52 protein-coding genes and 1 other RNA gene (1 of these 53 cut by a window edge) are annotated in these 56497 nt (G+C 69.0%); 31 read left to right on the top strand and 22 right to left on the bottom strand.

Going from position 1 to position 56497, the window contains the following annotated elements; translation table 11 throughout:
• The 3 genes from ABZ382_RS32015 to ABZ382_RS32005 form a co-directional block, all read left to right on the top strand.
• A protein-coding gene (locus ABZ382_RS32015; protein ID WP_357096883.1) for a CocE/NonD family hydrolase crosses the window boundary here: on the top strand, positions 1-665 show its 3' portion. It extends 994 nt beyond the left edge of the window; 665 of the gene's 1659 nt are visible here — the last part of the coding sequence; its start codon lies off the left edge, out of view; the stop codon is at positions 663-665.
• Between the two features lie 3 nt (positions 666-668).
• Entirely contained in the window at positions 669-2132 is a 1464-nt protein-coding gene (locus ABZ382_RS32010; protein WP_357096881.1) for a M20/M25/M40 family metallo-hydrolase, read from the top strand.
• Positions 2133-2301: 169 nt separating this feature from the next.
• Positions 2302-3141 (top strand): lysophospholipase, encoded by an 840-nt coding sequence (locus tag ABZ382_RS32005; protein WP_357096879.1) that lies wholly within the window; start codon positions 2302-2304, stop codon positions 3139-3141.
• A gap of 1 nt (position 3142) precedes the next feature.
• Here ABZ382_RS32005 and ABZ382_RS32000 read toward each other — a convergent pair whose 3' ends face one another.
• Positions 3143-4474, bottom strand: a complete 1332-nt coding sequence (locus ABZ382_RS32000; RefSeq protein WP_357096877.1) for a metallopeptidase — start codon at positions 4472-4474, stop codon at positions 3143-3145.
• Positions 4475-4677: 203 nt separating this feature from the next.
• On the opposite strand from ABZ382_RS32000, the gene ABZ382_RS31995 reads away from it, so the two are divergent.
• Both ABZ382_RS31995 and ABZ382_RS31990 read left to right on the top strand, forming a co-directional pair.
• A complete protein-coding gene (locus ABZ382_RS31995; protein WP_357096977.1) occupies positions 4678-5502 on the top strand; it encodes a class I SAM-dependent methyltransferase in 825 nt (274 codons plus the stop codon).
• Positions 5503-5576: 74 nt separating this feature from the next.
• Positions 5577-6863, top strand: a complete 1287-nt coding sequence (locus tag ABZ382_RS31990; RefSeq protein ID WP_357096876.1) for a hypothetical protein — start codon at positions 5577-5579, stop codon at positions 6861-6863.
• A 20-nt stretch (positions 6864-6883) separates the two neighbouring features.
• Here the strand turns inward: ABZ382_RS31990 and ABZ382_RS31985 are convergent, their stop codons facing one another.
• From ABZ382_RS31985 to ABZ382_RS31975, 3 genes are all read right to left on the bottom strand, one after another.
• A complete protein-coding gene (locus ABZ382_RS31985) occupies positions 6884-7537 on the bottom strand; it encodes a hypothetical protein (protein ID WP_357096874.1) in 654 nt (217 codons plus the stop codon).
• 231 nt (positions 7538-7768) lie between these two features.
• Positions 7769-7960: a DUF397 domain-containing protein gene (locus tag ABZ382_RS31980; RefSeq protein WP_357096872.1), complete on the bottom strand. Its 192-nt coding sequence runs from the start codon at positions 7958-7960 to the stop codon at positions 7769-7771.
• Positions 7957-8904, bottom strand: a complete 948-nt coding sequence (locus ABZ382_RS31975; RefSeq protein ID WP_357096870.1) for a helix-turn-helix transcriptional regulator — start codon at positions 8902-8904, stop codon at positions 7957-7959. The genes ABZ382_RS31980 and ABZ382_RS31975 overlap by 4 nt, the downstream gene beginning before the upstream one ends.
• A gap of 334 nt (positions 8905-9238) precedes the next feature.
• Between ABZ382_RS31975 and ABZ382_RS31970 the strand changes: the two genes are divergently transcribed.
• The gene (locus tag ABZ382_RS31970) at positions 9239-9841 is read left to right on the top strand and encodes a hypothetical protein (RefSeq protein WP_357096868.1); all 603 of its coding nucleotides are present in this window, start codon (positions 9239-9241) and stop codon (positions 9839-9841) included.
• An 8-nt stretch (positions 9842-9849) separates the two neighbouring features.
• On the opposite strand, the gene ABZ382_RS31965 is transcribed toward ABZ382_RS31970, so the two are convergent.
• The 3 genes from ABZ382_RS31965 to ABZ382_RS31955 form a co-directional block, all read right to left on the bottom strand.
• Entirely contained in the window at positions 9850-12864 is a 3015-nt protein-coding gene (locus tag ABZ382_RS31965) for a bifunctional [glutamine synthetase] adenylyltransferase/[glutamine synthetase]-adenylyl-L-tyrosine phosphorylase (RefSeq protein WP_357096866.1), read from the bottom strand.
• Positions 12865-13095: 231 nt separating this feature from the next.
• Complete coding sequence (glnA, locus tag ABZ382_RS31960; protein WP_357096864.1) at positions 13096-14436, bottom strand: type I glutamate--ammonia ligase; 1341 nt, start codon at positions 14434-14436, stop codon at positions 13096-13098.
• Positions 14437-14564: 128 nt separating this feature from the next.
• Positions 14565-16040, bottom strand: coding sequence for an alpha/beta hydrolase (locus ABZ382_RS31955; protein ID WP_357096975.1), 1476 nt, complete (start codon positions 16038-16040; stop codon positions 14565-14567).
• Between the two features lie 208 nt (positions 16041-16248).
• Between ABZ382_RS31955 and ABZ382_RS31950 the strand changes: the two genes are divergently transcribed.
• From ABZ382_RS31950 to ABZ382_RS31930, 5 genes are all read left to right on the top strand, one after another.
• Entirely contained in the window at positions 16249-17379 is a 1131-nt protein-coding gene (locus ABZ382_RS31950; RefSeq protein WP_357096862.1) for a trypsin-like peptidase domain-containing protein, read from the top strand.
• Positions 17380-17488: 109 nt separating this feature from the next.
• A complete protein-coding gene (panB, locus tag ABZ382_RS31945; protein WP_357096860.1) occupies positions 17489-18340 on the top strand; it encodes a 3-methyl-2-oxobutanoate hydroxymethyltransferase in 852 nt (283 codons plus the stop codon).
• 268 nt (positions 18341-18608) lie between these two features.
• Complete coding sequence (locus tag ABZ382_RS31940; RefSeq protein ID WP_357096858.1) at positions 18609-19040, top strand: hypothetical protein; 432 nt, start codon at positions 18609-18611, stop codon at positions 19038-19040.
• Positions 19040-19996 (top strand): prolyl aminopeptidase, encoded by a 957-nt coding sequence (pip, locus tag ABZ382_RS31935; protein ID WP_357096856.1) that lies wholly within the window; start codon positions 19040-19042, stop codon positions 19994-19996. Before ABZ382_RS31940 ends, pip begins: the two co-directional genes overlap by 1 nt.
• Entirely contained in the window at positions 19997-20932 is a 936-nt protein-coding gene (locus ABZ382_RS31930) for a CHAD domain-containing protein (protein ID WP_357096854.1), read from the top strand.
• 116 nt (positions 20933-21048) lie between these two features.
• On the opposite strand, the gene ABZ382_RS31925 is transcribed toward ABZ382_RS31930, so the two are convergent.
• The 4 genes from ABZ382_RS31925 to rnpB form a co-directional block, all read right to left on the bottom strand.
• Positions 21049-22536, bottom strand: a complete 1488-nt coding sequence (locus ABZ382_RS31925; RefSeq protein WP_357096852.1) for an RNB domain-containing ribonuclease — start codon at positions 22534-22536, stop codon at positions 21049-21051.
• Between the two features lie 14 nt (positions 22537-22550).
• Positions 22551-22877 (bottom strand): hypothetical protein, encoded by a 327-nt coding sequence (locus ABZ382_RS31920; protein ID WP_357096850.1) that lies wholly within the window; start codon positions 22875-22877, stop codon positions 22551-22553.
• Between the two features lie 388 nt (positions 22878-23265).
• On the bottom strand, positions 23266-24084 hold the full coding sequence (locus tag ABZ382_RS31915; RefSeq protein ID WP_357096848.1) for a slipin family protein: 819 nt from the start codon (positions 24082-24084) through the stop codon (positions 23266-23268).
• Positions 24085-24323: 239 nt separating this feature from the next.
• An RNA gene (gene rnpB, locus ABZ382_RS31910) (RNase P RNA component class A) lies at positions 24324-24755 on the bottom strand.
• Between the two features lie 30 nt (positions 24756-24785).
• Between rnpB and ABZ382_RS31905 the strand changes: the two genes are divergently transcribed.
• Positions 24786-25673 (top strand): alpha/beta fold hydrolase, encoded by an 888-nt coding sequence (locus ABZ382_RS31905; protein ID WP_357096846.1) that lies wholly within the window; start codon positions 24786-24788, stop codon positions 25671-25673.
• A 37-nt stretch (positions 25674-25710) separates the two neighbouring features.
• Here the strand turns inward: ABZ382_RS31905 and ABZ382_RS31900 are convergent, their stop codons facing one another.
• The 4 genes from ABZ382_RS31900 to cobC form a co-directional block, all read right to left on the bottom strand.
• The gene (locus ABZ382_RS31900; RefSeq protein WP_357096973.1) at positions 25711-26985 is read right to left on the bottom strand and encodes a bifunctional RNase H/acid phosphatase; all 1275 of its coding nucleotides are present in this window, start codon (positions 26983-26985) and stop codon (positions 25711-25713) included.
• 110 nt (positions 26986-27095) lie between these two features.
• Complete coding sequence (locus tag ABZ382_RS31895; protein WP_357096844.1) at positions 27096-27833, bottom strand: C4-type zinc ribbon domain-containing protein; 738 nt, start codon at positions 27831-27833, stop codon at positions 27096-27098.
• A 169-nt stretch (positions 27834-28002) separates the two neighbouring features.
• Positions 28003-29133, bottom strand: coding sequence for a Nif3-like dinuclear metal center hexameric protein (locus tag ABZ382_RS31890; protein ID WP_357096842.1), 1131 nt, complete (start codon positions 29131-29133; stop codon positions 28003-28005).
• Positions 29134-29167: 34 nt separating this feature from the next.
• The gene (cobC, locus tag ABZ382_RS31885) at positions 29168-30217 is read right to left on the bottom strand and encodes an Rv2231c family pyridoxal phosphate-dependent protein CobC (protein ID WP_357096840.1); all 1050 of its coding nucleotides are present in this window, start codon (positions 30215-30217) and stop codon (positions 29168-29170) included.
• Between the two features lie 44 nt (positions 30218-30261).
• Here cobC and ABZ382_RS31880 point away from each other — a divergent pair, with 44 nt between their 5' ends.
• From ABZ382_RS31880 to sigJ, 4 genes are all read left to right on the top strand, one after another.
• The gene (locus ABZ382_RS31880; protein WP_357096837.1) at positions 30262-30768 is read left to right on the top strand and encodes a low molecular weight protein-tyrosine-phosphatase; all 507 of its coding nucleotides are present in this window, start codon (positions 30262-30264) and stop codon (positions 30766-30768) included.
• Positions 30765-31670 carry an SURF1 family cytochrome oxidase biogenesis protein gene (locus ABZ382_RS31875; protein ID WP_357096834.1) on the top strand — a complete coding sequence of 302 codons (906 nt, stop codon included), beginning with the start codon at positions 30765-30767 and terminating at the stop codon, positions 31668-31670. Before ABZ382_RS31880 ends, ABZ382_RS31875 begins: the two co-directional genes overlap by 4 nt.
• A gap of 95 nt (positions 31671-31765) precedes the next feature.
• A complete protein-coding gene (locus ABZ382_RS31870; protein WP_357096831.1) occupies positions 31766-32773 on the top strand; it encodes a cobalamin biosynthesis protein in 1008 nt (335 codons plus the stop codon).
• A gap of 185 nt (positions 32774-32958) precedes the next feature.
• Positions 32959-33912, top strand: a complete 954-nt coding sequence (gene sigJ, locus ABZ382_RS31865) for an RNA polymerase sigma factor SigJ (protein WP_357096829.1) — start codon at positions 32959-32961, stop codon at positions 33910-33912.
• A 58-nt stretch (positions 33913-33970) separates the two neighbouring features.
• On the opposite strand, the gene ald is transcribed toward sigJ, so the two are convergent.
• A complete protein-coding gene (ald, locus tag ABZ382_RS31860; RefSeq protein WP_357096826.1) occupies positions 33971-35080 on the bottom strand; it encodes an alanine dehydrogenase in 1110 nt (369 codons plus the stop codon).
• 67 nt (positions 35081-35147) lie between these two features.
• Positions 35148-35942, bottom strand: a complete 795-nt coding sequence (locus ABZ382_RS31855; RefSeq protein WP_357096822.1) for an MBL fold metallo-hydrolase — start codon at positions 35940-35942, stop codon at positions 35148-35150.
• Positions 35943-36013: 71 nt separating this feature from the next.
• On the opposite strand from ABZ382_RS31855, the gene ABZ382_RS31850 reads away from it, so the two are divergent.
• The 6 genes from ABZ382_RS31850 (at position 36014) to ABZ382_RS31825 (ending at position 40565) form a co-directional block, all read left to right on the top strand.
• Positions 36014-36970: a helix-turn-helix domain-containing protein gene (locus ABZ382_RS31850; RefSeq protein ID WP_357096819.1), complete on the top strand. Its 957-nt coding sequence runs from the start codon at positions 36014-36016 to the stop codon at positions 36968-36970.
• Positions 36971-36979: 9 nt separating this feature from the next.
• The gene (locus ABZ382_RS31845) at positions 36980-37495 is read left to right on the top strand and encodes a gamma carbonic anhydrase family protein (protein WP_357096816.1); all 516 of its coding nucleotides are present in this window, start codon (positions 36980-36982) and stop codon (positions 37493-37495) included.
• A 140-nt stretch (positions 37496-37635) separates the two neighbouring features.
• Positions 37636-37809: a hypothetical protein gene (locus ABZ382_RS31840; RefSeq protein WP_213560258.1), complete on the top strand. Its 174-nt coding sequence runs from the start codon at positions 37636-37638 to the stop codon at positions 37807-37809.
• 144 nt (positions 37810-37953) lie between these two features.
• Positions 37954-38583 carry a TetR/AcrR family transcriptional regulator gene (locus ABZ382_RS31835; protein WP_357096813.1) on the top strand — a complete coding sequence of 210 codons (630 nt, stop codon included), beginning with the start codon at positions 37954-37956 and terminating at the stop codon, positions 38581-38583.
• Between the two features lie 64 nt (positions 38584-38647).
• Complete coding sequence (locus ABZ382_RS31830; protein WP_357096810.1) at positions 38648-39364, top strand: ElyC/SanA/YdcF family protein; 717 nt, start codon at positions 38648-38650, stop codon at positions 39362-39364.
• 424 nt (positions 39365-39788) lie between these two features.
• Complete coding sequence (locus tag ABZ382_RS31825; protein ID WP_357096807.1) at positions 39789-40565, top strand: helix-turn-helix transcriptional regulator; 777 nt, start codon at positions 39789-39791, stop codon at positions 40563-40565.
• A gap of 114 nt (positions 40566-40679) precedes the next feature.
• Here ABZ382_RS31825 and gndA read toward each other — a convergent pair whose 3' ends face one another.
• A complete protein-coding gene (gene gndA / locus ABZ382_RS31820; protein WP_357096804.1) occupies positions 40680-42122 on the bottom strand; it encodes an NADP-dependent phosphogluconate dehydrogenase in 1443 nt (480 codons plus the stop codon).
• 341 nt (positions 42123-42463) lie between these two features.
• On the opposite strand from gndA, the gene ABZ382_RS31815 reads away from it, so the two are divergent.
• Positions 42464-43195, top strand: a complete 732-nt coding sequence (locus tag ABZ382_RS31815) for a hypothetical protein (protein ID WP_357096802.1) — start codon at positions 42464-42466, stop codon at positions 43193-43195.
• Positions 43196-43583: 388 nt separating this feature from the next.
• Here ABZ382_RS31815 and ABZ382_RS31810 read toward each other — a convergent pair whose 3' ends face one another.
• A complete protein-coding gene (locus ABZ382_RS31810) occupies positions 43584-44174 on the bottom strand; it encodes a TetR/AcrR family transcriptional regulator (protein WP_357096800.1) in 591 nt (196 codons plus the stop codon).
• Positions 44175-44279: 105 nt separating this feature from the next.
• On the opposite strand from ABZ382_RS31810, the gene ABZ382_RS31805 reads away from it, so the two are divergent.
• Positions 44280-44765, top strand: a complete 486-nt coding sequence (locus tag ABZ382_RS31805; RefSeq protein WP_357096797.1) for a nitroreductase family deazaflavin-dependent oxidoreductase — start codon at positions 44280-44282, stop codon at positions 44763-44765.
• A gap of 299 nt (positions 44766-45064) precedes the next feature.
• Here the strand turns inward: ABZ382_RS31805 and ABZ382_RS31800 are convergent, their stop codons facing one another.
• Positions 45065-45682: a uracil-DNA glycosylase gene (locus ABZ382_RS31800; RefSeq protein ID WP_357096794.1), complete on the bottom strand. Its 618-nt coding sequence runs from the start codon at positions 45680-45682 to the stop codon at positions 45065-45067.
• 301 nt (positions 45683-45983) lie between these two features.
• Here ABZ382_RS31800 and ABZ382_RS31795 point away from each other — a divergent pair, with 301 nt between their 5' ends.
• From ABZ382_RS31795 to ABZ382_RS31780, 4 genes are all read left to right on the top strand, one after another.
• Positions 45984-46817, top strand: a complete 834-nt coding sequence (locus ABZ382_RS31795) for a GIY-YIG nuclease family protein (RefSeq protein WP_357096790.1) — start codon at positions 45984-45986, stop codon at positions 46815-46817.
• Between the two features lie 487 nt (positions 46818-47304).
• The gene (locus ABZ382_RS31790; protein WP_357096787.1) at positions 47305-47784 is read left to right on the top strand and encodes a hypothetical protein; all 480 of its coding nucleotides are present in this window, start codon (positions 47305-47307) and stop codon (positions 47782-47784) included.
• 838 nt (positions 47785-48622) lie between these two features.
• A complete protein-coding gene (locus tag ABZ382_RS31785) occupies positions 48623-48994 on the top strand; it encodes a hypothetical protein (protein WP_357096784.1) in 372 nt (123 codons plus the stop codon).
• Between the two features lie 289 nt (positions 48995-49283).
• Positions 49284-50555, top strand: a complete 1272-nt coding sequence (locus ABZ382_RS31780; RefSeq protein WP_357096782.1) for a sensor domain-containing diguanylate cyclase — start codon at positions 49284-49286, stop codon at positions 50553-50555.
• Positions 50556-50762: 207 nt separating this feature from the next.
• Here the strand turns inward: ABZ382_RS31780 and ABZ382_RS31775 are convergent, their stop codons facing one another.
• Positions 50763-51554 carry a helix-turn-helix domain-containing protein gene (locus ABZ382_RS31775; RefSeq protein ID WP_357096779.1) on the bottom strand — a complete coding sequence of 264 codons (792 nt, stop codon included), beginning with the start codon at positions 51552-51554 and terminating at the stop codon, positions 50763-50765.
• Positions 51555-51954: 400 nt separating this feature from the next.
• Between ABZ382_RS31775 and ABZ382_RS31770 the strand changes: the two genes are divergently transcribed.
• The 3 genes from ABZ382_RS31770 to ABZ382_RS31760 all read left to right on the top strand — a co-directional run bounded on the left by ABZ382_RS31770 (position 51955) and on the right by ABZ382_RS31760 (position 54811).
• Positions 51955-52890, top strand: coding sequence for a cutinase family protein (locus ABZ382_RS31770; protein ID WP_357096776.1), 936 nt, complete (start codon positions 51955-51957; stop codon positions 52888-52890).
• Between the two features lie 287 nt (positions 52891-53177).
• Positions 53178-53918, top strand: a complete 741-nt coding sequence (locus ABZ382_RS31765; RefSeq protein ID WP_357096773.1) for a hypothetical protein — start codon at positions 53178-53180, stop codon at positions 53916-53918.
• Between the two features lie 155 nt (positions 53919-54073).
• Positions 54074-54811: a hypothetical protein gene (locus ABZ382_RS31760; RefSeq protein ID WP_357096770.1), complete on the top strand. Its 738-nt coding sequence runs from the start codon at positions 54074-54076 to the stop codon at positions 54809-54811.
• 59 nt (positions 54812-54870) lie between these two features.
• Here ABZ382_RS31760 and ABZ382_RS31755 read toward each other — a convergent pair whose 3' ends face one another.
• On the bottom strand, positions 54871-56334 hold the full coding sequence (locus tag ABZ382_RS31755) for a glyceraldehyde-3-phosphate dehydrogenase (RefSeq protein ID WP_357096767.1): 1464 nt from the start codon (positions 56332-56334) through the stop codon (positions 54871-54873).
• Between the last annotated feature and the right edge of the window lie 163 nt (positions 56335-56497).

Here is a 56497-nt window from a genome sequence, read left to right as displayed (position 1 = left end):
TGCTGGCCTTCTTCGACCGGCAGGTGGCGGGCAAGGATGTGACGGTGCCCGGCCCGCGCGTCACGGTCGGCCAGTTCGACGGCCGCTGGCGGGCGGAGACGGCGTGGCCGCCGGCCGACAGCCGCGCCCTCGACATCGACCTGCGCACCGGACGCTATACCGATCGCGGTCTGCTGCCCGGCGCGGACCGGGAAATCTGGACCGTCTCCCAACCGCTCGCCCAGGATCAACAGCTGTCCGGTGCGCCGACCGCCACGCTCACCCTGGACGGTCCCGCCACCGCCAGCGTCACCGTCGAGGTCTACGACATCGCACCCGACAATCGGGCCACCGTGATCACCCGCGGCATCGCACCGGTCACCCCGACCACGCAGGTCCGGCTCCTCGCCCAGGACTGGCCGATTCCCGCCGGGCATCGCATCGGCATCCGCGTCACCGACGTGGTCGACGACGTGTGGGCGCACCAGCCGGCCAACGCCCCCGTCACCGTGACCGCCGCCCAGCTGCACCTGCCGCTGCTGTCCGGAATCCGCACCCCGGACCTGCCCGGCGACCTCAGCGAAGCGATTCCGAAGTGGCGAAACGAGAAGACGGTCTCCCTGATCGCCGATCTGGTGAACAATGCCTCTGTGGCCGTGACCTTCCCTCCCCGGACCGGCGGTTAGCCCATGACCAGCACCCCGCCGACCGACGCGCCCACCGTCGACGACGCCACCGCCGAGCGGCTGGCGGGGGCGCTCCGCTGCCGCACCGTCTCGCACGAGGACCACAGCCGCATCGACCCGGGCGAATTCGAACGCCTCACCGGCCACCTGGAGAAGTGCTTCCCCCTGGTCCACGCCCATCTCACCTGGGAGAGCTTCGGCCACAGCCGCCTCTACCGCTGGGCGGGCAGCGCGGCGACCGAGCGCCATACAGGCGGAGCCGGGCCGGCGGCACAGGCAGCCGACACCGGTGCGGCCGGGAGCGCGCGGCAGGGGACGCGCGCCGGAGAGCCCGAAGTTGAGGCCGTGGCCGCGATTCTGCTGGCACACATGGATGTGGTGCCCGTCGACGACCACGACGGCTGGCCGTACCCGCCGTTCGGCGGAGTCGTGGACGACGAATTCATCTGGGGGCGGGGCGCGATCGACGACAAGAGCCGGATGATCGCGATTCTCGAGGCGGTCGAAGCGGCGCTGCGGGACGGCGTCGAGCCCACGCAGACGGTGTATCTCGCGTTCGGCCACGACGAGGAGATCTTCGGGGCCGACGGCGCGGGACAGATGTCGCGGCGGCTGCGGGACGCGGGAGTGCGGGCCCGGCTGCTGGTGGACGAGGGCGGTGTCATCACCGTCGGGGTCGCTGAGGGGATCGACGTGCCGGTGGCCACGATCATGGTGGGCGAGAAGGGCTTCGCGACCGTACGACTGTCGGTCACCGATGTCGGCGGGCACTCGTCCATGCCGGGACGACAGACCGCTGTCGGGCGGCTGGCGCGGGCGGTGGCCCGGATCCAGGACCATCCGTTCCCGCTGCGGCTGACACCGGTCGCCGTCGACATGCTCACCCGGGTGCGGCAATTCGTGACCGAACCGCGGCGCACCCTGCTCGGACTGGTGCATGTGGCCGGACCGATCGCGGCGCGGGTGCTGGCTGCCCGGCCGCAGACCGAGGCGCTGGTGCGGACCACCACCGCGCCCACCGTGATCAGCGGCGGGGTCAAGTCCAACGTGCTGCCGCAGCGGGCCGAGGCGTACGTGAATTTCCGGATCCTGCCCGGTGATTCGGTGGCCGGAGTGCTGGCGCACTGCCGGAAGGTGGTGCGCGACAACGGGATCACCATCGAGCTCGACGGCACCTGCTCCGAGCCGTCGGCCGACCCGAGCGCCGGACCGGATTTCGAGGTGGTCGCCGATGTGGCGCGCGCGGTGGTGCCGGGGCTGGCCGTCACGGTCGGCGTGGTTCCCGCCGCCACCGACTCCCGCTACTACGACGACCTGGCGCGGACCCGCTGCAATTTCGCCCCGATCATGCTGTCCGCCGCCGACCTGGAACGCATCCACGGCACCGGCGAACGCATCTCCCGCGCCAACTACGCCCGATTGATCCGGTTCAACCGGCTCCTCATCGACCGTATCGCCACCTTCTGACCCCTCCGCGCCGACCGCCGCGTCCGGGGGTGCAGATTTCGCGGTCGCGCTCCGCCTCGCGCCGGATACGCGAGAATGGCTTCGCCAGTGGGTGACATTTCGGGCGCACGTCGTCGTGGACGGGCGTTCCCACCGGCACGGTGACCATTCGACCTCGAAGGGAGCGGCGATGACCCGCACGGAGACCGGTGAATTCCAAGGCGCGGGCGGGCGGGTGTTCTGGCAGGCGTGGCTGCCCGACGCCGAGCCCCGCGCGGTGGCCGTGATCGTGCACGGCTACGCCGAGCATTCCGGCCGGTACGCGCACGTCGCGCGGCGGCTCACCGAATCCGGGTTCGCCGTCTACGCGCTCGACCACACCGGCCACGGCAAGTCCGAGGGCGCCCGCGCCAATATCGGCTCGCTCGACATCGCCGCCGACAATGTGCGCACCATGCTCGCCACCGCCACCGGCCGCCACCCGGGGCTGCCGAAATTCGTCATCGGCCACAGCATGGGCGGGCTCACCACCGCCTACTTCGCCACCCGCGACCAGCCCGAGGTGGACGGCCTGGTGCTGTCCGCCCCCGCGATCGACATCGAGGCCGGCAATGCCGTGCAGCGCCTGGCCGCGCCGCTGGTGGCCAAATACCTGCCGAATGTTCCTGTGGTGAAACTGGATTCGAAACTGGTCAGCCGCGACCCCGAGGTGGTGCGCGCCTACGACGAAGACCCGCTGGTGCATCACGGCGGCGTGCCCGCCCGCACCGCCGGGGAGATGCTGCGCGCCGGTGAGTACGTCAAGGCGCACCTGGATCGGCTGACCGCGCCGCTGCTGGTCCAGCACGGCAGCGCCGACGGCCTCGCGTCACCGACCGGCACCGACAAGGTGGAACTCGGCGCCGCGGCCGAGGACAAGACCGTCATCCGCTACGACGGGCTCTACCACGAGATCTACAACGAGCCCGAGCAGGACAAGGTGCTCACCGACGTGGTCAACTGGCTCGAGGCGCACCTGCCGGCCGAGTAGCTCACCTGTAGGTCTTCAGGCAGGCGTCCTCGCCGTCGAGGACGCCGGTCCGGAACGCCTCGAGCCGGACGAAGCCGCTGGGCACCACCGCGCCGTTGACGTCGGCGGCGGCCGCGCCGTCCATCAGCAGACCGGAGATAGCGGCGTCGAGATCGGTTGCGGACAAACGCAGATCGCTGCCCGGCTGACTCAACGTGGTGCTGTACGCGCCGGAGAAGCAGGCGGCCCGCAGACCCGCGGAGTCGGCTCCGGCGACGCTCAACCTGCGGGCCTGCTGGACGGCGAGCATGTAGCGGGACACGAAGACGACGAAGGCGTTGTAGTCGCCGCCCACCGTGGCGGAGAACGGGTCCTTCGAGTCGCCGGTGGCCGCCCGCTTGGCGAGGCCGGGGATGTCGGTGCCGATCACATTGGTGGCCGGGCAGTACGAAACCGGCTCGGTGACGGTCACTTTCGGACAGGAGCGGGCGACACCGCTGTAGTCGAACGCGGGTGCGGGCTGGACCGGGTAGGTGCGGGCCAGCGACCGCGCCACCAGGATCAGATCCGGTTGATCCACCGGCAACTGGTTCTCCTTGTCGCCCGGCCCGAAGCTGGTGGGCAAGGTGCCGCGGCGCTGCTTCAGTTCGGCGCGGGTGATGCCCTTGCAGGCGGTGGCGCCGTCGGTGTAGCCGATCTGCACGGCGGTGACGCGTTCGAACGCCGTCCCGTGCTCGTCCTGGGCCGCGCCGGGTTCGCGGTCGCGGACCGAGATCACGGCGGCCAGTACGCCATTGAGGCCGTCGGTGGTGTTGAGGGTGAAGTGGCGGGAATTGCCTTCCGCCACCGACCGCAGGAACACGCCGGCGAAGCAGTCGGCCTGCTGTTCGCGGACCACGGTCGGGGTGAAGAAGCCGTTCAGCTTGGCCTGCGCCTGGATCGAATGGCCGTACTCGTGGGCGAGGACCATGACCACCGCCATCGGGCCGAACTTCTTCACCAACCCGGGCAGCAGGGTGCCGCGGTCGAAGCCGATGGTCTTGTCGACACCGCAATAGGCGGCATTGACTTCCTGAAACGTACTGCTGCGGCAGAATTCGACGGCCTGGGCGCGCGGGGCGGTGGAGTCCCAGGAAATGAACCGGGTCACCGGTTCGAACACGCCCGGAAAGGTCTTGGCGTACTGGCCGTTCCAGTAGTCGGCGATATCCGCGATGGCATTGAGGGCCAGTTTGTCGACCGCGCCGCCGTCGCCGTTCTCGGCCGTGAGGTTCGCGTCCGGCACTCCGGACCGGGGTCCGCTGGGACCGGCGGCCGAGGTCTGACCCGCCACCGCCCACGGGTTGTCCGTCACCGGTGCCGAAACCTGCTGCGAGGATGGGCTTCTCACCGTCGAACAACCGGCCAGTGCCACTCCGGCGACCGCCAGCAGGACGATCATTCCCCGCCGAATCCGCGACGTCCCCATCTCGCCTCCCACACCGCTCGGGACAAGTATCCACCGAGATATCGCTCGCAGTCCCCGGTCCCGCAACGACAGTCGTGACACAGTCGAGGATCATGAGCGACTATCGCGGCCTGAACCGGGCCAATTGGAACGATCGCGCCCCGCTGCACGCCGATTCCGTCGACTACCACTTCGACAGCTTCCGGACCGACCCGTCCTTCCTCAGCCATGTCGTGCGCTTCGATCTGCCGCGGCTCGGCGACATTCGCGGCGTCGACGCCGTCCACCTGCAATGCCATATCGGCACCGACACCCTGTCGCTGGCCCGGCTGGGCGCGACCGTGACCGGACTCGACTTCTCCCCCGCCTCACTGGCCGAGGCTCGCAAGCTGGCCGACGCCGCCGCGACACCGATCGAGTACGTCGAATCCGATGTCTACGACGCGGTATCCGCGCTCGGCGGGCGGCGGTTCGGGCTGGTCTACACCGGGGTCGGGGCGCTGTGCTGGCTGCCGGACATCCGCCGCTGGGCCATGACCGTGGCGGCGCTGCTGCGCCCCGGGGGCCGCCTGTTCCTGCGCGAGTACCACCCGGTGCTGTGGTCGGTCGACGAGACCCGCACCGACGCCCTGACCATCGGGTATCCGTACTTCGAGACCGCGGAGCCGATGGTGTTCGACGACGGGACCACCTACGTCGAAACCGATTCCACCATGGCCAATACCACCACCCACGAATGGAACCACGGGCTCGGCGAGATCGTCGAAGCCCTGCTGCAGGCCGACCTCACCCTCACCCAACTCGTCGAACACGACAGCGTCCCCTCGAACCCGTTGCCCGGCCGCATGGTCCACGACGAGCAGTGGGAATGGCGACTGGTCGAACACCCCGAACGCCTGCCCCTCAGCTACACCCTGCAAGCCCGCAAGGGCTGACCGCCCACCTCGGGAACCGGCATCGACCCTCCCGCGTCCAAGTACTCGGAAGCTGGACGACGGGAGGGACGCCGATGGAACCGGAAGCCTTGCGGCGCAGCGCCCGCCTGAGCCAATCGGGCGCCGAACACGACCAGGCCCGCCTCACCGACCGCACCACCGACCCCGACTACATCGACACCCTCGAAGACTTCACCCAGCTGTCGCACCAGCAGATCCACGACGCCGTCCAAGCCATGCAGCCCGGCGAATTGCACGCCGCCGCCGACACCTGGGTCACCATCGCCGACAGCGTCTTCGGCGCCGTCACCACCCTGCACGCCACCATCCACACCGCCCTCGCCGACAACATGACCGGCCACCTCGCCGACGCCGCCGCCGCGGCCGCCCGCCGCTTCGTCCAGGACGCCACCGACACCGCCGAGATCACCCACAGCACCGGCCACCGCATGATCGCCGCCGCCTTCGGGGCCGAAGCCCTCCGCAAAACCGTGCCCCCACCGGTGACCCACGGCTCCCACTCCGACCGAGACGAGCAATATCAGCTCGCCCTCGCGGCCCTGGACGCCAACTACACCCCGATCTATCCGCCCGCAGGCTCAGGAATCCCGGCGTTCTTCACGATCACCACACCGGGCGCCGCCGATGCCTCCGGGAACAGCAGTGGCACAACGGATCCGAGTCCCGCCTCCGATGCGCGAGCCACTACCACGCCAGGGTTCACTGCGAACCTGGACGCGTGGCGCAATCCGGCCGCCCTCGATACTCACCGACCACACGCAGGTGAGGAGACCGCCTCGGCGACCAATTCACCATTCGCACAGCACATCCCCCAGGATCAAGCCGCCACCGACGAGCCGGACGCGCTCCATCGAAGCGCGACCGACCCCGGCGCGGATCGGTGGCGACCGGACACCGATCCCGATCACCGCTCGACCACCACCGAAACCCACCCCACGGCGACCCGCCCGACCTCGACGACGCCCACCGACGATCCCACCCGCGCAAGCCAGCCCAGCTCCCGCATCGGCCCGCCATCGAACCGCTACTCCCCCAACCCCTTTCCCGACCTCGCCCACAGCGTCCGGGGCCCGACCGTGCCCGAGCCGGCCACCCAGCCCCGCCCCCTCACCCCACAGCTTCGCCCCGAATCTCCGGGCACCGCCATGCCGCCGGGTCTGTTCGCTCCGGGCACCCGAACGACCGCACCCGAATCAGCCCACACCTGCCCGCCCTGGTTGATCCGCAATCGCGAGGACGAGCTACTCGGCAGCCCACTCCCGCACGTCCCACCCACGCTCGGAGCCGAATTCCCCTCCACCCGAATCGACCCCGCACGCACGCCGGACGACCACCTCTGACCCGCAGGCCGAGACCTGTGTCAGGACTCCTCAGCGGCGTCGGCCGGCTCGGCCTCGGTCTCCGGCTGCCGGTGCGCGGCCAGGAACTCGTCGACGATGCGAACGTGGTCGTCGTGGGTGGTGCGGGCGGCTCCGACCAGCCGACCGTAGGCGATCGGGCCGACCAGTTGCGCGACCACCGCGGCCACGTTGTCCGTACCGATCGCCGCACGGCCGTCCTCGGTCGCGAACAACTCTTCGAACGGCTGGCGGAAGTGGTAGTTCAACGCCAGCCGGAACATGTCAGCTTTGCTCAGCTGCGCGCTCAAATCGACCGGGGTGCCGGCGGCGAGCCAGGTCAGGGCCACCTTGCGCACCGGCGCGGCATGGATGACCTCGGCCTGGCGGTCGAGCAGCTCGATCAGCCGGTCGCGCACCGGCCCCGCGCCGGGCGCGGTCGCCACAGGCACCAGGGCGCGGTGCAGCGCGGCCGTTCCCGCCATGACCCCCTTGCCGAGGTACTGGTACATGGAGTTCTTGGCGGCCTTCTTCCGCTCGCCGTACACGTAGATCGCCAGCGGCTTCAATCCACCCGATTTGACCAGCGTCACCACCGCGCGCAACTGATCGGCCCGTGTCATCGGCGCCTGCGGGGTCTCCGCCTGGCGGGTGTCTTCGGTGGTCTCGGTCGTCATCGGGGTCCTTTCGTCCACAACCCGCCGTGACTGTTCCGGCAGGAAATCCATCACCGATCTTACGTACGATCGTTTCACACACTTCGGCACCACATGGGCCGCCCACAGGCGAGGGACTGGAATTTACGGCCGCCCCCAGTGGCCGCGCACCACTGACCGAAGACGAGGCGGCCCACATCGAACAGGTTGGCGTGGAATGGATTCCACTCGGCTGAGCCGCGCGTCCCCGCGTCAGCGATCCCAGATGCGACTGCCGAGGAAGGCATCCCACTCGGAGCCGTCGAAGAACAGCTCCGGGCCACCGGGATTCTTCGAATCGCGAACACCGACCTCTCCGTCAGCGAAGCAAACTTCCACGCAGGTTTCGGAGGCCTTCGACCGGGTCGATTTGAACCATCTGGGCCCGGATGACTGGCTGCTCACGCCTCGTACTCCTTCGCGATCCGCACAATGATGTCCGCTGTGTCGCTTTCGCTCAACGCTACCGCTCTGATCAGGTCCGCCGCCTCTCGATATTCCTCGACGACATCCGGTTTGGAGTGATAGACGCCCGCGGAACCGCTTTCGAGGTAGACCACCGGTGCGTCCACGACGTTGCTGCTCAGCGCCGGGAACTGGACCAGGGTGAATGGCTGGATAGCCAACCCCCGGTGGGAGCCTGCCGCGAACGGAATGAGTCTGACGCTGATGTTGTCGCGCCGACCCGCGTCGGCGAGCCACCGCAGCTGTCCCGCCATCACGGCTGGACCACCCGGCTGATGCCGCAGGACTGATTCCGACATGAGCAGCTCCAGGCGGAAGTCGTTATCGCTCAACCTCTTTTGCCGACGGAGGGCGAGCTCGACGCGGCGCTCGGTGTCGACGATGGACAAATCCGGGTCATCGATTCGAGCCATCGCGCGCCGATAGTCGGGAGTCTGCAACAGCCCGTGAACCAGCACGTGCTGATAGCTGACGACCCGATGAGCAGCGGCTTCGAGACGCAGGTAGCGGGGCAGGTGGGCGGCGACCTGGTCGGCGTACGGCTGCCAGTACCCTCGCGAATCACCCTGCTGTTGAGCGATTTTCTCCTCGGACCGGACCTCGCCCCAGAGACGCAATGCCTCCTCGCGGTCCTGCGCCGATGCCCCGTAGAACTCGAGCAACCGTTCGATGTCGTTCGTGCTGGCATTCGTCGGATATCCATTTTCCATGCGCACCACCGTCTGACGCGACTTGTCGATCTCGAGCCCAGCGGCCAAGGGCTTCTTGCCACTTCGAGTTCTGAGACCCCGGAGATACGAACCGAACGCAATACGAGAAGCGGCCAAACCAGTCATTCGATCAGCCTCGCTATCTGGATAGATGTCCACGATGGCTACGTCCACGATCACCGATGTCCACGGGCGATACCGCTCACCGTGGACACTTCAGCCTAATCCGTGGACAGGTCACCATGAACCCAATTTCTGCGACCTCTCAGGTGTCTACTAGGAAATGCACCGAGCGGTGACAGCGCGCAGCCGCTCGGGCATTCAAACCATCACCAGCGGTACGCAATTCGAGGGGATGCCGTAATGCTTTGGGACACTTGGGCGCTGCTGTCGATTCTCGCTCTCTGCCTGGCCGTCATCGGCTGGAGCGTGTGGGGCTTCTACCGGGACGAGCATCCCGGTGGTGAGGCCCGGTTTCTCCGACTCGGCCGCCTCGATGGTTCGAGGTATGTGGAAGCGCCGGCGAGTGGGCGAGCGGGGCGGTGGCATCGTGGCCGGCATCGGATCGCGTGACAGGGCGGTGACAGCTGTGGCTCGGACCAGTTCGCGGGTGCGTCATCACCGGCTGCCCGTCACGCCCTCGATGCGGACCTCCGACGGCGTGAAGATCTTGTTGTGGCCACATCGGCGGTGCGCCGAAGGCGATGGCTGTCAGCCCAATTCGTGCAGTGCGCGCAAGCAGCTGCTGGCGATCGCCCGGCAAGCGGGCTGGGCATGGGTCGACGACGTGCCCGTCAACTCGCGGGTTCCTGTGACCCCAGGTAAGACAGAACGGGTGATCATGGATGAACCGGCGCGGATACTCGGCGTACAAGGCAACTATTCGTTGGTCAAATGGGAAGGCCGCCGGTTTCCCGGTTTGAGCATCCAGGGCGACAGCCTCAATATCCTGCGCGGTGTGCTGGAGGAGGCCGAATCGGAGCTGACGTGCGGAAGCCTCGAGGACGCCTTGTTCGCGGTCCGGGAGGCGTTGGACACGGTTGTCGCGATGGATCTCTCGTACCGGGAAATGATGGGGCAGCACAACCTGCAGCTGCCCTACTTCCACTGACGCCTCCGCTATTCGCCGCCGAACACCCTTTCCACCACCGTCTTCGCGCGGCGGGTGACACGCATGTAGTGGTCGAGGAATTCGCTGCCGTCGTCGTTGGGCCAGCCCGCGACCCGGGCCACCGCCGAGAGCAAGGTGCCCGGGCCGGGCAACTGGTCGGCCGGCTTGCCACGGACCAGGACCAGGGCATTGCGGGCCTTGGTCGCGGTGAGCCAGGCGTCGCGGAGGAGTTCGGCGTCGGCGGTGTCGATGAGTTCGGCGCGCTCGATGGCGTCGAGCGATTGCAGGGTGGAGGTGTTGTGGAGCTCGGGGACCTCGTGGGCGTGCAGCAGTTGCAGGAGCTGGACGGTCCATTCGATGTCGGCCAGCCCGCCGCGGCCCAGTTTGGTGTGGGTGGCGGGGTTGGCTCCGCGCGGGAGGCGTTCGGAGTCGACGCGCGCCTTGATGCGGCGGATCTCGCGGACGCCCTCGGGCGACATGCCGCCCTCGGGGTAGCGGACCGGATCGATGGTGCGCAGGAAGCGGACGCCGAGCTCGGGGTCGCCCGCGACCTGATGCGCGCGCAACAGCGCCTGCACCTCCCACGGCTGCGCCCACTGCTGGTAATAGGCGGAGTACGCGGCCAGGGTGCGCACCAGCGCGCCGTTGCGGCCTTCGGGGCGCAGTCCGGCGTCGACCTGCAGCGGCGGGTCGGTGCTGGGCGCGCCGAGCAGGCGCTGCACCTGTTCGGCAATGCTGACAGCCCATTTCACGGCGACGGTCTCGTCCTCGCCGGGGCGCGGGTCGCAGACGAACAGCACATCGGCGTCGGAACCGTAGCCCAGTTCCATGCCGCCCAGCCGCCCCATCCCGATGACGGCGAAATCCGCGGGTGCGGGCCGGCCGAGTTCGGCCTCACTGGCCCGGATCACGGCCTGTAGCGCGGCTTCCAGGGTGGCGATCCACACCGACGACAGCGCCTCGCACACCTGCTGGACATCGAGCATGCCGAGCACGTCCGCGGAGGCGACGCGAGCCAGTTCGTGCCGGCGCAGCGAGCGGGCCGTGGCGACCGCGCGCCTGGGATCGTCGTAACGCCGTGCCCCGGACAGGATTCCGCGCGCCACATCCGAAGGCTTGGTGGCCAGCAGCAGCGGCCCGTTGGGGCCGTCGGCGTACATGCGGATGGTCTCGGGCGCGTTGATCAGCAGGTCCGGCAGGTAGGCCGAGGAGCCGAGCACGATCATCAGCCGCTGGGCGATGGCCCCTTCGTCGCGCAGTTCGCGCAGGAACCAGATCTCGTTGTCGAGGCCCTCGGAGACCCGCCGGTAGGCGAGCAGGCCCGCGTCGGGATTCGGTGTCTCGCCGAGCCATTCGAGCAGAGTGGGCAGCAGCAGCGCCTGGATGCGGCCCTTGCGCCCGACCTCACCGGTCAGCGCCTTGAGGTGGCCGAGCGCGTTCTCCGGGGACACGTAGCCCAGCGCGGCCAGCTGCCGCACGGCCGCCGCGGGGCTCAGCCGCAGGGCGGCGGCGTCCATCCGCGCCACCGAGTCCAGCAGCGGCCGGTAGAAGAGCTTGGCGTGCAGCCGCCGCACCCGCACCGCATTGCGCTTGATCTCGCTGGTGAGCACCCCGACCGCGTCCTGACGTCCGTCGGGGCGCATGTGCGCGGCACGCGCCAGCCAGCGCATGCCCTCCTCGTCCTCGGGGGCGGGCAGGGTGTGGGTGCGCTTGAGCTTCTGCAGCTGCAGCCGGTGTTCGAGCAGGCGCAGGAATTCGTAGGAGGCGGTGAGGTTGGCGGCGTCGTCGCGGCCCACGTAACCGCCCGCGGCCAGCGCGCCCAGCGCCTCCACGGTGCTCTGCACGTGCAGCGACTCGTCGGCCTTGCCGTGCACCAATTGCAGCAGCTGGACCGCGAATTCGACATCGCGCAGACTGCCGTGCCCGAGTTTGAGCTCGCGTTCGCGCAGATCAGCGGGCACCAGGTCCTCGACGCGGCGGCGCATGGCCTGCACGTCGGCGACGAAGTCGGGCCGTTCGTTGGCCGCCCACACCATGGGCATGAGGGCCTTCTGGTACTCGCGACCGAGGTCGAGATCACCGGTGGCGGGCCGCATCTTGAGCAGCGCCTGGAATTCCCAGGTGCGCGCCCAGCGCTTGTAGTAGGCGACGTGCGAGTCCAGCGTGCGGACCAGCGCGCCCGCCTTGCCCTCGGGCCGCAGCGCGGCGTCGATCTCGAAGAACGCGGCGCTGCCGACGCTCATCATCTCGGCGGCGAGCCGGGTGGCGGTGGTGTCGGCCGGTTCGGCGACGAAGATGACGTCGACGTCGGAGACGTAATTCAGTTCCCGCGCACCGCATTTGCCCATGGCGATGACGGCCAGGTGCACGGGCACGTCGCGGTCCTGGCACACCCGCGCGACCGCGACCGACAGCGCCGCGGTGAGCGCGGCATCGGCCAGATCGGTGAGGTGCTGACCCACCTGCTGATACGGCAGCACCGGTTCGTTCTCGACGGTGGCGGCCAGGTCGATGGCGGCCAGCAGCATGAGCTGATCGCGATACCGCTTGCGCAGCAACGCGATCGCCTCGGGCCCGGAGATCCCCGCCCGGTACATCATGGGCCCGGCCGCGGCCCCGTTCTCCGGGACGGCCTGCACGGCGTCCAGCAGATCCGCCAGCACTTCCGCGCGGCTGGGCAGCGTGGGCCGCCGCAGCAGCCGCCACGCGCCCGGATCGGCCACCAGGTGGTCGGCGAAAGCGCTGGAGGAGCCGATCAGCGCGAACAGCCGCCCGCGCAGCGCGGAATCGCGGCGCAGTTCGGAATCCACGGCGGCCCAATCGCTCCCGAGCTGCTCGCGCAGCCGGATCAGCGTCAGCAGCGCCAGATCGGCGTCGGGGGAACGCGACAGCGCCCACAGCAGGGGAACGCTGTCCACGTTGTCCCACGCCAACTCTCGCAGAGAGGCGGCGGCCGACGGCTCGAGCAGACCGAGCCGCCCGACACCGGGCACAGCGGAACGAGCAGTCGGAGGCCGAACCATGCCCTTCAAATTACAGGCCACACCCGCCAGACATGCCACCCATCCCACCCAAACCAGACACTGTGTCCAATCCGCCCCCACTCCGCGACCTCGCCGAGTGGCACACCCTGGCGGCGGAATCGGGCAAAACCCCTCCAGGGTGTGCCGCTCGGCGGGTGGGTGTGCGGGTGGCAGACGCGAATCGGGCCGCGATCGTGTGGATCGCGGCCCGATTGGCGGGTGGGGCGGGGGTTAGAGACCCAGGTATTCCTTCAGTTCGTAAGGGGTTACCTGGGCTCGGTAGCCTGCCCATTCGCGGCGCTTGTTGCGGAGGAAGAAGTCGAAGACGTGCTCGCCCAGGGTTTCGGCGACCAGTTCGGACTTCTCCATGGCCTTGAGGGCCTCGTCGAGGGACGCGGGGAGCTCGCGGAAGCCCATGGCGCGACGCTCGGCCGAGGTCAGCGACCAGACGTCGTCCTCGGCCTCGGGGGGCAGGGTGTAGCCCTTCTCGATTCCGCGCAGGCCCGCGGCGAGCAGCACCGCGAAGGCCAGGTACGGGTTGCAGGCGCTGTCAGGGCTGCGGATCTCGACGCGACGCGAGGCCGACTTGTTCGGGGTGTACATCGGGACGCGCACCAGCGCAGAACGATTCGAGCGACCCCAGGAGGCGGCGGTCGGGGCCTCGCCGCCGTGGATGAGGCGCTTGTAGGAGTTCACCCACTGGTTGGTGATCGCGGAGATCTCGTGCGCGTGCTCGAGGATGCCCGCGATGAAGGCGCGCGCGGTCTCGGACAGGTTGTCCGGGTCGTCCGGGTCGGCGAAGGCGTTCTGCTCGCCCTCGAACAGTGACATGTGGGTGTGCATGGCCGAACCCGGGTGGTCGGCGAACGGCTTGGGCATGAAGCTCGCGCGCACGCCCTCGTCGATGGCCACTTCCTTGATCAGGTAGCGGAAGGTCATGACGTTGTCGGCCATGGACAGCGCGTCGGCGTAGCGCAGGTCGATCTCCTGCTGGCCGGGCGCGCCCTCGTGGTGGCTGAACTCCACCGAGATGCCCATGGACTCCAGCGAGTCGATGGCGTGGCGGCGGAAGTTGGGGGCCTCGTCGTGCACGGCCTGGTCGAAGAAGCCGCCGTTGTCGGCCGGGACCGGCGAAGAGCCGTCGTGCGGGCCGGGCTTGAGCAGGAAGAACTCGATCTCGGGGTGCACGTAGCAGCTGAAGCCCAGGTCACCGGCCTTGTTGAGCTGACGCCGCAGCACGTGCCGGGGGTCGGCCCACGACGGCGAGCCGTCGGGCATGGCGATATCGCAGAACATGCGCGCCGAGTGCTGGTGGCCCTTCGAGGTGGACCACGGCAGCACCTGGAAGGTGGACGGATCCGGCTTGGCCACCATGTCCGCCTCGGAGACCCGGGCAAACCCCTCGATGGCCGAACCGTCGAAGCCGATACCCTCCTCGAACGCACCCTCGAGCTCGGCGGGCGCGATCGCCACGGACTTGAGATATCCCAGGACATCGGTGAACCAGAGACGCACGAAACGGATGTCCCGCTCTTCGAGCGTCCGGAGCACGAATTCCTTCTGACGGTCCATGACCGCGAGCGTAGGGTCCCGGAGTTAAATCCGTGTTACATACGCCGACAGATTCAACTCTCGGAACTGTCAGCAGTGACGACCCCGAACCGCGCGCAGAATCCGGCGCGCGGCCCGGGCGTCGGCGATCAGCAGGTGAGGCCCTGGGCGGGCTGCTTCAGGTCCACGAGATAGTCGATGACCGGGTCGTCGACGCATTTCACACCGGACAGCGACACCGTGTGGCGTGTCCCGTTGAAGGTGATGAGCGAGGCGCCCAGCTGCTGGGCCAGATTCACGCCCGCCTGATAGGGGGTGGCCGGGTCCTCGGTCGTGGAGATCACCACGACCTTGGGCAGGTTCGGGATCGAGATCTTGTGCGGGGTGCTGGTGCTGGGGACCGGCCAGATGGCGCACAGTTCCAGCGGCGCGGCATCGCTGCCGTGCCCGTCGTCGAGGAAGGGCGCGACGCGGCGGTAGTCGGCGTCCTGCTTGGCGGCGACGGCGCGGTCGGTGACGGCCGGGTCGTCCACGCAGCGGATGGCGTTGAAGGCGTCGGCGCTGTTGTCGTAGGTGCCGTCGTCGTGGCGGCCGTCATACATGTCGGCCAGCGCGAGCAGCGTGTCGCCGCTGCCCTGGGCCAGTTCACGCAGGCCCTTGGTGAGGGCCGGCCACAGGCGGTTGGAGTACAGGGTCTGCTGGACGCCGGTGATGGCGTCGCCGTAGTGCAGGCCGCGACCGTCCTGGGTGGGCACCGGCTTGTCCCACAGCGGGTCGACGAGGGCGCGGAACTTCTTGGTGGCCTGACCCGGATCGTCGCCGAGCGGGCAGTTGGTCTTCTCCTTGGCCGCGCAGTCCGCCGCGTAGGCGTCGAACGCCTTCTGGAAGCTGGCCGCCTGCGCCACCGACTCCTTGACCGGATCCTGTTCCGGATCCAGCGCGCCGTCGAGGACCAGGGCGCGCACCTTGTCGGGGAACTTCTCGGCGTAGGCGTAGCCCAGGCGAGTGCCGTAGGAGTAGCCCACGTAGGTCAGCTTGGGGTCACCGAGCGCGGCCCGGATCACGTCCATGTCCTGCACGACCTCACGGGTGCCGACGTGGCCGAGGAACTCCTTGCCGGTGCGCTCCACGCACTTGTTGGCGAAGTCCTTGTTCTCCGCCTCCAGCGCGGCGATGCCGGCGGGCGAGTTGTCCCGGTTCGGCTCGGCGCGCTGGGCGTCGTTCTCGGCGTCGGTCCGGCACTTGATCGCGGGCTGCGACGCGCCGATACCGCGCGGATCGAAACCGACCCGGTCGAAGCGGTCGGCCAGCGCGGTGCTGTCGCCGAGGCTGACCATGCTCAGGCCGGTCACGCCCGGGCCGCCGGGGTTGAACAGCAGCGAACCGATCTTGTCGCCGTTCGCCTTGACCCGCGAGATGGCGATCTTGGCGGTGGCCCCGCCGGGATTGGCGTAGTCGACCGGCACGGTCACCCGGGTGCACTCGGCGTCGCGCGGCATCTGGTCTTCGCTGTACTCGCGGCAGCTGCCCCAGTTCAGGGTCTGGTTGTAGAAGGCTTCCATCCCCACCGGTGCCGACGCGGTGGGATTGCCGTCCACCACGCTGGTGCACGCAGCCGCGGTCATCGCCAACGCCGTCGCCATGAGCACGACCCGGCCGGTTCGCATCAACGCCATCCCACGATCGTGCCATGTCACGGTTTCGGCGATGGTGGAGGTTCGGTGCCGGTCCTGTCCGGTACGTGGGTGTTCGCACGGAAAGTCCCCAGGCCGCTCTCAGAAACCGCATGCTTAATGGGAGAGAACCGGGGGGCTCTACGTACGAGGGGATGCCATGTCCGTGCAACCGCTTTCGCCGAATCGGTCCACCACCCGCTCCTCCCGCCCCCGCGCGCTGCGTGCCGCCGCGGCGGCGGTGGTCGCGCTGACCGCCACGCTGGGACTGGTCGCGTGCGGGCCCTCGACCCTCCCGGGTGCGCCGATCGCGGAATCGCCGGGCGGGGTGACGAAGAGCCAGCCCATCGACTTCACCACCGCGCCAGCCGATCTCGACGCGGCCGCGCGAAATGTGGTGCCGGGCATCGTGGATATCGATACCGAACTGGGGCTGCAGAACGGCGAGGGCGCGGGAACCGGCATCGTGCTCGGTTCGGACGGCCTCGTGCTCACCAACAATCACGTGGTGGAGGGCGCGACCAAGATCTCGGCCACCGATCTCGGGAACGGGCAGACCTACGACGCCACCGTGGTCGGGTTCGACCGCAGCGAGGACATGGCCGTCATCAAACTCAGCGGGGCCTCCGGACTGCGGACCGCACCGCTCGGCGACTCCGACAAAGTGACGGTCGGTGACCCCGTGGTCGGCGTCGGCAATGCCGGCGGCCGCGGCGAGCCCACTCCCGCCCAGGGCACCGTGACCGCGCTGAACCGGTCCATCACCGCCAGCGACGACGCCACCGGCAGCTCCGAGCAGCTGACCGGCCTGATCCAGGTAGCCGCGAATATCGAGCCCGGCGATTCCGGCGGCCCGCTGGTCGACGCGACCGGCAAGGTGATCGGCATGGACACGGCCGCGTCCAAGGGGTTCCGGTTCAGCATCGGCGGCGGCCAGGGCTTCGCCATCCCGATCAACAAGGCCGTCGAGGTGGCCAAGCAGATCCAGGCGGGCCAGGGCTCGGACCGCATCCACATCGGCGACACCGCGTTCATCGGCGTCTCGGTGACCTCCGCCGGCGGCGGCGCGCAGATCCGGGGCGTGGTGCAGGGCGGGCCCGCCGATCAACTCGGGCTGGCCGCTCGCGACGTCATCACCGGCCTCGACGACCACACCATCACCACGGCCACCGACCTCACCGCGACCATGGACCTGCACCATCCGGGCGACACCGTCACCTTGAAGTGGACCGACGCGACCGGGCAGGACCGGTCCGCGCGCGTCCAGCTGGCGAAGGGACCGGTCGGCTGAGATGTGAGGAATTGCATCTCTGGGGTGAGCGGCCGCAATGGCAGACTGAGGGCGTCAGAACAACCCGGGGACCCGGCACGGGCCTCGAGGAACGACGAAAGGGACGATGATGTCCGTATCCGATGCGGAAACCCCTGTGTACGGTTCGGCGCCGAAAACTCCCGCGCGGCGGAAGACGCGAGTGCAGCACCTGCAGCAGATGAAGCAGGCGGGCGAACGCTGGTCCATGCTCACCGCCTACGACTACTCCACCGCTCGGCTCTTCGAAGAGGCCGGGATTCCGGTCCTCCTGGTCGGCGACTCGGCCGCCAATGTGGTGTACGGCTACGACACCACCGTGGCGATCACCGTCGACGAACTGATCCCGCTGGTCCGCGGCGTCGTGAAGGGCGCTCCGCACGCGTTGGTCGTGGCCGACCTGCCGTTCGGCAGCTACGAGTCCTCCCCCGAACAGGCGCTGGCCACGGCCGTGCGGTTCATGAAGGAGACCGGGGCGCACGCGGTCAAGCTGGAGGGCGGCGAGCGCGTCGCCGACACCATCCACACGCTGACCGCCGCCGGCATCCCGGTGATGGCGCACATCGGGTTCACCCCGCAGAGCGTCAACACCCTGGGCGGATTCCGGGTGCAGGGCCGCGGCGACGGGGCCGAGCAGCTCATCGCCGACGCCATCGCGGTGCAGGAGGCCGGGGCCTTCTCCGTCGTGATGGAGATGGTGCCCGCGGAGCTGGCCGGGCAGGTCACCCGCAAGCTGACCATTCCGACCGTCGGCATCGGCGCGGGCGCGGAATGCGATGCGCAGGTGCTGGTCTGGCAGGACATGGTGGGCTACACCGGCGGCAAGACCGCCAAGTTCGTCAAGCAGTTCGCGGATGTGGGCGGGCAATTGCGCACCGCCGCAGCCACTTACGCCGACGAGGTGCGGCGCGGGGTGTTCCCCGGCCCGGAGCACAGCTACTGAGCCGTCCGGCCGCGCATTGAACGAGAACGCCCCCGCGCAGGATCGCGGGGGCGTTCGCATGCGCCCACCGCCCGCTGTACACACGAGACGGTTGCCCGCACGGGCGGCGGTGCTGCCCGCATCCGCCTTCCGACGCTCCGACCACGAATGACGCTTCCCCGATAGCCTCCGGCTATCGCCACGCGGCCGCGTCCTGTCGTCCCGGTCCACCGCCCGCTTTTGGTGGCAGACTCGATAGCCAACGAGCTGGAACGACCAAAGGGATTTCATGGATCGTGGAACGAGTCGCTGGATCCGCCGTACTTCGCTGCTGGGCGCGGCGTTGGCCGCCGTCGCGCTGACCGCGGCCTGCGGGAACACCACCACCGGGTCGTCGCAGCAGAGCTCCGGCTCGCCGACGACCACGTCGGCCACCGCGCCGAGCACCGGCGCCCCCTTGAACATTTCCGACGACCTCGCCAAGCAGCTGTGCGACATGCTGCGCCCACAGCTGTCGGACTGGCGGGTGCAGGGGCCGACGCTGGGCAAGGTCGCGTTCAACGCCACCGTTGTGCAGTGGGCGGTGCAGAACGGCTTGTTCCTGCCGAATGAGCGGGGCGTGGTCGACCGGGTCACCACCAAGAGCTGTTCCGACGTCCGTGATCAGACGCTGTCGGCGCTGGAGATCCCGAACATGGCCGCGGGGCTGGTGGCGGGCTGATGCGCACCCTGTACCCGGCGATCGAGCCCTACGAGCAGGGCAAGCTGGACGTCGGTGACGGTCAGTCGCTCTACTACGAGGTGAGCGGCAATCCGGACGGCAAGCCCGCCGTCTTCCTGCACGGCGGACCGGGCGGCGGCACCGCGCCCTATCACCGGCAGTTCTTCGATCCCGAGGCGTACCGGATCGTGCTGTTCGATCAGCGCGGGTGCGGGCAGTCGACGCCGCACATCGCCGACGGGGCGAGCCTCGAGCACAACACCACCTGGGATCTGGTCGCCGATATCGAAAGGCTGCGAACGCATCTGGGCATCGAGCGGTGGCTGGTGTTCGGCGGATCGTGGGGTTCGACGCTGGCGCTGAGCTACGCCCAGACCCACCCCGACCGGGTCACCGAACTGGTGCTGCGCGGCATATTCCTGTTGCGGCGCAAGGAAATCGATTGGTACTACAATGGCTCCGCGGGGTACGTGTACCCCGACGAGTGGGAGAAGTTCCTGGCGCCGGTGCCGGAAGCCGACCGCGGGCGTGACCTCGTCGAGGTCTATCACCGCCTGCTGCACTCCCCCGATGCCGCTCTCGCCACCGACGCGGCCGTCGCGTGGTCCACCTGGGAGGGTGCCACGAGTTCCCTGCTGCCCCAGCCGGATCGGGTCGCCGAGACCGCCGATCCGCGCTTCGCGCTGGCCTTCGCGCGCATCGAGAACCACTACTTCGTCCACGGCGGCTTCCTCGACGAAGGCCAGCTGCTGCGCGACATCGACCGCATCGCCCACATTCCCGGCGTCATCGTGCAGGGCCGCTACGACGTCGTGTGCCCGGCCACCAGCGCCTGGGATCTGCATCGGGCCTGGCCCGGCTCGGAACTGCACCTGGTGGCCGACGCCGGCCACGCGGCCCTCGAACCCGGCATCACCCACCACCTGGTGGAAGCCACGGACAAATACAGGACGTAGATGAGCACCACAGCCGGTCCCGCCTTGGTCGACGCAGTAGCCGCCGATGTGGACCGGCTGTGCACGGCCGAACCCGATGTGCGCCAGGACCTTCCGGACTCGGTGCACAAGATGCGGGTGGCCACCCGGCGACTGCGCAGCGTACTGAAGTCCTACCGCCGGGTGCTGCGCCGCAAGCCCGTTACCGAGATCACCGACGAATTGCGCTGGCTGGCCGGGCTACTCGGCGTCGCCCGGGACGCCGAGGTGCGCGCCGACCGCTTCGCCGCCCTACTGGGTGCGGACCCGTCCGCCGAGCCGGACAACGACAGCGCTGCTTCGGATCGCGACGCGGAGCAGCCCCCGCTCCCCCACGACGGCGGGAACGTCCCTCCCCCGCCGGATTTCGGGCAGCGGCTGGTCGCGGAGGAACGCCGCATCTACGCCGAGGCACACCGCGCGGTACTCGAGGCCTTCGACAGCCGCCGCTACTCCGCCCTGATCGGCACCCTGCACGGTTTGATCACCGACCCGCCCCTGAAACACTCCCGCGCGGACAAGCCGGCCGAGCCGGTCTTCACCAAGGTCCTGCGCCGTGATCTGCGCGCGCTGCGCCACCTCGTCCACGCCGAACACGGCCTGTCGGGCGACGAACGCATCGAGCGCCTGCACGATATCCGCAAGGCCGCCAAGCGATTGCGCTACTCCGCCGAAGCCGCGACCGCCGTCCTCGGCAAACCCGCCGAAGACCTCGGCAAGAAGGCCAAACACCTCCAGGGCGTCCTCGGCGACCACCGCGATGCCGTCGAAGCCCTCCTCACCATCCGCACCCACGTCGCAGACACCGCCGACTCCGGCTTCCAGCGCCTCTGCGACGCCGAGGAATCAGCCGCCGCCATGGCCCTCGCGGACTACCCGGACGCCGTCGAATTCGTCCACCACCACCCGCTGAGCTGACTGTCGAGCAGCGACCGACGCTGCTACATGCGGGACCTGGCGACCCGGCAGGCACCCGTCACCTTCGACGGCCTGGATTCCGGCCGACCGGCCCGGCGGCGGCGGGCCGCGGCGGATCAGGGTTCCGGGGTGGGTTCGGGTTCGGCTCCGGGCGGGTAGACGAAGGTGACGGTGCGGGTGACCGGGTCGGCTTGGGCGAGGCGGACCTGGACGGTTTCGCCTTCGGGCGGCCGCCCGGTGCATTTGGCGAGGACGGGCGGGTCGGCGATGAAGATCTCCGCCGGGCGGGTCCCGTTGGCCTCGCGGAGCACGACGGCGTCGAAGTCGGTGTGCAGGCGCGGGGACAGGACGGTGGCCTCGGTGAGGTCCAGGCAGGCGCGTTCGACCTTGCCGGCGAGGGCGTCGGTGCGGCGCATGGTGTCGACGGCGGTGGCGAGTTCGTCGACGACCCACTGCGGCACCGCGGTTTTCGCGCACAGGGCCAGGCAGATCTCGGTGGCGTAGCGGTCGGCCAGGCGACGCAGCGGGGCGGTCACGTGCGAGTACGGGGCCCCGATCGCGCTGTGCCGCAAGGTGTCCGGGTCCTGGCCGTCGAGGATGGTGTAGGAGGCGCCGCGCAGCAGGCCGGTGGCCTCCGACATGAGCACCAGGGCGGCGGGCGTATTGCAGTCCAGTTCGGCCAGCATGCGGCCCGCGGACTCGGTCGGCGGCCACGGCACCCCGACCGCCGCGGCGGTGCGGCGCATGGACTCGATGGCGGCCGGGGCGGGCGGCGGCATGGTGCGCAGCAGACCGGGCGGCTCGGGGTTGCCGGAGCCGTTCGAGTTATGTCCATCGAGCATGATTCGGGCCGCGCACATGCCGGTCAGCAGGGAGACCTGCTCGTTCCAGTCGTCGGCCGCGGTGCGCGGTTCCAGCGCCAGCTGCCAGTGGTCGATCCCGGTTTGCTCGGCGTCGCGGACCACGGTCTGGTCGGGCAACCGCAGCGTGATCGCGCCGCGCTCGATACCCGCCGCGATGCGCAGCCGCCCGAAGTCGGGCAGCGCGGCGATCGACGGGTGCAGGCGGCCGTTGTCGGCGTCGGCCTGCACGCCCTGATAGTCGAGGCGGGCGCGGGAGCGGACCAGCGCGCGGGTCACCGAGAACCGCACCGGTTCGGCGTGCGCGTCGCATTCGATGGTCCACAGCGCGGCCGGGCGGTCGACGTCGGGCAGCAGACTGGCCAGGCCCTCGCTCAGCACCGGCGGGTGCAACGGGACGGTGCCGTCGGGGAAGTAGAAGGTCTGGCCGCGAGCCAGGGACGCGCGGGCCAGCGGCCCGCCGGGGACGACCACCGCGGCCACGTCGGCGATGGCGTAGGAGAGGAGGAATCCGCCGCTCGGGGTGCGTTCCAGGCAGACGGCCTGGTCCAGATCCATGGCACCCGGGGGATCGATGGTGACCAGCGGAATCTCCCGCCGGTCGGCTCGGGCGCCCGCGAACGCGTCGACCGCGTCGCGGGCCTCCGAGACGGCCTCGGACGGGTAGTCCGAGGCCAGTCCGAACTCGGTTCGGACGGCGCCGAAGTCCACCGGCGCCGACACGATCCGTTGATGCAGTTCCACTGCGGAGACTGGCCCTACTGCAGGGCCAGCATCGTGCCGTTCAGCTCGTTGAACGGACCGTACACGGTGAACACCACGCGGCCGCCCGGATACTGCGACGACAGCAACGCGGCCGAGTCCAGGGCTTCCCCGAACGACGCGGCCGACGGATGCGGCAGGCCGGCGATGACCTGTCCGAAGTGGTTCTGCGCCACCCACTGCGTGTCCGCCGCGGTGAGATCCACCTGAATTCCGCCCGGCAGCGGCGTCACGGCCACCGCGGAGGCAGAACCGGCACCCAGCACAGCGGAGGCGGCAGCGGCGAGAAGCGCCCCCACTGCCAGTTTGCGAGCAATTCGCATTGAGACGAGACCTGCTTTCCGACGTTTGTTGAGCCCTTGTCCCGTCGCGGACCGCTACGGAACTTTCCAACGCGCAACACTTTATGACGTCGATCACGTTCGGTGCCAGTTCAAGGCGGATAACCCGCTCGACACGCCGAGCCGCGCCGGTACACACCGTGTGGCGCGCCGCAATTCTTATCCAACCGGATGGTCTGCGCGGGGAAACGGGCGAGCGGTGTCGATCACGCCGCCCGCCCGCCTGTTTTCCCGCGGCCGCACTGCTCGCCGCGCGGACCGCCTACCTACCGCGCAGTCCGCCCGGGAACTTGGCACTGAAGAGTTTGAATCCATACGCGATGGCGAACAGCACCACGATGGCCGCCGGTTGAACGACACCAGCCATGACTTACTCCCTCATCTCTTGCGACGCGCCGGGCTCCTCCGGCGCGGTCTCGGCCGGCATCCGCCCGCTGCGTTCGAGGAAACGCAGCAGCTCCACCGGGAACGGCAACACCAGGGTCGAATTCTTCTCCGCCGCAACCTGAACCACGGTCTCCAGGAATCGCAGCTGCAATGCGGCGGGGGCGTCGGACATATTGGCGGCGGCCTGCGCCAGCTTCCGCGAGGCCTGCAATTCGCCCTCGGCGGAAATGATGCGGGCGCGGCGTTCACGTTCGGCCTCGGCCTGACGGGACATGGAACGCTTCAACGCGTCCGGCAGGGCGACGTCCTTGATCTCGACGCGGTCGATGTGCACGCCCCAATTCAGGGCGGGCGAGTCGATGAGCAATTCGAGGCCCTTGTTGAGCTCCTCCCGATTCGACAGCAGATCGTCGAGCTCACTCTTGCCGATGATCGAACGCAGCGACGTCTGCGCCACCTGCGCGACCGCGAACAGATAGTCCTGCACCTCGATGAGGGCCCGTATCGGATCCACGACCCGGAAGTACACGACCGCGTCCACCCGGACCGTCACATTGTCCCGCGTGATGCCCTCCTGCGCGGGCACCGGCATCGTGACCACCTGCATGGAGATCTTCGACATCTTGTCCACGCCGGGAATCAGCAGCCGCAATCCGGGCTCCCGCACGGCCCGCACCCGCCCGAGCCGGAACACCACGCCCCGCTCGTATTGCGTGACCACCCGCACCCCGGCCGCCAGGCCGATTCCGGCGATCACGACGATGGCGGCGAACCATCCGACCAGCAGATACAGAACATCCATGGCGAGCTCCGCGAAAATATCTCCGCGCCATCGGAAATCCGACGGTGTGCCTCCATGATGGCACCGACAGATCGTCCCCGCGACGCCAATTGCTGCCAGCAGAGCACCCAGAGTTCGCGGCCGTCCCGATTCTGGACTGACGGAGCGGGGGAGCGAAGCGGAGGAGCGGAGGAGGGAAGAATCGGGACCAGCGGCCGCGAACCCGCCCCGTAGCGAAGCGGAGGGGCAGAAAATGCGGGCGGACGAGTCGGTCTGTAAGCCGGATCCTGTCCCCGACGTCGAAACGCCGGGTGGCGACCATCCATCTGGACACACCGTTGCCGGGTGCCTCGAGCGGTCCACCCGCAGGCTCGGGCGAGCAGCCCTCGAACACCTGCGCAGCCGCACTCTCGCGAGTGCGGCCTTCGACCTTGCTCCGGGCGGGGTTTACCTAGCCGCGCCGGTCACCCGGCGCGCTGGTGCGCTCTTACCGCACCGTTTCACCCTTACCGGCGGTGCACTTCTCGCGAAGTGCGGCCCGCCGGCGGTTTGTTTTCTGTGGCACTGTCCCGCGGGTTGCCCCGGGTTGCCGTTAACAACCGCCCTGCTCTCCGGAGTCCGGACTTTCCTCGGCGACAGGCTGCGGCACACGCGTTGCCCGTTCCTCTCGCCGCGGCCGCCCGACCGACTCGTCCGCGGCCACCAGGGTACGGTAGGGCGTCATGGAGCGTGTCGAGGTGGGGTTCCCTTCGGGTGTCGAACAGTGCGCCGGCTGGCTGTATCTCCCGGATGGACCGCCGCGTCCGCGCCCGCTGGTGGTCATGGGGCACGGGCTGGGGGCGGACCGGGAAATGGGGTTGGATCGGTACGCGCGCCGTTTCGCATCGGTGGGAATCGCGGCTCTGGCCTTCGACTATCGGCATTTCGGGGCCAGTGGGGGCGAGCCCCGGCAGGTGATCAATATCGCGCGGCAGCGCGAGGACTGGCACGCCGCGATCGCGTTCGCGCGCACCATCCGAGGGATCGACGCCACACGAATCGCGTTGTGGGGCAGTTCTTTCGGCGGCGGGCACGTGCTGGCGGTGGCACCGGAGGACCATTACATCGCGGCGGTGGTGGCGCAGTGCCCGTTCACCAGCGGCTGGTCCTCGGCGCTGGCGAAGGGGCCGCTGAGTCTGATCAAGACCGGGACGCTGGCGGTGACGGATCAGGTTGTGGGGCCGATCATTCGGCGCCCGATCACCGCGCGGCTGGCGGGCAAGAAGCATTCCGCGGCGTTGATGAGCGCGGCCGACGTACCCGCCGGATTCGGACGGCTCGCCGAGGAGAGCTCGCAGTACCGGCCGAAGGTGGCGGCGCGGGTAGGGCTGTCGACGCTGTTCGACAATCCGACGCGGCACGTCAAGGACATCAAAGCGCCTGTGCTGTACGCGATCTGCGACAACGACTCGGTGGCCCCGGCGGGCCCCACCGTGAAGGCGGCCGAGCGGACCAAGCACGCCACCGTGAAGCGTTATCCGATCGGCCATTTCGACATCTACTTCGACGACTGGTTCGAGAAGGCCGTCTACGACCAGACCGAGTTCCTGATGGCGACCCTACGTCCGTGACCCGAACCCCCTGCGGCACCGGGGGTTACCCGTCTCCTCAGAGATACGACGTGTCGTTGACCAGGCGCACCGACGATCCGCCGTCCGGATAGAACTCCGCGATCGACAGCGACGCCAGATCCAGGTGCAGCCGGTACAGCAGCGACGGACCCACCCCGAGCGCCAGCTGCAGCAGCGTCTTGATCGGCGTGACATGGCTGACCACAAGCACATTCGCGCCCGGATACAAGGCCACCAGATCCCGCCGCACCGACTCCACGCGCTCCCGCACCTGATCGAAGCTCTCACCGCCCGGGGCGGGCAGCGACGGATCCCCCAGCCAGCGCGCGTGCAGCTCCGGATCGTGATCGCGGGCCTCGGTGAAGGTCATGCCCTCCCACGCACCGAAATCGGTCTCGGTGAGCCCCGGCAGTTCGGTCACCGGCAGGCCCAGCGCCTGCCCGGCCGCCGCCGCCGTCTCCCGCGCCCGGCCCAGCGGCGAGGACACGATGGCCTCGATCCCGCCCTTACGCGCGAGCATGGCCGCCGCATCGGCCGCCTGCCGCCGGCCGAGCTCGGTCAGCGGCGGGTTGCCGCGGCCCGAATACCGCCGCTGCACCGACAATTCCGTCTGCCCGTGCCGCAGCAGCAACAGCCGCGTCGGCCGGCCGACGGCACCGGTCCACCCGGGCGCGTACCCGGTGATCGGCGTGGTCGCCAGGGAACCGGCCGCGGGGGTGTCCACCACGCCACCGGCCACCTCGGCGCTGATCGCACCCGTCGGCGCAGCGCCGACCGCCCCGCCGGACGTGGCAACGCCATTGCCCGAACCACCGTCACCCGCAGCGTAATTCGCGCCTTCGAGCCCGAGCTCCGCCGGTCGGCCCAGCGCCTGGCCCGCGTCGGCGAGCGCGGAACGAACCTCCGCGACGGTGTCCGCGTCGTCCATGGCCTCGTTCGCCAGCCGGTCCGCGTGCGAGTTCTCCTTGCGCGGAATCCACGCGAAACTCACCCGCTCGAACCCGGCCACCAGCCGCCGCGCCCGATCGGCGAGCGGAATCATGGCCTCGTGCTTGACCTTCCAGCGCCCCGACATCTGCTCGACGACCAGTTTGGAGTCCATGCGCACGGACACCTCCCGCGCACCCAGCTCGGCGGCCGCCTCCAGACCCGCGATGAGACCGCGGTATTCGGCGACATTGTTGGTGGCGACCCCGAGGAACTCCTTGCGCTCGGCCAGGACGCGCGCACGATCGGCGTCCCAGACCACCGCGCCGTATCCGGCGGGGCCCGGATTGCCGCGCGAGCCGCCGTCCGCTTCGACGATCACCATGTCCACCAACGCTGTTCACCTTCCGTGCAGGTCCGAGAATCCGCCGGCGGGCACGCCGCCGCGGCGTCGAGGTCCGCGCCGCGCGGGACCCGGTTCGCGGTTCGGTCGGGTCAGAGCCCGGAGTGCTTGGTGCGCACCAGGATCGCGCCGCATTCGGGGCAGCGGACCACGACGTCGGGGGCGGTCTGGGTGATGCGGGAGATCTCGCCGCGGTCCAGTTCGATGCGGCAGGCGCCGCAGCGGCGGGCCTGGAGCAGGGCCGCGCCGACACCGTAGGTGGTGCGCTGCTTGTCGTAGGCGGCGAGCAGGTCGGCGGGGACGGAGCGGGTCAGGGCTTCGCGGTCGGAGTCGCAGCGCTGCTGGGCCACGGCCAGGTCGGCGAGCGCGCTGTCGCGCAGGCGCTCGGCGTCGACCAGTTCGGCCTCGGCCTGGTCCAGGTTGGCCCCGGCGTGCGCGTGCGCGGCGGCCGCGGCCTCGCGGCGCTCCATCACCTCGATCTCGTCGTCCTCGAGGACCTTGCGGCGGCGTTCCAGGCTGGTCAGCTCGTGCTGCAGTTCGGAGAGCTGCTTGGCCCCGACCGAACCGGCGGTGAGCATGCCGCGGTCGCGCTCCTCGCGCTTGCGGACGGCCTCGATCTCGCCCTCCAGCTTCCGGATGTCGCGATCGAGGTCGTCGATCAGGATCTCGGCCTTCACCGCCTCGTCCTTACGAGTGGAGCGCTCCGCCGCCAGCCGATCCACGTCCTGCTGCTCGGGCAGCACCTTGCGGCGATGCTCGATCCGCGTCAGCTCGACGTCGACGGCGGCGAGGTCGAGCAGCTTGGCCTGGATCGATGGTTCGGCATTCAACGCGAAGGTCTCCTGGACGCTATGGACGAATTCAAGACACCCACCGTACCCGCCCTGAGGGGTCTGAATCGCCAAGCCCGCCCCCAGCAGGAGAAACGATCACACCGAACGGGCCGGGCCGGAAAATCACCGGATCGGCCGGGGTCGGCGGCGTCGCGCCTGACCGGGCTCAGCAGTCCGACGCGCCCAAGGTCCAGGGGTCGGTGCGCAGGGTGGAGACGCGGGTCTCGAGGCCGGGCAGGGCGTGGCGGACCACACCTTCGGCCTGGCCGCACCAGGGGAACTCGGTGGCCCAGTGGGCGGCGTCGATCAGGGCCGGGCCGCCCGCGCGCAGGTGTTCGTCGGCGGGGTGGTGGCGCAGGTCGGAGGTGACGTAGGCGTCCACGCCGAGGCGGGAGACCTTGCCCAGGAAGGAATCTCCCGCGCCGCCGCAGACGGCGACGGTGCGGATCATCCGGTCCGGGTCACCGGCGGCGCGCACGCCCCAGGTGGTGGCGGGCAGGGCGGCGCGCACGCGAGCGGTGAACTCGCGCAGGGTTTCCGGGGCGGGCAGCTCGCCGACGCGGCCGATGCCCAGGCCGGACGGCAGGTCGGCGCGTTCGGTGACGTGATAGGCGGGTTCCTCGTAGGGGTGGGCCGCGCGCAGGGCGGCCAGGATCGCGGCCCGCCGCGACGGCGGGGCCACCACCTCGAGGCGATCCTCGGAGACCTCGTGCAGCTCGCCGACCACGCCGAGGGCCGGATTGGCACCCTCGAGGGGCCGGAACTGGCCGGTGCCGGCGACCGTCCAGGCGGCGTCGGAGTACGTGCCGATCCGCCCCGCGCCCGCCGCGAACAGGGCGTCCAGCACGGCGTCGCGGTGCGTGACCGGCGCCTGCACCACCCACTTGTCCAGGGCGGTCAGCGGTTTCGGATCGAGCGGGCCGGTGACGGTGAGCCCGATCGCCGCCGCGAGCGCGTCCGAGACGCCCGGATCGGCGGAGTCGGCATTGGTGTGGGCGCTGAACAGCGCGCAGCCGGAGCGGATGAGCCGGTGCAGCAGCGCGCCTTTGGGGGTGTCGGCCGCGACCGTGTCCACCCCGCGCAGCAGCAGCGGGTGGTGCACGACCAGCGCCTGCGCGCCCCACTCGATGGCCTCGTCCACGACCGCGGCCGTGGCGTCGACGGCGAACAGCACCCGCGACACCGAGTCCCGCGGGTCACCGCACACCAGTCCCACCGAATCCCAGGATTCGGCCAGTCCGGGCGGGTACGCCGCTTCCAACGCCGCGATGAGATCCGACAACCGCACCGTCGTCACAACCGAACCTCCTGCTCGATCCTGCCTGCCACGATCACACACCCACGTCGCGAATGGCCGCGACGAGCCGGTCCACCGCCTCCGCCGGCCGCACCGCGACCCGCAGGAAACCCGTTTCCAGCCCGGGGAACGTATCACCGCGGCGCACCGCGATCCCCTTGTCCGCGAGCTGCTTTCGCAACAGTTCCGCGTCCGGCACCCGGATCAGCAGGAACGGCCCGGCCGCGGGCTCGTGCACCTCGACGCCCAGTTCCCGCAGCCGCGGGATCATGGCGGCCCGATCGGCGGCGATGTGCTCGGCCATCCGCTGCGCCTCCGCGACCGCGGCCGGTTCGCTCACCGCCGCAATGGCTTCCAGCTGCAGGGTGCCCAGCGGCCAGTGCGCGCGGCCGTGATTCAACCGCGTCAGCACCTCCGGCGCGCCGAGCGCGTACCCGCAGCGCAGTCCGGCCAGCGCCCACGTCTTGGTGAGGCTCCGGAACACCAGCACATCCGGATGGCTCTCTCCGGCAAGGGATTCCGATTCACCGGGCACCGCGTCGGCGAACGCCTCGTCCACCACCACGATCCGTCCCGGCCGGCGCAGCGCCCGAATGCTGTCCGCAGAGTGCAGTACGGAGGTCGGGTTCGTGGGGTTGCCCACCACCACCAGATCCGCGTCCTGCGGCACCACGACGCCGTCGAGCGAGTACGGCGGCTCCAGCAGCACCCGCGCCACCGGCGCCCCGGCCTCGCGCAGCGCCAGCTCCGGCTCGGTGAACGACGGATGGATCACCGCGGCCAGCCGTGACACCAGCCGCGGCAGCATCGCGAACCCCTCGGCCACCCCGGCCAGCAACAGCACCTCGTCGGCCGAGCGCCCGTGCCGCGCGGCCACCGCCGCCTGCGCCGCGCGTTCGTCCGCCTCCCCTGGATACCGGCCCAGCTCCCCCAGCCGTCGCGCCAGCCGCTCCCGCAGCCATTCCGGCGGCGCGCTCCCCTGAACGTTCACCGCGAAATCCACCATGCCCGGCCGCGCGTCCACGTCCCCGTGGTGCCGCAGCCTGGCATGGTCGAAATCCTGGAACTCGGTGTCGTCCGGCACAGCCGTCCACCCTACGTGGCCACCGTCCACGCCCACCGGCCAGAATGGCTGTCGTGGGCGACCTGCATGTGACGTTTATCTGCACCGGCAATATCTGCCGGTCCCCGATGGCCGAGAAGATCTTCGCCGCGCATCTCGAGCGTGCGGGATTGGCGGATCGGGTGCGGGTGAGCAGTGCCGGGACCGGGCGCTGGCATGTCGGCGACGAGGCCGACTACCGGACCAATCAGGAGCTGAGCTCGCACGGCTATCCGACCGGGCACAGTGCGGCGGTGATCGGGGACGACCACCGCGACGCCGACCTGGTGGTGGCGCTCGACACCGGGCACGAACGGGACCTGGCCCGGATGGGGGTGCCGTCGGATCGGCGGCGGCTGCTGCGCAGTTTCGACCCGGACGCGGACGGTCGCTCGGTGCCGGACCCGTACTACGGCGACCAGTCCGATTTCGCGTTGGTGCGCGAGCAGATCGAGGCGGCCGTGCCGGGGATGCTGGACTGGGTGCGCGAACAGCTCGGCGAGGACCCGCGGGCCGGAGGCCGGGACGCATGAGTTCGCTGCTGCGTCGCCTCACCTTCCTGCTGCGCCCGAGCTGGCTGATCCTGGCCGTGGTGGTGGCCGGTTTCGCCTACCTGTGCTTCACCGTGCTCGCGCCCTGGCAGCTGGGCAAGAACACCCGCACCTCCGAACGCAACGACCGCATCGCCGCGTCGGTGCACGCCGACCCGGTGGACATCGCCGGGCTGCTGTCGGGGGACGGCAAGAACACCGAATGGCGGCGCGTCACCGCCACCGGCAGCTACGTCCCGGACTCGACGGTCCTGGTGCGCCTGCGCCACCTCGACGGGCAGCCCGCCTACACCGTGCTCGCCGGGTTCCGGCTCGACGACGGCCGCACCCTGCTGGTCGACCGCGGCCAGATCGCGGCGGCGCAGGGCGGCACCCGCCCGCCCGCCATCGCCGACCCGCCCACCGGGCCGCAGCATCTCGAGGCCCGTATCCGCGCCTCCGAGGGCGTCATCGAGAAGAAGCCGCCGACCACCGAAGACGGCTTCCGGCAGGTGTACACGACCGACACCCAGCAGGAAGCGGCCGTTCTCGGCCTGCCCCTGACGCCCATCCCGACCGATGGCCTCGGCGGCTATCTGCAACTCGACGCGGGCCAGCCCGGCGCGTTCACCCCCGACGCCCTCCCCCAGCTCGACGCCGGCCCGTACCTGTCCTACGGCCTGCAATGGCTGGCCTTCGGCGTCATGGCGCCGCTGGGTCTCGGCTACTTCGTGTGGTCCGAGATCCGCGCTCGCCGCCGCGAGAAGTCCGAAGCGGCGGCCGAACCGGCCGAGGCCGCCCGCGCCGGCACCGACGCCCAGGCGGTCGCAGACCCGACCCCCACACCGAAGCCCACCACCAACGAGGCCCGCCTGGCGGACCGCTACGGCGGCACACGGCGCTGACCGGAAGCTGGACAGGCGCGCCCGGTTGCCCGCCGACCGTCGCAGCACCTGCGGGCGCGACCGGGCTCGTTCGACCGCTCGGCTAACCTCGCCGAGTGCGTAAGGGGACTGCTACCGCTGCCGGGCTGCTGATCGGGTTCGGCATGGATCGGGTGCTCGGCGATCCTCGGCGCGGGCATCCGGTGGCCGGATTCGGTTCGGCGGCAATGCGGGTGGAGCAGGTCACCTATCGGGACACCCGGGCGGCCGGGGTGGCGCACGAGGTTGTGTTGGTCGGCGCGGTCACCGGGTTGGGTATCGGGCTGGGACGCGCGGTGTCGGGGCGAGGTCCGGCGGGATCCTGGATTACGCGGCCGCGCAAGGGCGGTCGCGAAGATCTGACTCCGGTGCGCGCGCTCGCAGAGCTGGCGCTCACCGCGGCCGCGGCCTGGACCGTACTGGGCGGGACCACGCTGGCGAAGACCGGGCGGGACATGGCCGATCGCCTCGAGTCCGGGGACATCGAGGGCGCGCGGGCCTTGCTGCCATCGCTGTGCGGCCGCGATCCAGAGGCGCTCGACGCCGACGGGCTGGCTCGCGCGGCGCTGGAATCGATCGCGGAGAACACCTCGGACGCGACGGTCGCGCCGCTGTTCTGGGGCGCGGTGGCGGGCGTTCCCGGGCTGCTGGCCTACCGGGCCATCAATACCCTCGACGCGATGGTCGGCTATCGCAACGAGCGCTACGAGCGGTTCGGTTGGGCCGCCGCGCGAACCGATGACGTCGCCAATCTCGCGCCCGCCCGGGTGAGCGGCCTGCTCACGACCGCCCTCGCGCCGGTGATCGGGGGCCGTCCCGCCGCCGCCTGGCGGGCCTGGCGTCGTGATGCGGGCAAGCATCCGAGCCCTAATGCCGGTGTGGCGGAAGCCTCCATGGCGGGCGCGCTGGGCGTGACGCTCGGCGGCCGCACCGAGTACCGGCACGGGATCGAGATGCGGCCCACCCTCGGTGACGGCCCGGTCCCCCGGGTTCCCGATCTGCGGCGCGCGGTGCGGCTCTCGGAAGCCGTTCAGCTCGCCACCGCGGTGGCCGCCGCCACGGCCGCGTACCTGCGCCGGCGCTGACCGCACAGGCCGCGGACGCGGACGGGATCCCGCTTCGGTGGCCGGGCGCGCCTTGCGATGCTCCGACCGGTCGGTCTCCCTTCGCTATGTTCTGACATGGGAATGTCACAGTCCGCGGACTCGATTCGTCGGTGCTGTAGACGGTCCGCCCCATCGGGCGGGCGTGAGCGAAGGCGAGGGTTGCGATGAGTGGCGACGGACGGAACGGGCCCGACCAGGCCGAGCTGGCACGGCAGTTCGAGGAGCATCGCGGCTATCTGCGGCGGGTCGCGTACAGCACCCTCGGCAGTCTCAGCGACGCCGACGACGTGGTGCAGGAGGCATGGCTGCGGCTGGTCCGGTACTACGAGACCAGCCCGGAGGACGCGCGGATCGAGAACCTGCGCGCCTGGCTGACCACCGTCACCGGGCGGCTGGCCCTCGACTATCTGGGATCGGCGCGGGCGCGGCGCGAACAGTATGTGGGCGAATGGCTTCCGGAGCCGGAGGTCACCACCTGGGACGACCCGGCCGACCGCGTCTCCCAGGACGAGCGGGTCACCACCGCCCTGCTGGTGGTGCTGGAATCGCTGTCGCCCGCCGAGCGGACCGCGTTCGTACTGCAGGACGTCTTCGGCATGACCGGCCCCGAGGTGGCCGAAGTCGTGGGCCGCACCCCGGCCGCGGTGCGCCAATTGGCTTCGCGCGCCCGCAAACACGTGGAGAACGGCACCCCCCGCTTCCCCGCCAGTGCCGACGAGCACGAGAAGGTGGTGTCGGCGTTCGCGGTGGCGTGGCGTTCCGGCGACCTGAGCGCGCTGCTGGGCGTGCTCGACACCAATGTCACCTTCACCTCCGACGGCGGCGGCAAGGTGCAGGCGTTCCTGCATCCGATGCACGGCGCGGACAAGGTCGCCGCGACGCTGCTCGGGTTCCTGGAGTTCGCGTCGAAGATCGGCGGCGCGTGGGGTCGCCCGGTGCTGGTCAACGGCCGGCCCGGCCTGGTGGTGTTCGACGGCAAGAACACCGGCGTCTTCTCGTTCACCATCGACGAGGGCCGGATCACCAAGATCGACGTGGTGCGCAACCCGGACAAGCTGCGCGACCTCCCCGCCGACGGCGCGGGACCGGACTGGGCGCTGGGCTCGTCCGAGTCCTGAGCGACGGATACCGCGGGCCCGCAACCGGATTCACCCGGTCGCGGGCCCGCCACCGTGGTCAGGACGAGGTGTACGTCGCCGGCCCCAGACCGTGCGCGGCCGCCACCTCCGGCGAGTAGAGCCGCCCGGCGTCGGCCGTGAGCCCCTGCCCGAGACCGGGATCCGCGGCGCACGCGCCCGCCCAGCCGAGATTCGCGATGGCGCGCACGTACGGCAGCGTCACATTGGTGAGCGCCACCGTGGACGTGTGCGGGACCGCGCCCGGCATGTTCGCGACGCAGTAGAACAGCGTGTCCGCCACGTGGAACGTCGGTTTCGCGTGCGTGGTCGGATGCGAGCTCTCGAAGCAGCCGCCCTGATCGATGGCGATGTCGACCAGCACCGCGCCGGACCGCATCCGCGCGACCAGACTGTCGGGCACCAGTTTCGGGGCCCGCGCACCCGGCACCAGCACCGACCCGATCACCAGATCGGCGACCAGCACGGCCTTCTCGACCTCGGCGGTATTCGATCCGATTGTGGTGATCCGCCCGCCGAACCGGGCGTCGAGTTCCCGCAGGCGCGCGATATTGGTGTCCAGCACCGTGACCCGCGCCCCCATGCCGAGCGCGACGGTCGCCGCGTTGGCGCCCGCCACGCCCCCACCCAGCACCACCGTGTCCGCGGGCCGCACGCCCGGCACCCCGCCGAGCAGCAGTCCGGACCCGCCCTGCGGCGCCATCAGGTGATACGCCCCGACCATGGCGCCGAGCTTGCCCGCCACCTCGCTCATGGGCGCGAGCAACGGCAGGGTGCCGTCCGCGGCGCGCACGGTCTCGTAGGCGATGGCGGTGATGCCCGAGCGGAGGATGGCGTCGGTGCATGCGCGGGAGGCGGCCAGGTGCAGGAAGGTGAACAGCACCTGCCCCGCCCGCATGCGCGGATACTCCTCGGCGATGGGCTCTTTCACCTTCAGCACCAGTTCGGCCGCGTCCCAGACGTCGTCGGCGGTGGGCGCGGTGCGGGCGCCCGCCTCGAGGTAGTCGGCATCGTGGAAGCCGGACCCGATGCCCGCTCCGGCCTCGATCAGCACCTCGTGGCCGCCCCGCACCAGTTCCCCGGCGCCGGCCGGGGTGAGGGCGACGCGGTACTCCTGCTCCTTGACCTCCCGTGGAACCCCGATTCTCATACCGCCATAGTTCCCCGGCCGGGGCCGCGCCGCCATCAGCGCCACGGCCCGAATTCGGCGGCCGCTGTCAGCGGGCCACCGCGGCGGGGAGTTCGAGGGTCAGGGTCTCGCCCGGGCTCGGGATGCGCAGGCGGTCGGTCTGTCCCGCGAGCATGAAGCGGTGGGTCAGGTAGTCGAGGTGCTCGGAGAAGTGCGCCCAGCCCTCGGCGTGCACCGGCACGATCAGCGCGTCACCCAGCGCGAGGGAGGCCTTGGCGGCGGTGCGGCCGTTGAGGGTCAGGTCCAGATCACCGAACCGGTCGACGTTCGCCGCGCCCACATTGAGGATGGCGATGTCGATGCGCCCGAAGCGTTCCGCGATCCGCTGCACGTTCTCGACCGAGGCGTTGTCGCCGGAGACGTATACGGTCGGCAGTCCGTCGGCCTGCAGGACGAACCCGGTGACCACACCGGTGAGCGGCTCGCAGCCCTCCGGTCCGTGCAGCGCGGGCACGCCGGTGACGGTCACCGCGCCGATCCGCGTCGACTCCCAGTTCGCGAGTCCCCGAACGCCTTCCATGCGCTCGGCGGCGTCGGGGGTCGACAGCACGTGCTCGACGCTCGGCAGCAGCGCGCGACCGGCGGCGTCGAGGTTGTCGGCGTGCTGGTCGTGCGAGAGCAGCACCACGTCGATCGGGCCGATCTCCGCGACCGGGACGGCGGGTCCGGCGAGCTTGTAGAGGGTGACCGGGCCGGGGTAGTTGCCGGGCTCGTCGAAGGTGGGGTCGGTCAGGAAGGTCAGGTCGCCGTAGCCGAAACGCACGGTGGGACCGCCGATGTGGAGGATCTCGAGGGCGCCCGCGGTGTCGATCTTGTTCGTCATGGCTTCGAGTTTCGTCGTCGGGGCCCAGCGCCGACAGTGGCCCGAAGGCCGCGTATCGATAAGATCGGGCCATGAGTGCCGAGCACACCGTCGCCGTTCTGGCGCACGACGGGATCAGCCCCTTCCACCTGTCGGTCCCCACCCTGGTGTTCGGCCGGATCGGCGCGGGCGGCCCCGACCACAGCCCCTACCGCGTGGTGGTGTGCGCCGAGCGGCCCGGAACCTTCGCCACGCCCGCGGGATTCGACATCGTCGTCGGCCACGGCCTGGAGGCGGCCGAGACCGCCGACACCTTCGTCATCCCCGCGTGGGACCGCGATCGCCCACTGCCCGAACCGGTTCGCGAGGCCCTGCACCGGGCGCACGCTCGCGGCGCGCGGATCGTGGGCCTGTGCCTGGGCGCGTGGGCGGTGGCGGCCAGCGGCCTGGCCGACGGACGCGAGATCACCACGCACTGGTCGGCGGCCACCGAGCTGGCCCGCGCCTATCCGGCGGTGCGGGTGCGGGCCGACCGATTGTGGACCGACGACGGCGACCTGATCACCTCCGCCGGCACGGCCGCGGCGCTCGACTGCTGCCTGCATCTGGTGCGCACCGATCACGGCAGCCGGATGGCGGCCGAGCTGGCGCGCAGCCTCGTCCTGGCTCCGCATCGCAGTGGCTCACAGGCGCAGTACATTCCGGTCGCGGTGCCGGAGTCGGTGGACGAGGATCCGATCGAGCACGCCATGGTGTGGGCCCGCACCCATCTCGACGAGCCGGTGGACCTGGACGGCTGGGCGCGTACGGCGCTCATGTCGCGGCGCACCTTCACCCGGCGATTCCGCGACCGCACCGGCGCCAGCCCGCAGCAGTGGCTGCTGCAGCAGCGTGTCGATCACGCCCGGCTGCTGCTGGAATCGACCGACGACACGATGGATCGCGTCGCCGCCGATTCCGGTCTGGGCACCGGCGTCAATCTGCGCCATCACTTCCACCGGCTGCTGGGCACCACCCCCGCGGCCCACCGCGCCCTGTTCCGCCGCTAAGTTCGCCCCATGAGGATTCAGCTGGGTGAGCACGCGCCGCAGATCGACGAGACCGCGTGGATCGCGCCCAACGCCACCGTGGCCGGCCGGGTGCGGCTGGAAGGCGAAGTGAGCGTCTGGTATTCGGCGGTGCTGCGCGGGGACATGGACCAGATCACCGTGGGCGCGCGCAGCAATATCCAGGACGGCTGCGTGCTGCACGCCGATCCCGGCTTCCCGTGCACCGTGGGCGAGGGTGTCTCGGTCGGGCACAACGCGATTCTGCACGGCTGCACGGTCGGCGACGACGTGCTGATCGGGATGGGCGCGACGGTGCTCAACGGCGCGGTGATCGGCGAGGGCAGCCTGATCGCGGCCAACGCGCTGGTGCCGGAGGGTGCGCAGATCCCGCCGGGGTCGCTGGTGGCGGGCGTCCCGGGCAAGGTGCGCCGGGAGCTGAGCGAGGCCGAGCGCGATCACATTCGCCTGAATGCGGCCGCATACCTGCACAACTCGGCGCTGCATCGGCAGGGTCAAGAGGTGTGACTGAAGGGGGCGTGTGAGAAGCCCCACACTGAACAAGTGACCAGTCAGTACGCTGCTAGCATCGGCGGATGCGTTCCCGGCGGCCCGCGCTGTGCAGCCGCTAGCCGGGTGCGCGCTCGGGGCTAGCAGGAGGTTTCACGGTGTCGTACAAGCACGACGGTATGCACCGACAGCGCATCAGCGTGGCCGACATCGCCGCGCAGCCAGGGGGTTTCGAGGCGTTGCAACGCCGAGTCCACGAACTGCGTTCCAGCGGCATCGATTTCGCGGCCAACGCCATCGAGAGCGAAATGGCCGCCCTCGACGTCCGCTGACCGGACCGGGCGTTCACTGATCGGACGGGGTACGAACGGCTTCCCCGCGGCAATGAGATACTTTCGGATCGGCCTGTGCGCTACCGCGCCTCGGCCGTTCACCGCGCTGTCGCGGGGTCGTCCACCCGATCGACTGGAGTCTCGATGCCGTCCGTTCCCACCATCCTGCAACGCATTCTCGAGAAGCCGCGGAGCGAGGGCGAACAGCTACTCGAAAGCGCGCTGTCGGCGTTCCTGGACTTCGGGATCAAGCGAACCAGCATGGGGGAGATCGCCCGTCGCGCCGGGATCAGTCCCGCCACCCTGTACCGGCGATTCGAATCCAAGAACGATCTGGTCGCCGCGGTCGGTGTACGCGAGGCGCAGCTGTTCATCGCCGAGATCGACGAACGCGTGCGCCGCGCCGCGGTCGGCAAGTCCGGGCAGGCTCAGCTGGTCGAGGTATTCGCGGCGTTCATCATTCAGCTCGCCAACAACAAGCTGCTGCGGCGGCTGCTGCGCACCGAACCCGACACCATCCTGCCGCGGCTGACCACCGAGGCCGGGCCGGTGCTCGCGGTCGGGCGCAGCTATCTGGCCGAGAAACTGCGCGCGCTACAGGCTTCCGGGGATGTGCCGGACTTCGACGCCGATCTGGTGGCGGAGATCTTCGCGCGGCTGGGGCAGTCGCTGGTGCTGACGCCGGACGGGCTGATCCCGCTGACCGACGAGACCGCGGCACGCGAGTTCGCACGGCGCACGGTGCTGCCGATGATCGGCGTGCGGCCGGTCTGAGCCGGGCGCGACGCGGGCGAAAAGTCGTTCGATCGGCGCGGGGAGTTCCGGCACACTGGCCACCATGCCGTTGCGTTCCGCTCTCCGCTCCGCCCGCAGCCGGGTCGCCACGTGGTTGCCGCTGCGGCGGGTCGTGAAGATCTGCGCCGTGATCGCGGTGCTGGGGTTCACGGTGGTGCTCGCGTCGGATCTGTGGATCCGGCTGGCGCACCGGAAGTACGAGTACAGCGTGGCGACCGCTCCGTCCGCCGATGTCGCCATCGTGCTCGGCGCGGAGGTCAAGGCGAACGGGAAGCCGTCGGACTATCTGAAGGCCCGCCTGGACCTGGGCCGGCAGCTGCTCGCGGCCGGGAAGGTGAAGGCGCTGCTGCTCACCGGCGACAACGGCCGCTCCACCTACGACGAGCCGACCGCCATGCGCGCCTACCTGATCGAACAGGGCGTGCCCGCCGCCAAGATCGCGCTCGACTACGCCGGATTCAGCACCCACGAATCGTGCGTGCGCGCCCACGACATCTTCGGCGTCACCTCCGCCATCGCGGTCACCCAGGATTTCAGTCTGCCCCGCACCATCGCGCTGTGCCGCGCGGCCGGGATCGACACGGTCGCGGTCGGTGACGACACCATGCCGCACACCATGGTCTATCGCCAGAATTGGCTGCGCGAACAATTGGCCGACACCAAGGCCGTCTATTCCATTCTCCTGCACCCTGAGCCGACATTCCGTGGCGCACAGGAGAGTTCGGTCCGCGACGCGATGGCCGCGGACCCGCAGCCCTGACCGGTCAGATATTCCCGGCCAGTGATCCCGCGCTACCCGCCGCACCCGCGGCCACCGCGCTACCCGTCATCAGACCGACCGCGGCGAGAACCAGAGCCCACATGTGTTTCTACCTTTCGAGAACGAATTTGAAGACGCCTCGAAAAGTAGTGCGGCCCACCAGGTCCCGACGAGAGCCGAAGCCGCATTATGCGCCGACTCCATGGCGATACCCAGCACTTTCCCAGTACCCCATCGCGACGGGGTGTGGTAAGCGCGATTAGCACGCGCGGCACCGCCGCCACAAGCGCTGCAACACACACAAACAGGATCCAACGCCTGATCGTCGCGAAACGAGTTGTGTGGCAGCATCCCGTTATGGGTTGCTCGTCGGTGACTGCGAGCGGGAATCGGCGACGAGCAGGCAGTGGGAAGGCGGGCATCGGTGACCGGAGACGGCGACCGGCTGGCGGATGACATCTCGATTCCCAGCTTCGGCCGGGCCTTACGCCGGCTCCGCGACGAACGCGGCTACTCCCGCGAACACCTGGCGTATTCGGCCGGCGTCAGCGCCAGCTACGTCGCGCTGCTGGAGAAGGGCGAACGCGGCAACCCCACCCGGTCCGTGGTCGAGGCCCTCCTGCGTTGCCTCGACGTCAAGGCGCCCCTGACCCCCACCGACCGCCGCCACCTCTTCGACCTGGCCGGCCTGCGCGTGGACGACGCCCCCACCTCCCAGGATCTGTACGACTCCCTCACGCTCGACCAACGCGAGGCGCTGGCGCTGTTCGACCCCGCCCTCGCCGCCTACATCGCCCCGTGCGGCGACGTCCTCGACGCCAATGACGCCTGGTATGCCGCCTTCCCCGGTCTCCGCGAGGACCGCAATATCTTCCACTGGCTCTTCGGCAACCCGGTAGCCAAACTCGTTGAACCCGACTGGCAATCCGAGGTCCGCCTCTACGTCCAATGGCTCCGCATGACCGTCGGCCGCCTCCCCGACGACCCCGCCCTCACCACCCTGGTCTCCGAGCTGGCCCGCTACCCCCACTTCCGCCACTACTGGTCCGAGGGCACCGTCGACTTCACCCCGCCCGTCCGCACCCTCCGCCTCCGCAACCCCAACTCGGGCGTGATCCGCGAATACAGCGTCCAGGTAGGCCCGATCCAATGCGAAACCCACCCCGACCGAATAGTCCTGTTGTTGTGCCTGCCCCTCTGACACACACCCGCCACTCCCCCGTACTTCTACGGGCGTACTGAACGAGAAGGCGGGGCAGGCGCCGAGGTGGCGCCTGCCCCGCCTTTCAGGTGAGACCGGTTGTCCTGCCGCGAATTACGCGGGGACTTCGCTGCGGTCGCCGCTCCACAGGGTGTGGTACTTGCCTTCGGCGTCGATGCGCTCGTAGGTGTGGGCGCCGAAGAAGTCGCGCTGGCCCTGGGTCAGGGCGGCGGGGAGACGCTCGGCGCGGAGGCCGTCGTAGTAGGACAGCGACGAAGCGAAGGCCGGGACCGGGATGCCGAGCTGAGTCGCGACGACGACCACTCGCCGCCAGCTGTCGATGGCCGTCTCGATGGCCTCGCGGAAGTACGGGGCGAGGATCAGCGACGGGAGAGCCGGGTCGGCTTCGTAGGCTTCCTTGATGCGGTTGAGGAAGCGGGCGCGGATGATGCAGCCGCCGCGCCAGATGGTGGCCAGGTCGCCGGGGTGCAGGTCCCAGTTGTATTCGGCGGAGCCGGCGGCGATCTGGTCGAAGCCCTGGGCGTAGGCGACGATCTTGGAGGCGTAGAGGGCCTGGCGGATGGCCTCGGTGAATTCGGCGACATCCGTGGGCTTCTCGCCGAGGACGCCGGAGGCGAGGCCCTTGGCGGCGGCGCGCTGGGTGCGGGAGCCGGACAGCGCGCGGGCGAAGACGGCCTCGGCGATACCGGTCACGGGGATGCCGAGGTCGAGCGCGGACTTGACGGTCCAGCGGCCGGTGCCCTTCTGCTCGGCGGCGTCGACGATCACGTCGACCAGCGGCTTGCCGGTCTTGGCGTCGACCTGGTTGAGGACCTCGGCGGTGATCTCGACCAGGTAGCTCTCCAGGTCACCGGAGTTCCACTGGGTGAAGACGTCGGCGATCTGCTTGGCGTCGAAGCCCAGCGCGTCGCGGAACAGGTTGTAGGCCTCGCCGATGAGCTGCATGTCGGCGTACTCGATGCCGTTGTGCACCATCTTCACGAAGTGGCCGGAACCGTCGGGGCCGATGTGGGTGCAGCAGGGGACGCCGTCGACCTGGGCGGCGATCGATTCCAGCAGCGGGCCCAGCGACTCGTAGGACTCCTTCGGGCCGCCCGGCATGATGGCGGGGCCGTTCAGCGCGCCCTCCTCACCACCGGAGATGCCGGCGCCGACGAAGTTCAGGCCGCGCGCCTTCATGGCCGCCTCACGGCGGATGGTGTCGGTGTAGAGGGCGTTGCCGCCGTCGATGATGATGTCGCCGGGCTCCATCGCGTCGGCGAGTTCCTCGATGACGGCGTCGGTGGCGTCGCCGGCCTTCACCATGATCAGCACGCGGCGCGGCTTCTCCAGCGCGGCCACGAACTCCTCGACGGTCTCGGTGCGCACGAAGTCGCCGTCACCGCCGTGCTCGGCGAGCAGGGCGTCGGTCTTGCCGATGCTGCGGTTGTGCAGGGCCACGGTGTAGCCGTGCCGGGCGAAGTTGCGGGCGATATTGCTACCCATGACCGCCAGGCCGGTCACGCCGATCTGGGCGCGCGCTTCCGAGGTCGCCATGAAACAGCCTCTCCGTTCAGATGTGATGACCGCACGAAGTCCCTCGGCGGCGGCATCGGCGGATATGCCTCCCACGACGCCACACCTTTTCTACCGCACGCCGGATTCGAGGCTGAGCGCGGCTTCGACGTCGCGCGCGGGAATCGGCGCTGGACGCGCGCTCGGAGGGACCCGCCCGGCGTGAGCGAGCGGCGATCGCCGTCGAAGGAGAGCGGCCCTCGGTGCACGGCCGGAACAGCGGCCACGCCGTCGACCGGCAGTCGACGCCCCACGGTGTCCCCCACCACCGGCGAGCCGAAAACCCGTGGCCGCCAACCCGGATGCGTCGATACAGTGCCGCAATGACTCGTTTGAATCAGATTGTCGCCGTCGAGAAAGGGATCAAGTCCCGCACCTTCTCCGACCTCACCGAAGCCCATCACAAGCTGGCCAAAAACCCGCTGCTGAGCGGCATTTCGCGCACCTACCGACCCAAGGACGAGGAGGGCGAGCAGCTGCCGCCCGAGTCGACGCGCGTCCAGGTGCGATCCGAGGAGGTCCTGCAGGCCACGGCGGACATCCTGACCAAACTGTTCGACGTCGTCGCGACCAAGGACTGGGCCAACTGCGCCGCCCGCGCCGACGTGGTGGTCGACGGCCGCACGCTGATCGCCGACGCGCCCATCACCTACCTGCTGTTCCTGGAGAAGCAGCTGGTGGACCTGCACACCTTCGTGCGCAAACTGCCGGTCCTGGACGCTGCGGAGTCGTGGGAGTACGACTCGGCCGCCGACTGCTACGCCACCGAGCCGGTACAGACGGTGCGCACCAAGAAGATTCCGCGCAACCACGTGAAAGCAGAAGCGACGGAGAAGCATCCGGCGCAGGTCGAGGTGTATCACGAGGATGTGGTGGTCGGTTACTGGCGCACCATCCGATTCTCGGGCGCGCTGCCCGCCAAGCGTGTCAACGAGCTCACCGAACGCGTCGAAAAGCTTCAGCACGCAGTCAAATTCGCGCGCGAGGAGGCCAACAATGACGAGATCACCCAGCGCAAACTGGGCGGTGAGGTCTTCGGATATTTGTTTGGCTGATCCCCGCGCGGGCGGCTAGAGTCGGCAATGCGCAAGGAGCGCAAGCTGAAACAGAAGTTCACTGTGACAGGCACAGCGGCCCAGTGGAGGTTCGAATCCTCCTCCCGCCATCTCCACGGCGGGATAGCCCAACCGGCAGAGGCACCGCGCCTTCAAACTCACACTATCGCTCCAGTTTCAGTATTCTCCGCCGAACGCCGAATCGAGGGAACGGTTTGTCAGCGTGAAGGTTGCAGGTTCAACTCCTGCCGGCTCAGCCACCAATGGGCCGTAGCTCAATCGCAGAGCGTCACGTTAACTTCAGACTCAGACCCGTTCTTAAACGTGTCGGCGTGCCGCAATTGGGCGGACACCGAAACCCCGGGGCAGGCTAGGCCCCGGGGTTTCCCTATGTCAGCGCGGGCCCGACCCAGGTCGAGAGATAGGCGCGCAGCTCGGCACCGCGACGCGGCGGACGGCCCGGATCGATGACGAACGACTGGACGATGCGCAACATGTGCTCGACGAGTTCGTCCAGGGCGGTGTCGGAAATACCGGCCGCGGCCCAATCCACCGAGAACCGTTCCAGGAGCGATCGACCGAAAGCCTGTGCGGTATCGGAGGTTACACCCGCCGAGAACGCGCTGGCCCGACCCGGACGCAGCAGCAGGCCGAGATACTTCTCCTCCGGCAGACGTTCCAGGGTGTAGGCGATGCCCTCCACGACCGCGGTCGCCGGATCGCGAATCTCGACCAGCCGCGCGGACAGCACATCGAGGAAATGCTCGGTCTGCGCGATGGCCGTCGCCGTCAGAAGCGCTTCGGCACTGGGGAAATAGCGGTACACCGTCTGCCGGGTGACGCCGAGGTCGCGGGCCACCTCGGCGATGCTGAACTCGTCGCCGGAGCGGTCGATGGCGCGGCGGGCCGCGGCGACGATGCGGTCGACGGCCTCCGCGTCGTCAGCGGGGGCCGCTCCGGACCAGCCATGCGTGCGCACCGGACCGTCCTCCTTCGCTCACGATTCGGCCGTCCGAGGTTACCCCGCACCCTTGACCATACACATGGTGATCACTGTATGGTCGTGGTGCGTGAAAGGAAGCCTATGACCACGATCCCGCCGCGGCCCCCGCAACTCGACTCCCCGGTCCTGCCGAAGATCTTCAAATACACCGGCAGAGCCCAGGTCTGGATCTACCGCCGCACCGGCGGCCGGATCGGCGGGAAATGGCGCATCGGCGCGGGCTTCCGCAAACCGGTGCCGACGCTGCTGCTCGAGCACCGCGGCCGCAAGTCCGGCACCGTCTACACGGTCCCGCTGCTCTACATCGGCGACGGCGCGGACACCATCGTGGTGGCCTCGCAGGGCGGGCTGCCGAAACACCCGCAGTGGTACCGCAACCTGTGCGCGAACCCGGACACCCACATCCAGATCGGCCGCGACCGATTCGCGGTGCGCGCCCACACCGCCGACGCCGAGCAGCGCGCCCGGCTCTGGCCGCGACTGGTGGAGGCCTACGCCGACTTCGACACCTATCAGGCGTGGGCCGAACGCGAGATCCCGGTCGTGATCCTGACCCCGATCAGCTAGTTTGCGCCGAAATACCCAGTCCGCGCCGGCGAATGATGCCCAGCCTTCGATGCTGCGCAAGGACGCACTGCGTGGCGGAATCGCCTCGGAGTCCGTCGCTGTGGTTCTGGCGCCACCCATCGGCACACACAACGGCACGACGTGGCTGACGACCTCGACCAGATTCTGCAGTCCTTCAACGCCTTCTGACCCAGGACGGGGGACCCTGCGCACAGTGCGACCGGATACGCGGCCATCGATGAACCTCCGATCCGTGCCAATGCCTGCCATCGAAACCGGGCCACGGGCAAGCACGGGTATCAGCGTGTGAGGCGCTGGGAGACCTCCGCGATCGCAGCCTCGAACCGGCCGCGGCCTCCGGCGGAGTTCAGTCCTCGAGCCGAGCAGTGCGGAATCTTGCCCGGCAGGACGTACAGGTCGCGGCGGATTCCCGCGCGTTCCCATCCGTCGCGCGCGGCCGCGCCCAACAGCAGCACCATCTCGAGGTTCGGACACAGCTCGACGAACGCGCGGGTCCACGGCACCGCCCGGGCCCGCTCGGCAAGGGTGGATCCGCCGTTCTTGGCTCCCGCCACCGGGAACGGGACAACGTTCCAGTGCACCACCTGCGACCATCCAATCCGGTGGCGGGCGTAGGCCTCTCGACAGTTGCGGGCGGTTCGATCATTGTTGTCGAGGCTCAGCAGACCAGACCCCGTCCCCGACTCAGCCTTCGTGGAAGGGTTGTCGAGCAGCACCAACACGCGCGCACCGATCCCACCCTGGTCGGGATCGACGTAGGGAACGTGGCCGTGCGGAAGGCCTTCGGCGTCGGCAATCCGGTCGGCCAAGGTGTTCAAGGCAGCGACATGTGGATCACGGATTCGGGCCCTTTTCTCCGCGACGACGGCGAGGTCGGCATTGCGTCCGTGCGGCATGAACTGGAGAGTCGCACGAACGCCGGACAGTCGGCCTCGAAATCGTTCGTCCGAGCGATCTGCCGGGTGGATGTGCCGGTTCGCACGGAGACGCCCGGTTCTGGCGCCGGCCGCAGCGGTAACGACATGCTGCACGAGCAGCTCGCCGACAAACCCTGTCCTGCAGCAGATCCCGATATTGCGGGCGCTGGTCGACCGATTCGAGGACGACGGGGTGAGCTCCGGCTTCCGAGCATCTGGTGATGTCAGCGGGTGCCCTTATCGTTGGGCAAGAAGAATCGGGGCCGCTACGGTCGGCGGCATGACGATAACCCGTGTGGGCGATCTAACACTGGGCCACATCCTGGCTGCAGCTGGGCTGGACCCCGCCGACGTGGTACTGATCCGGCACTCGCTCTACAGCGAACACAGTCCCACGGACCTGTCGCCCAAGGGCATCCGCAGCTACACCCGCGAGCAGTTGAAGAACGGCGGCAAGTTCTTCAAGAACCCGCCCCCGGTTTGGGTGGTGTTCCTCGCGGACAGCAAGACCCGATGCCGTTTGGAAGTCGTCTACGACAACCACGGCGAAGCGCCTCACCCGAACCCGCTGATGCGGGCCTACGACCTGACCGAGAGTGACGCACTGTCCGGGCTGTGTGGTCGGCTCCAGATCGACTGGGGACGGGACCCGATCAACTGGGCGAAATGGGGCAGCGCCGCCGAGAAGATGCCGGTGCTCGAGATTGCTGACCGCAGCGCCGTGCCCTTCCTGGGTTACGACAGCTTCGTATTGACGCACGCCGAACTCCAGAAGGTGGTCGCTGACCCGCGATACGCCGCCTGGCAGACCGCCCTCGGATCGGTGCAAGGCATCTACCTGATCGCAGACACCAGCACCGGCAAGCACTACGTCGGCAAGGCCGACGGCGGCGAGAACATCCTGGGCCGCTGGCGCCAGTATGCAACCGACGGGCACGGGGGGAACCGAGAGTTGCGAGCGCTGACCAAGGCCGACCCACAGCATGCCCGGCATTACGTCTTCAGCCTGCTGCGAGTGTTCGGCCCCAGCACCCCAACGACCGAGGTCGACACGGCTGAATCGCACTTCAAGAACGCGCTCCTCTCGCGGACACACGGCCTCAATGCCAACTGACCGCGACACACCGGCCCTGTCCAGCGCGATGCCGGACAGCAAACCGGTCGCGGCAAGTCAAGGCTTCCGTGGTCAGGTTTCGCTGGCCGGCAACCAATCAGCACGCTCCGATCCGCAGCATCGACCACCAGCCCACGTCTTCCAAACCTGTTGGCTCGCAACATGATCGAGCGCGCGCCGTGTGGCATTCGATCATGACCAGGCGATCACGAGGCGGGTTCTACTGACATTCCGGTACTGACATCTCGATGACGAGTCTCACCAGGTCACCCACGGGTGTCACTGCGTTAGCGCCGGATTCCGGGAGGATGCACAAGACCCCCGAATCCGTTTCGCTGGAACGTTATCGAGCTCGGGGTGGTTCCGGTTCGAACACCTCTGCCCCTGAAAGTCGGGGCAGGCCCACCATAGTGAAGTTGACGTGTTTCATTCGTTGGGTGGATAGGGTTCGGCGACCCCACCGCGGGGAACCCGCAACAGGAGAACGATGACCGCGCACGACCGCCTCTCCCGCCGAATCGGCTGGGGCCTCACCGCCATAGCCGCCACCACGGCCGCCTTGACGACCGCGGTGCCCGCCGCATCCGCCGATATGGTCAATTTCCACATACTCGCCGATCAGGGTGTTCAAACCTATTACGTCGGAACCAAATACGGTTTCTCCGTGGCGCTCGTCGGGACCGGATCGGATTGGGTGACCTTCTACGACAACGGCCAGTGCATCGGCGGTAGCGGGGGACACGGCGGCAGTCCTGAGGTCGGGACCGCCCCGGTCGCACGGGTGAACTGGATCCCGTCGACAGCCGGCAGCCACGTCATCACGGCCAAGGACAGCAAAACCACCCAAACCCTCACAGTGGACGTTCAGCCGGCCCTGCCCGGCTCCCCACCTGCCCAGCCGACATCCCAGCCGGGCTGTGGAGAGCTGGATCGACTGTTCAGCAGTACCGGTAGCTCCACCCTCTAGCCCGCCCGCATCGCGTTCAGCAGCCCGGCTCGGCGGCACCCCCGGTCACCGTGGGCCCGAGCCCGGCCTAGCGTCTAGGAGCTGGCCGCTGCCAGTCTGGGTGAAGTCGATCAGAGCGGCAAGGCTGCGTGCACAGTCTGGTGTTCGGACGGCGACCGTCAGGCCGGAGTGGGTGGCCAGAGCGGTGTAATCGCAGATGTTCCGAAATTCCTTGTCCAGCAGTACGGATCGGGCCACCCTCATAGTCCGTCGACCAGCAGAAACACCGTGTTGACGACTATCCGATCGGCACGCTGGCCTTACTGACCATCGGGCACCGTCGTGTCCACCGCGAGCTCCAGCTTCCGCTGAAGCTTGTTTCTCTTCTCAGGCCCTCGACCGTGGTCGCGCGATGACAGTCACCTCGCACCGACTCAGAACGCAGTGGTCTGCGCTCAGTGCTGGTTCAAGGAACAGTGGCACGCGCTCGGCTGGGGTTTGTCGGATGACTGGATTGTGGTGCGACGGCTAGGATCCGGATCGGCGAGCCGCGGGGAGCGGTGTTCGACGTTTCGGGGGGCTGGTTATGAGGTTGCGGGCGTGGGCTGGATTGCGGAGTCGCCCAGAGGGACTCATCGGGGCAGCACGTCGGCGTGGGGTGGCACCACCGCAACGGCGGCAGCGGCGAGCATCCACGACGCGAACCAAACGCGGTGCCATCCTGGTCGTTTCGGCGCTGGTCGGAGCGGCCGGCTGCTCCTGGTTCTCCGGTCCATCGAGCCATTTCACGCAGCCGTCCCACTATGACGGCGCGCAGCTCTGTGCTCGTTACCAGTCATTTCTCCAGAGCTCGCTGCTGATGACCGACGCAGCGGTGGAGACCCTCACCTTGGAGGAAGGCGGCATTGTCGGTTGGGGGACCATCTGCGACGGCCGCCACGCTGGACGCGACCTGATCGGCTCGTTCAATGTGCACAACAAGCGGATAGACGACGGAACAATCGACGGCATACCCACGGCCTACCCGTCGGTTCCCGGCTTCGAGGGGAAGGCGTGGGTGGGAGCGCCGCTGCCGTCTTGGACGGAAGTCCACGTCCAGGATGGGCTATGGAGTGCGAAAATGCGGTTCGTGAAGAAGAGCCCCGAACAGGAGCTGCTCACCCCTGCCGACGTCCAAGCGGTGACCGTGTTCCTGACTCAGGTCGCACACGACCTCAAAGACTCCGAGTAGTCGGGCTCTGCCGGCTCGTCGTCCATCCAGGGGACTACCACCGGCCCCACGCTCACGCTTGTTCCGAGCGAGGTCACCGCGAAGCCGTGCCGGAGATGTCGGGTGACCAGTACCTTCCCAATGGCCTAGCCCCGTCGGCCGCCGCGGCCCGCTGTGGGCGGCGCCATCCTCGGCCGGTTGCGGTCGGCACGGCCACGGCCGCAGCGGTTCTTTCGTATGCTCATTGTTAGCGAGTGGGGAGAGAAGTGCTGGACCTCGATGGCCCGGCGATGGAGGAGGGTCCTCACGGATGGGCGGTCGTGAGTTTGCCGAGATGGCACGGGTCTGGTCGGCGGCGCTGGTCGATTGCGGTGGCGTGTCCACATCTGTGCCGCACGACATCCGCCGGACGACGACGCGATGGATCGTCACCCTGGACGCTGCCTTGTCGGCCGAGTCGTTCGACCCGTCGCCCGCATACCGAGTCGGGGTCGAGATGGTCCGGTCGAAGCTGACGGTTCCCACCATGATGACCTCGACCGCGGCGATGCTGGCCGGTTTGCTGGAGAGATCAGAGCGGTCGGATCGAACACAGCGGTTCGGCGCGCTGTTGGGAGAACTGGGTCGCGGCTACACCAGCGAGCTGCTGGACGTCCATGCCCGCAGCGAGAAGGCCGCCGAGCAACGCTTTCGCGCGGTATTCGACAACGCCGCGGTGGCTATCGCGCTCTACGACAGCTACGGCATCACGCTCGAGGCCAATCTCACGACGGCCCGGATGGTCGGGATCAACCAGGAGGATCTGCCGGGGACATCCGCTCTGGACTTGATGCATCCCGACGACCGCGACAAGCTCCGTCACACGGTCGTCGGTTTACTCGAGTGCGGACGCGGCACCGCGCACTTGGAAGCTCGCTTCCGTCGCCCTGACGGCAGCGTCTGCTGGGGTTCATGGACGATGACGCTGGTGCACGACGCGGACGGACGTGATGTGCGCGTGCTCGCCGTCGGGGAGGACATCACCGAACGGCGGGCTATGCAGCAGAAACTGTGGTGGGAGGCCCGTCACGATCCGTTGACGGGTCTGCCGAATCGTCATTGCCTGCTCGAAAAGTTGGAGGTCATTGTCGCGGCGGCCAGTCCCACCGATCACATCGGTTTGTGCTTCTTCGATCTCGACGCGTTCAAGATGATCAACGACACTTACGGCCACCGCGCGGGAGACATCGTGTTGACCGAGGTCGGCCGCAGGCTCGACGCGACACTGACCTCGCCGACGATCGCGCTGGCCCGCATCGGAGGAGACGAGTTCGTCGCGCTGCTCGCACCGCCCTGCGACGAAGACACGGCCCACGCGGCCGCCGAGACCATGCTTGCGACGCTGCGAGACCCGATTCCCGTTGGTCCCGGCGATCTGCTGTCCCTGTCGGCCAGCATAGGCGCCGTTGTCACCCCGGTTGCCGGCGCGAATGCCGAGAAGCTGTTGGACGCCGCCGATGTCGGCCTGTACCGCGCCAAGGCCGCCGGTCGCAGCACCTGGGTCCTGCACCGCACCGACAACGGCCCCGCAGCCAGGCAGTAGGCCGAAGCACGACCTCCGCGATCACGCCCAAATGATCGTCTACGCCTACGAAACCGGTCTGGCCTGTTCCGGCGGATGAGCCGCTCGACTACACCGATGGCCGCACAGTCGACGCGTTCAGATTCGCGAGATCCATTGCGTGGCAAGGTGAACTCCCGCCCACTGCTGGGAACGGCACGGTGATCTGCCGCCGCGCATTTCGACCCGCTAGCCCGCACCGGTGGGTAGTCCGACCGTGGCGACGATGTGGCCGGGATACGCCACGGAATCCAGCATGCCCACCTGGATCCGGTACAGCTTCAGCTCGCCCGTGCCCCGATCACGCAATCGCATGGTCCGCACGGGTGGAGCGAACCCGACATCGCCGGAGGACCAGAAGCGCCGGAACTCCGCGAACTCGCCGAGCTCGCGCATGAGATCGCCGAATACGGTGGGATCGCTCAGCGACCCGACACTTCCGCGCAGCCAGCTCACCGACTGCCGCACATCGGCCTCCCAATCGGCCAGCACCCGCCGGGCCGCCGGATCGGCGAACATCCACCGATACAGATTCCCGTTCTCGGCCAGCCCCGGAAACGCCTGCGCCCATTCGATGTTCCCGGCTAGCACATTGCCGCGGGTGTCGTAGAACGCCGCCAGCTTGGGCCGGTGCATGGCGAGCATGCGCAGCGCGTCGGCACTGATCGATCTCTTCAACTCCGCGACCGTCGGATATCCGGCGCCGGTGAGTCCGGCCAAATCGTAGAGATATCGACGCTCGGTGTCCGACAACGGGTCCCGCTGATTCATGCATCGGACGAGCGCGTCGACCACGGCCTGGGTGGGCTTGGCTTTCCCGCCCTTCTCCAGCTGTGTGACATAACTGGCGCTGACCCCGGCCGAGAATGCCAGCCGCTCCCGGGAAAGCCCGCGTCGATCCCGCAACCGCCGCAACACGTCACCGAATGTGGGCAGCACGATGTCCTGATGTTCCCCGATATTCGTTACCCGGATAGTCATATCCGCCGGTTCCCTCCTGCCCTGTAGCGAATCGACGGCTCTGCGTCCGTGACCACTGCCAGAACTTCTCCCGAACGGAATACTCCCACATGATCAGGCCGGAGTCGCACCGGCCGGGCGGCGCGTCGATTGATAGCAATGAGGAATCAGCTATCGGTCCGCGAATTTAACCGCGGTGAAATCGGCGCGGCACAATGGAATTGGATTTCCGCCCGCGCGCCGCCACGCCGAGCAAATAGAACGTGTGTCAATTATCCCATCCGTCCGGTTCTCGGCGTTTCCCGCGCAATCAGTCTCGAGACCGGCCCCCACCTTTGGTATGTTCTGCTCGACGTGCCGCCCCGGCACCGACCAAGCGGTGGAGAAATCGTCCGAACGATTCGAACAAGGGGTGCGAACCTTGTCTTTTCGAGTTACACGAGCCTTCAGAACCGCGAGCAGCGCGCTCGCGGCGGTGGCGACCGCGGCCGGAATCCTCACGGCCACCGGCACACCCGGCGCGCAGGCCGCGCCCGCGGACTGCCCCAACCTCAATGTGATCGCCGTCCCCGGCACCTGGGAAACATCGGTCGACGATCCGAAACAGGGCATGCTCGCCCAAGTCACGCGCGGCCTGCCCGGCTCGGTGCGCACCGACTACGTCAGTTATCCGGCGACCGCCTTCCCCTGGGACGGCGAGGTCTACGGCCGCTCCAAGCACGAGGCCGTGAGCAATGCACGCGGACTCATCTCCGCCATGGCCGCCCGGTGCGCGGCAACGCGTTTCGCGCTCATCGGCTACAGCCAGGGCGCGGACGCGGCGGGCGACCTGGCCTCCGAGATCGGCACCGGCCTCGGCGTCGTCTCGCCCGACCGGGTGGCCGCCGTCGGACTGGTCTCCGATCCGCGCCGCTCCCCCACCGACGCCCTGATCGGCCCGCACGTGGCCGGCACCGGCGCGGGCGGCGCGCGGGCCGGCGGCTTCGGCTGGCTCAGCCCGCGGGTCCGCACCTTCTGCGCGGCGGGTGACCTGTACTGCTCGGTCCCCACCGACGACCTGGCGGGCCGTTCGGCCGGGCTGCTCACCCAGCTCACCGCCCAGGACCCGGTGCAGATCCCCAGCTATGTGCTGACCTTCCAGTCGATTCTGACCGAGGCCCTGGTCCAGGGCGGCACCGCCATTCTCAACGCGCCGGGCGACCACCCGGCGAGTGAGCAGTGGATCAAGCAGGTCCAGGACTTCCTGGACTCGGGCGTGCACCAGTCCTATCCGCGGTACGTCGTCGACAGCAACGGCACCACCGCCACGGTCTGGCTGCGCAACTGGCTGGCCGAGGCCGCGGGCGAAACACACTGATCCCTGGCCGTTCCGGTGGGCCGGACCAGCTACTCCGGCCCACCACCCACCGACCGTGCCAACGCGCCGTGCAGCCATCGCTGCGCGGCGCCGGTCGTCAGGGCACCCGTCACTTCGGATCCCGTACCACCGCAACCAATTCCAGCCGGTTCGCCCGCTCCCCTCCGGCGGGTCCGTTGTTGCTGGCCACCGGCCGTTCGCGGCGATGAGTTTGTCGTTGGTCGTTCGTTGGTAGCCGCCCGCATTCTCGGTGCATTCCACTTCTCGAATACGAAGGAACCGCACCGATGATCGCCACCCACGCCCGTACCGCCGCCCGTGCCGCACTCGCAGCGGCCGTCGTCGGTTCCGCCAGTTTCGGTTTGTTCGGCAGTCTCACCGTCGCCAACGCGGGCGGCGACTATGGGCCCGACACCTGTCAGGAAGGCTACGTGTGGCGGGAGGCCAACGCGGCCGACCACGTGTGCGTCAGCCCCGGCACCCGGGACCAGGCGCGCGCCGACAATGCCGCGGCCGCGTCCCGGAAGGCGGGCGGCGGCGCGTACGGGCCCAATACCTGTGTGAACGGCTACGTCTGGCGGGAGGCCTACAACGGTGACGTCGTCTGCGTCACCCCGGCCGTGCGGCAGCAGGCCAAGGACGACAATGCCGCGGCGGCCGCCCGCAAGGCGTCGCTGAACATCTGGCTGACCACCTACACCGCGGGCAACAAATGCGACGGCGACGTGTGCACCGCGGTCTCGGATGCCGGAGCGCAGTTCAAGATCAACGGCGATCACTTCAACAATGGGACCGTCACGCTGATCGTGAACCGGAACAACGGCACGCGGCTGGCCACGTACACGGTGAAGGCCGGGCCGCACAACGGCTACGCGGGCGCCTCGTTCGGCTACCAGACGAATATGTGGGATCCGAAGTCGGGCTTCCACGCGCCCTGCACGGGCGGCGACGACTCCTACATCCAGGCCTACGATCCGAACTCGCAGCGCTGGTCGGAGCGGCTGTCGTTCAAGCACGACTGCCACTGACCGGGGATGTGCGGGACCACCGAGGTGGTCCCGCACATCGGTGAGCGCACTCCGAAAAAATCGGAAACAAGTTCATTTAAAAACAGCCCGGCCGGTACCCCACTCGAGGTACTTTCCTGCCGAGTCCGTCACCGGACCGGAAGGGTTGAAACACAGTGTTCATTGGGCAAATCGGGTCGACCGCGATCCTTGCGGCCGGAGATTCGGCCGACTCCTCCGGCTTCTCCGCCGGCAGCCTCCTGATCCCAGCGGCCGGCGTGGTCCTGCTGATCGTGGGGCTCGTACTGCGCAACCGGTCGAAGACGACCCCCGTCGCAGCGGAAGAGGGCGGCATCCCCGCCAAGACCGCGTCCTCCGGCCTGCCCAAGCACACGGGCACCATCGTCGCCGTCGCCGGCATCCTGATCCTGGCGCTCGGCCTCGTCGCGGGCCTCACCAAGTCCGGCGCCATCACGGCCAAGGATCCCGAACTGGCCGTGGGCAACTGCGTCACCGCCACCGACTACCGCGGCGCCCAGATCGGCAAGATCAAGCCCACCGCCTGCGAGGACAACACCGCGGTCTACGAACTGGCCGCCTCGGTGAAGAACGGCGCCACCTGCCCCGACGGCAAGCTGCGCGACGCGGGCTACTTCGTGCTCACCAACGGCAACAGCTCGCTGTGCTTCGCCCCCAACGTCAAGGTGGGCAGCTGCTACAGCATGCAGCCCGACGTCAACCAGATCGCGCCCATCGACTGCGCGGCCAAGAACGGCACCGCCATCACCGTCCAGATCGGCGGCCGCTTCGACGGCACCACCGACACCAACCAGTGCGCCATCCCCGCCGGCGCGACCGTGACCCCGCAGCCCGCCCGCGTGGTGTGCTGGCAGCCGGTCACCCCGGTCAGCTAGTCGACACAGCGAAGGGCCCCGGCGGTGTGACCGCCGGGGCCCTTCGTCATATCCGGGGACTAGCCCGCCGCGACCGCGACGCTCTCCGCGCCCACGCGCGGGTACGTCGGGTACTCGATACCCGAGATGTACTGCACGGTCCGCACGACCTGGCACGAGTAACCGAACTCGTTGTCGTACCAGAGGTAGAGGATCGCGGTGTCGCCGTCCACGATGGTGGCGTTGGCGTCCACGATCGACGCCGCGCGCGAGCCGATGAAGTCACTCGAGACCACGTCGGTGGCCGCGGTGAAGTCGAGGTTGCGGCTCAACGGACCCGACAGCGACATCTCGCGCAGGTACTCGAGCACCTCGTCCTTCGAGGTCGGGCGCTTGAGCTGCAGGTTCAGGATCGCCACCGAGACATCCGGGGTGGGAACGCGAATCGAGCTGCCGGTGATCTTGGCCTGGAAGTCCGGCATGGCCTTCTTGACCGCGGACTGCGCGCCGGTCTCGGTCAGCACCAGGTTGAACGGCGCGGACCGGCCGCGACGGTCGGAGCTGTGGTAGTTGTCCAGCAGGTTCTGGTCATTGGTGAACGAGTGCACCGTCTCCACGTGGCCGCGCACGATGCCGAACTCGTCCTCCATCGCCTTCAGCGGCGGGACGATCGCGTTGGTGGTGCAGGACGCGCAGGAGTAGACGGTCTGCGACAGGTCCAGCTCACGGTGGTTGACGCCGTGCACGATGTTCGGGACGTCACCCTTGCCGGGCGCGGTCAGCACGACCTTCGAGATGCCCGGGCGCAGGTGCTGTTCCAGGCCCGCGCGGTCACGCCACTTGCCGGTGTTGTCGATCAGGATGGCGTTGTCGATCCCGTACTCGGTGTAGTCGATCGAGGTCGGGTCGTTGCTGTAGATGAACTTGATGGCATTGCCGTTGGCGATGATCGTGCTGTTCTCGGCATCGACCTTGATGGTGCCGTTGAACTGGCCGTGCACCGAGTCGCGGCGCAGCAGCGACGCGCGCTTGACCAGGTCGTCCTCGCCGCCCTTGCGGACCACGACGGCCCGCAGGACCAGGCCGTTGCCGGAGCCGACCTTCTCGATGAGCAGGCGCGACACCAGGCGGCCGATGCGGCCGAAGCCGTACAGCACGACATCGCGCGGGCCCTGCGCCTCGGCCTTGTTGCCGTCGATCACCTCGCCGAGCACGTCGGCGGTGAACTCGGGGACCGACAGGCCGCGCTCGTCGGCGCGGTAGGCCATCACCAGACGGCCCAGGTCGATCTTGCTGGGGCCCAGGTCGAGCGAGCGCAGCGCCTCCAGGAAGGGCAGCGTCTCGTCGATCGACAGTTCCTCGCCCTCGATCTGCCGCGCGAACCGGTGGGTCCGCAGGATGCTGATCACCGACTTGTTCACCAGTGACCGGCTGTGCAGCAGAATCGTCACCCCCTTGTCCCGATACAAGCTGCCGATGATCGGAATCATCGCCTCCGCCGCAGCCTCGTGAGCGTTCCAGCGGTCAAGATGGTCGGTAGTCAACACAAGTCCTCGGGGTTTCCTCGATCTGCACGTGCTGTCGATGCTATCCAGCCCCGAAGTCGCACAATCCTCGGCTACCCGCATGTGAGATCCACGTCGCCTTCGAGGGAGGAACGGACGCCCTGACGCACGACGGCGGTCGCCGGGCGAGGACCGCCCGGCG

It is taken from the genome of Nocardia sp. NPDC005825, assembly GCF_040630175.1.
Taxonomy (GTDB): Bacteria; Actinomycetota; Actinomycetes; order Mycobacteriales; family Mycobacteriaceae; genus Nocardia.
Note: the sequence above shows the minus strand (reverse complement) of the source record. Positions and strands in the feature narration are given on the sequence as shown.

What these genes read in the sequence shown, in the direction of transcription:
- ABZ382_RS31780 (WP_357096782.1), top strand. Translation starts at nt 49,284, where the DNA reads ATGGGCGGTCGTGAGTTTGCCGAGATGGCACGGGTCTGGTCGGCGGCG.
- ABZ382_RS31930 (WP_357096854.1), top strand. Translation starts at nt 19,997, where the DNA reads ATGAGCACCACAGCCGGTCCCGCCTTGGTCGACGCAGTAGCCGCCGAT.
- panB (WP_357096860.1), top strand. Translation starts at nt 17,489, where the DNA reads ATGTCCGTATCCGATGCGGAAACCCCTGTGTACGGTTCGGCGCCGAAA.
- sigJ (WP_357096829.1), top strand. Translation starts at nt 32,959, where the DNA reads ATGAGTGGCGACGGACGGAACGGGCCCGACCAGGCCGAGCTGGCACGG.
- ABZ382_RS31855 (WP_357096822.1), bottom strand. Translation starts at nt 35,942, where the DNA reads ATGACGAACAAGATCGACACCGCGGGCGCCCTCGAGATCCTCCACATC.
- ABZ382_RS31805 (WP_357096797.1), top strand. Translation starts at nt 44,280, where the DNA reads ATGACCACGATCCCGCCGCGGCCCCCGCAACTCGACTCCCCGGTCCTG.
- gndA (WP_357096804.1), bottom strand. Translation starts at nt 42,122, where the DNA reads ATGGCGACCTCGGAAGCGCGCGCCCAGATCGGCGTGACCGGCCTGGCG.
- ABZ382_RS31765 (WP_357096773.1), top strand. Translation starts at nt 53,178, where the DNA reads ATGATCGCCACCCACGCCCGTACCGCCGCCCGTGCCGCACTCGCAGCG.
- ABZ382_RS31900 (WP_357096973.1), bottom strand. Translation starts at nt 26,985, where the DNA reads ATGGTGATCGTCGAAGCGGACGGCGGCTCGCGCGGCAATCCGGGCCCC.
- pip (WP_357096856.1), top strand. Translation starts at nt 19,040, where the DNA reads ATGCGCACCCTGTACCCGGCGATCGAGCCCTACGAGCAGGGCAAGCTG.
- ABZ382_RS31790 (WP_357096787.1), top strand. Translation starts at nt 47,305, where the DNA reads ATGACCGCGCACGACCGCCTCTCCCGCCGAATCGGCTGGGGCCTCACC.
- ABZ382_RS31800 (WP_357096794.1), bottom strand. Translation starts at nt 45,682, where the DNA reads ATGCCGCACGGACGCAATGCCGACCTCGCCGTCGTCGCGGAGAAAAGG.
- ABZ382_RS31965 (WP_357096866.1), bottom strand. Translation starts at nt 12,864, where the DNA reads ATGGTTCGGCCTCCGACTGCTCGTTCCGCTGTGCCCGGTGTCGGGCGG.
- ABZ382_RS31785 (WP_357096784.1), top strand. Translation starts at nt 48,623, where the DNA reads ATGACCGACGCAGCGGTGGAGACCCTCACCTTGGAGGAAGGCGGCATT.
- ald (WP_357096826.1), bottom strand. Translation starts at nt 35,080, where the DNA reads ATGAGAATCGGGGTTCCACGGGAGGTCAAGGAGCAGGAGTACCGCGTC.
- ABZ382_RS31845 (WP_357096816.1), top strand. Translation starts at nt 36,980, where the DNA reads ATGAGGATTCAGCTGGGTGAGCACGCGCCGCAGATCGACGAGACCGCG.
- ABZ382_RS31920 (WP_357096850.1), bottom strand. Translation starts at nt 22,877, where the DNA reads ATGCGAATTGCTCGCAAACTGGCAGTGGGGGCGCTTCTCGCCGCTGCC.
- ABZ382_RS31955 (WP_357096975.1), bottom strand. Translation starts at nt 16,040, where the DNA reads ATGACCGCGGCTGCGTGCACCAGCGTGGTGGACGGCAATCCCACCGCG.
- ABZ382_RS31905 (WP_357096846.1), top strand. Translation starts at nt 24,786, where the DNA reads ATGGAGCGTGTCGAGGTGGGGTTCCCTTCGGGTGTCGAACAGTGCGCC.
- ABZ382_RS31815 (WP_357096802.1), top strand. Translation starts at nt 42,464, where the DNA reads ATGACTCGTTTGAATCAGATTGTCGCCGTCGAGAAAGGGATCAAGTCC.
- ABZ382_RS31970 (WP_357096868.1), top strand. Translation starts at nt 9,239, where the DNA reads ATGTGGAAGCGCCGGCGAGTGGGCGAGCGGGGCGGTGGCATCGTGGCC.
- ABZ382_RS31775 (WP_357096779.1), bottom strand. Translation starts at nt 51,554, where the DNA reads ATGACTATCCGGGTAACGAATATCGGGGAACATCAGGACATCGTGCTG.
- ABZ382_RS31950 (WP_357096862.1), top strand. Translation starts at nt 16,249, where the DNA reads ATGTCCGTGCAACCGCTTTCGCCGAATCGGTCCACCACCCGCTCCTCC.
- ABZ382_RS31990 (WP_357096876.1), top strand. Translation starts at nt 5,577, where the DNA reads ATGGAACCGGAAGCCTTGCGGCGCAGCGCCCGCCTGAGCCAATCGGGC.
- ABZ382_RS31850 (WP_357096819.1), top strand. Translation starts at nt 36,014, where the DNA reads ATGAGTGCCGAGCACACCGTCGCCGTTCTGGCGCACGACGGGATCAGC.
- ABZ382_RS31835 (WP_357096813.1), top strand. Translation starts at nt 37,954, where the DNA reads ATGCCGTCCGTTCCCACCATCCTGCAACGCATTCTCGAGAAGCCGCGG.
- ABZ382_RS31880 (WP_357096837.1), top strand. Translation starts at nt 30,262, where the DNA reads ATGGCTGTCGTGGGCGACCTGCATGTGACGTTTATCTGCACCGGCAAT.
- ABZ382_RS31940 (WP_357096858.1), top strand. Translation starts at nt 18,609, where the DNA reads ATGGATCGTGGAACGAGTCGCTGGATCCGCCGTACTTCGCTGCTGGGC.
- ABZ382_RS31830 (WP_357096810.1), top strand. Translation starts at nt 38,648, where the DNA reads ATGCCGTTGCGTTCCGCTCTCCGCTCCGCCCGCAGCCGGGTCGCCACG.
- ABZ382_RS31985 (WP_357096874.1), bottom strand. Translation starts at nt 7,537, where the DNA reads ATGACGACCGAGACCACCGAAGACACCCGCCAGGCGGAGACCCCGCAG.
- glnA (WP_357096864.1), bottom strand. Translation starts at nt 14,436, where the DNA reads ATGGACCGTCAGAAGGAATTCGTGCTCCGGACGCTCGAAGAGCGGGAC.
- ABZ382_RS31875 (WP_357096834.1), top strand. Translation starts at nt 30,765, where the DNA reads ATGAGTTCGCTGCTGCGTCGCCTCACCTTCCTGCTGCGCCCGAGCTGG.
- ABZ382_RS31795 (WP_357096790.1), top strand. Translation starts at nt 45,984, where the DNA reads ATGACGATAACCCGTGTGGGCGATCTAACACTGGGCCACATCCTGGCT.
- ABZ382_RS32005 (WP_357096879.1), top strand. Translation starts at nt 2,302, where the DNA reads ATGACCCGCACGGAGACCGGTGAATTCCAAGGCGCGGGCGGGCGGGTG.
- ABZ382_RS32010 (WP_357096881.1), top strand. Translation starts at nt 669, where the DNA reads ATGACCAGCACCCCGCCGACCGACGCGCCCACCGTCGACGACGCCACC.
- ABZ382_RS31915 (WP_357096848.1), bottom strand. Translation starts at nt 24,084, where the DNA reads ATGGATGTTCTGTATCTGCTGGTCGGATGGTTCGCCGCCATCGTCGTG.